At 55.7% G+C, this 57,671-nt stretch carries 51 protein-coding genes, 1 tRNA gene and 1 pseudogene (2 of these 53 running past the window's edge); 25 read left to right on the top strand and 28 right to left on the bottom strand.

Translation table 11 applies throughout. The annotated features are described in order from the left end of the window. Positions 1 to 614: the start of an excinuclease ABC subunit UvrB gene (uvrB, locus tag D0C27_RS10155; RefSeq protein ID WP_115635133.1), read on the bottom strand. It extends 1,408 nt beyond the left edge of the window; 614 of the gene's 2,022 nt are visible here — the first part of the coding sequence; the start codon lies at positions 612 to 614; its stop codon lies off the left edge, out of view. An 84-nt stretch (positions 615 to 698) separates the two neighbouring features. On the opposite strand from uvrB, the gene D0C27_RS10150 reads away from it, so the two are divergent. The 3 genes from D0C27_RS10150 (at position 699) to lexA (ending at position 3,298) form a co-directional block, all read left to right on the top strand. Next, complete coding sequence (locus tag D0C27_RS10150) at positions 699 to 1,901, top strand: amino acid aminotransferase (RefSeq protein WP_009459106.1); 1,203 nt, start codon at positions 699 to 701, stop codon at positions 1,899 to 1,901. Positions 1,902 to 1,972: 71 nt separating this feature from the next. Then, on the top strand, positions 1,973 to 2,533 hold the full coding sequence (locus tag D0C27_RS10145; RefSeq protein ID WP_115635131.1) for a GNAT family N-acetyltransferase: 561 nt from the start codon (positions 1,973 to 1,975) through the stop codon (positions 2,531 to 2,533). Positions 2,534 to 2,638: 105 nt separating this feature from the next. Further along, on the top strand, positions 2,639 to 3,298 hold the full coding sequence (gene lexA / locus D0C27_RS10140; RefSeq protein WP_009459104.1) for a transcriptional repressor LexA: 660 nt from the start codon (positions 2,639 to 2,641) through the stop codon (positions 3,296 to 3,298). 313 nt (positions 3,299 to 3,611) lie between these two features. Here lexA and lon read toward each other — a convergent pair whose 3' ends face one another. The 4 genes from lon to tig all read right to left on the bottom strand — a co-directional run bounded on the left by lon (position 3,612) and on the right by tig (position 9,716). Beyond that, complete coding sequence (gene lon / locus D0C27_RS10135) at positions 3,612 to 6,077, bottom strand: endopeptidase La (RefSeq protein ID WP_009459101.1); 2,466 nt, start codon at positions 6,075 to 6,077, stop codon at positions 3,612 to 3,614. 273 nt (positions 6,078 to 6,350) lie between these two features. Then, a complete protein-coding gene (gene clpX, locus D0C27_RS10130; RefSeq protein WP_009459099.1) occupies positions 6,351 to 7,652 on the bottom strand; it encodes an ATP-dependent Clp protease ATP-binding subunit ClpX in 1,302 nt (433 codons plus the stop codon). Between the two features lie 100 nt (positions 7,653 to 7,752). Further along, the gene (gene clpP, locus D0C27_RS10125) at positions 7,753 to 8,406 is read right to left on the bottom strand and encodes an ATP-dependent Clp endopeptidase proteolytic subunit ClpP (RefSeq protein WP_021446711.1); all 654 of its coding nucleotides are present in this window, start codon (positions 8,404 to 8,406) and stop codon (positions 7,753 to 7,755) included. Then, positions 8,406 to 9,716 carry a trigger factor gene (gene tig, locus D0C27_RS10120; RefSeq protein WP_009459092.1) on the bottom strand — a complete coding sequence of 437 codons (1,311 nt, stop codon included), beginning with the start codon at positions 9,714 to 9,716 and terminating at the stop codon, positions 8,406 to 8,408. Before tig ends, clpP begins: the two co-directional genes overlap by 1 nt. Positions 9,717 to 9,889: 173 nt before the next feature. On the opposite strand from tig, the gene D0C27_RS10115 reads away from it, so the two are divergent. Together D0C27_RS10115 and D0C27_RS10110 are read left to right on the top strand one after the other, a co-directional pair. After that, positions 9,890 to 11,101, top strand: coding sequence for a CaiB/BaiF CoA transferase family protein (locus D0C27_RS10115; RefSeq protein WP_137430904.1), 1,212 nt, complete (start codon positions 9,890 to 9,892; stop codon positions 11,099 to 11,101). Between the two features lie 123 nt (positions 11,102 to 11,224). Further along, a tRNA-Leu gene (locus tag D0C27_RS10110) sits at positions 11,225 to 11,309 on the top strand. A gap of 527 nt (positions 11,310 to 11,836) precedes the next feature. Here the strand turns inward: D0C27_RS10110 and D0C27_RS19625 are convergent. Both D0C27_RS19625 and D0C27_RS10105 read right to left on the bottom strand, forming a co-directional pair. Continuing rightward, positions 11,837 to 11,965, bottom strand: coding sequence for a hypothetical protein (locus D0C27_RS19625; protein ID WP_268380419.1), 129 nt, complete (start codon positions 11,963 to 11,965; stop codon positions 11,837 to 11,839). 808 nt (positions 11,966 to 12,773) lie between these two features. Continuing rightward, a complete protein-coding gene (locus tag D0C27_RS10105) occupies positions 12,774 to 14,126 on the bottom strand; it encodes an MFS transporter (protein ID WP_137430903.1) in 1,353 nt (450 codons plus the stop codon). Positions 14,127 to 14,320: 194 nt separating this feature from the next. Between D0C27_RS10105 and soxR the strand changes: the two genes are divergently transcribed. Then, complete coding sequence (gene soxR, locus D0C27_RS10100) at positions 14,321 to 14,809, top strand: redox-sensitive transcriptional activator SoxR (protein WP_083053739.1); 489 nt, start codon at positions 14,321 to 14,323, stop codon at positions 14,807 to 14,809. A gap of 157 nt (positions 14,810 to 14,966) precedes the next feature. Here soxR and D0C27_RS10095 read toward each other — a convergent pair whose 3' ends face one another. From D0C27_RS10095 to D0C27_RS10085, 3 genes are all read right to left on the bottom strand, one after another. Then, positions 14,967 to 15,503 (bottom strand): AmiS/UreI family transporter, encoded by a 537-nt coding sequence (locus D0C27_RS10095; protein WP_026482851.1) that lies wholly within the window; start codon positions 15,501 to 15,503, stop codon positions 14,967 to 14,969. A gap of 379 nt (positions 15,504 to 15,882) precedes the next feature. Continuing rightward, positions 15,883 to 16,791 carry an arsenic resistance protein gene (locus tag D0C27_RS10090; protein WP_373568174.1) on the bottom strand — a complete coding sequence of 303 codons (909 nt, stop codon included), beginning with the start codon at positions 16,789 to 16,791 and terminating at the stop codon, positions 15,883 to 15,885. A 104-nt stretch (positions 16,792 to 16,895) separates the two neighbouring features. Further along, the gene (locus D0C27_RS10085) at positions 16,896 to 17,138 is read right to left on the bottom strand and encodes a hypothetical protein (protein ID WP_009455761.1); all 243 of its coding nucleotides are present in this window, start codon (positions 17,136 to 17,138) and stop codon (positions 16,896 to 16,898) included. Positions 17,139 to 17,269: 131 nt separating this feature from the next. Between D0C27_RS10085 and D0C27_RS10080 the strand changes: the two genes are divergently transcribed. Then, complete coding sequence (locus D0C27_RS10080) at positions 17,270 to 17,695, top strand: hypothetical protein (RefSeq protein ID WP_026482853.1); 426 nt, start codon at positions 17,270 to 17,272, stop codon at positions 17,693 to 17,695. A 34-nt stretch (positions 17,696 to 17,729) separates the two neighbouring features. Here D0C27_RS10080 and D0C27_RS10075 read toward each other — a convergent pair whose 3' ends face one another. Together D0C27_RS10075 and D0C27_RS10070 are read right to left on the bottom strand one after the other, a co-directional pair. Continuing rightward, entirely contained in the window at positions 17,730 to 18,653 is a 924-nt protein-coding gene (locus D0C27_RS10075) for a DNA/RNA non-specific endonuclease (protein WP_081055387.1), read from the bottom strand. Between the two features lie 186 nt (positions 18,654 to 18,839). Continuing rightward, positions 18,840 to 19,238 (bottom strand): DUF1090 domain-containing protein, encoded by a 399-nt coding sequence (locus tag D0C27_RS10070; protein ID WP_137430901.1) that lies wholly within the window; start codon positions 19,236 to 19,238, stop codon positions 18,840 to 18,842. Between the two features lie 257 nt (positions 19,239 to 19,495). Between D0C27_RS10070 and D0C27_RS10065 the strand changes: the two genes are divergently transcribed. Next, positions 19,496 to 19,927, top strand: a complete 432-nt coding sequence (locus D0C27_RS10065) for a DUF202 domain-containing protein (RefSeq protein WP_137430900.1) — start codon at positions 19,496 to 19,498, stop codon at positions 19,925 to 19,927. Positions 19,928 to 20,023: 96 nt separating this feature from the next. Here D0C27_RS10065 and D0C27_RS19620 read toward each other — a convergent pair whose 3' ends face one another. The 3 genes and pseudogenes from D0C27_RS19620 to D0C27_RS10055 form a co-directional block, all read right to left on the bottom strand. Continuing rightward, the gene (locus D0C27_RS19620; protein WP_338001556.1) at positions 20,024 to 20,866 is read right to left on the bottom strand and encodes an SLC13 family permease; all 843 of its coding nucleotides are present in this window, start codon (positions 20,864 to 20,866) and stop codon (positions 20,024 to 20,026) included. A 90-nt stretch (positions 20,867 to 20,956) separates the two neighbouring features. Further along, a pseudogene (locus tag D0C27_RS19615) lies at positions 20,957 to 21,811 on the bottom strand (SLC13 family permease); the annotation flags it as partial. A 154-nt stretch (positions 21,812 to 21,965) separates the two neighbouring features. Next, positions 21,966 to 22,772: a sulfite exporter TauE/SafE family protein gene (locus D0C27_RS10055; RefSeq protein ID WP_009455740.1), complete on the bottom strand. Its 807-nt coding sequence runs from the start codon at positions 22,770 to 22,772 to the stop codon at positions 21,966 to 21,968. A gap of 106 nt (positions 22,773 to 22,878) precedes the next feature. Here D0C27_RS10055 and D0C27_RS10050 point away from each other — a divergent pair, with 106 nt between their 5' ends. Next, positions 22,879 to 23,646 carry an AraC family transcriptional regulator gene (locus D0C27_RS10050; protein WP_035268139.1) on the top strand — a complete coding sequence of 256 codons (768 nt, stop codon included), beginning with the start codon at positions 22,879 to 22,881 and terminating at the stop codon, positions 23,644 to 23,646. Positions 23,647 to 23,766: 120 nt separating this feature from the next. Here the strand turns inward: D0C27_RS10050 and D0C27_RS10045 are convergent, their stop codons facing one another. Further along, the gene (locus D0C27_RS10045) at positions 23,767 to 24,672 is read right to left on the bottom strand and encodes a hypothetical protein (RefSeq protein WP_137430899.1); all 906 of its coding nucleotides are present in this window, start codon (positions 24,670 to 24,672) and stop codon (positions 23,767 to 23,769) included. Between the two features lie 871 nt (positions 24,673 to 25,543). Between D0C27_RS10045 and dapD the strand changes: the two genes are divergently transcribed. Genes dapD through D0C27_RS10025 form a run of 4 tightly spaced genes read left to right on the top strand, consistent with a single transcriptional unit; the run spans position 25,544 to position 30,340 of the window. Then, the gene (gene dapD, locus D0C27_RS10040) at positions 25,544 to 26,362 is read left to right on the top strand and encodes a 2,3,4,5-tetrahydropyridine-2,6-dicarboxylate N-succinyltransferase (RefSeq protein ID WP_026482863.1); all 819 of its coding nucleotides are present in this window, start codon (positions 25,544 to 25,546) and stop codon (positions 26,360 to 26,362) included. A gap of 2 nt (positions 26,363 to 26,364) precedes the next feature. Next, positions 26,365 to 27,501, top strand: a complete 1,137-nt coding sequence (gene dapE / locus D0C27_RS10035) for a succinyl-diaminopimelate desuccinylase (protein WP_088452600.1) — start codon at positions 26,365 to 26,367, stop codon at positions 27,499 to 27,501. Beyond that, a complete protein-coding gene (gene prmB / locus D0C27_RS10030; protein ID WP_060185985.1) occupies positions 27,495 to 28,418 on the top strand; it encodes a 50S ribosomal protein L3 N(5)-glutamine methyltransferase in 924 nt (307 codons plus the stop codon). The genes dapE and prmB overlap by 7 nt, the downstream gene beginning before the upstream one ends. Continuing rightward, positions 28,415 to 30,340, top strand: coding sequence for an ABC-F family ATP-binding cassette domain-containing protein (locus tag D0C27_RS10025; RefSeq protein ID WP_137430898.1), 1,926 nt, complete (start codon positions 28,415 to 28,417; stop codon positions 30,338 to 30,340). Before prmB ends, D0C27_RS10025 begins: the two co-directional genes overlap by 4 nt. Before the next feature lie 327 nt (positions 30,341 to 30,667). On the opposite strand, the gene D0C27_RS10020 is transcribed toward D0C27_RS10025, so the two are convergent. Then, complete coding sequence (locus D0C27_RS10020) at positions 30,668 to 31,309, bottom strand: TetR/AcrR family transcriptional regulator (protein ID WP_137430897.1); 642 nt, start codon at positions 31,307 to 31,309, stop codon at positions 30,668 to 30,670. Between the two features lie 85 nt (positions 31,310 to 31,394). On the opposite strand from D0C27_RS10020, the gene D0C27_RS10015 reads away from it, so the two are divergent. Continuing rightward, complete coding sequence (locus D0C27_RS10015) at positions 31,395 to 32,609, top strand: arabinose transporter (protein WP_137430896.1); 1,215 nt, start codon at positions 31,395 to 31,397, stop codon at positions 32,607 to 32,609. A gap of 116 nt (positions 32,610 to 32,725) precedes the next feature. Here D0C27_RS10015 and D0C27_RS10010 read toward each other — a convergent pair whose 3' ends face one another. From D0C27_RS10010 to D0C27_RS10000, 3 genes are read right to left on the bottom strand one after another with little or no spacing between them, the layout of a single operon-like run. Continuing rightward, positions 32,726 to 33,109 (bottom strand): DUF4148 domain-containing protein, encoded by a 384-nt coding sequence (locus D0C27_RS10010; RefSeq protein ID WP_083053748.1) that lies wholly within the window; start codon positions 33,107 to 33,109, stop codon positions 32,726 to 32,728. 42 nt (positions 33,110 to 33,151) lie between these two features. Continuing rightward, positions 33,152 to 34,678 carry an MFS transporter gene (locus D0C27_RS10005; protein WP_137430895.1) on the bottom strand — a complete coding sequence of 509 codons (1,527 nt, stop codon included), beginning with the start codon at positions 34,676 to 34,678 and terminating at the stop codon, positions 33,152 to 33,154. Positions 34,679 to 34,680: 2 nt separating this feature from the next. Beyond that, complete coding sequence (locus D0C27_RS10000; RefSeq protein ID WP_115635123.1) at positions 34,681 to 35,823, bottom strand: HlyD family secretion protein; 1,143 nt, start codon at positions 35,821 to 35,823, stop codon at positions 34,681 to 34,683. 98 nt (positions 35,824 to 35,921) lie between these two features. On the opposite strand from D0C27_RS10000, the gene D0C27_RS09995 reads away from it, so the two are divergent. The 3 genes from D0C27_RS09995 to D0C27_RS09985 all read left to right on the top strand — a co-directional run bounded on the left by D0C27_RS09995 (position 35,922) and on the right by D0C27_RS09985 (position 38,995). Then, complete coding sequence (locus tag D0C27_RS09995) at positions 35,922 to 36,569, top strand: TetR/AcrR family transcriptional regulator C-terminal domain-containing protein (protein WP_088452590.1); 648 nt, start codon at positions 35,922 to 35,924, stop codon at positions 36,567 to 36,569. A 23-nt stretch (positions 36,570 to 36,592) separates the two neighbouring features. Continuing rightward, the gene (locus tag D0C27_RS09990) at positions 36,593 to 36,994 is read left to right on the top strand and encodes a hypothetical protein (RefSeq protein WP_137430894.1); all 402 of its coding nucleotides are present in this window, start codon (positions 36,593 to 36,595) and stop codon (positions 36,992 to 36,994) included. Positions 36,995 to 37,093: 99 nt separating this feature from the next. Beyond that, entirely contained in the window at positions 37,094 to 38,995 is a 1,902-nt protein-coding gene (locus D0C27_RS09985) for an alkaline phosphatase D family protein (RefSeq protein WP_205717072.1), read from the top strand. A 23-nt stretch (positions 38,996 to 39,018) separates the two neighbouring features. On the opposite strand, the gene D0C27_RS09980 is transcribed toward D0C27_RS09985, so the two are convergent. The 6 genes from D0C27_RS09980 to purN all read right to left on the bottom strand — a co-directional run bounded on the left by D0C27_RS09980 (position 39,019) and on the right by purN (position 46,707). After that, the gene (locus D0C27_RS09980; RefSeq protein WP_052159170.1) at positions 39,019 to 39,327 is read right to left on the bottom strand and encodes a c-type cytochrome; all 309 of its coding nucleotides are present in this window, start codon (positions 39,325 to 39,327) and stop codon (positions 39,019 to 39,021) included. 53 nt (positions 39,328 to 39,380) lie between these two features. Beyond that, entirely contained in the window at positions 39,381 to 40,601 is a 1,221-nt protein-coding gene (locus tag D0C27_RS09975) for a sulfite oxidase (RefSeq protein ID WP_170978564.1), read from the bottom strand. A 391-nt stretch (positions 40,602 to 40,992) separates the two neighbouring features. Beyond that, positions 40,993 to 43,287 carry a UvrD-helicase domain-containing protein gene (locus D0C27_RS09970; RefSeq protein ID WP_060185991.1) on the bottom strand — a complete coding sequence of 765 codons (2,295 nt, stop codon included), beginning with the start codon at positions 43,285 to 43,287 and terminating at the stop codon, positions 40,993 to 40,995. Next, a complete protein-coding gene (locus D0C27_RS09965; protein ID WP_026482877.1) occupies positions 43,284 to 44,510 on the bottom strand; it encodes a DesA family fatty acid desaturase in 1,227 nt (408 codons plus the stop codon). Before D0C27_RS09965 ends, D0C27_RS09970 begins: the two co-directional genes overlap by 4 nt. Before the next feature lie 101 nt (positions 44,511 to 44,611). Beyond that, positions 44,612 to 45,877 (bottom strand): RsmB/NOP family class I SAM-dependent RNA methyltransferase, encoded by a 1,266-nt coding sequence (locus tag D0C27_RS09960; RefSeq protein WP_045931823.1) that lies wholly within the window; start codon positions 45,875 to 45,877, stop codon positions 44,612 to 44,614. Between the two features lie 173 nt (positions 45,878 to 46,050). After that, positions 46,051 to 46,707, bottom strand: a complete 657-nt coding sequence (gene purN, locus D0C27_RS09955) for a phosphoribosylglycinamide formyltransferase (protein ID WP_026482878.1) — start codon at positions 46,705 to 46,707, stop codon at positions 46,051 to 46,053. A 49-nt stretch (positions 46,708 to 46,756) separates the two neighbouring features. Between purN and D0C27_RS09950 the strand changes: the two genes are divergently transcribed. The 6 genes from D0C27_RS09950 (at position 46,757) to rlmF (ending at position 53,950) form a co-directional block, all read left to right on the top strand. After that, on the top strand, positions 46,757 to 47,722 hold the full coding sequence (locus tag D0C27_RS09950; protein ID WP_137430892.1) for a bifunctional riboflavin kinase/FAD synthetase: 966 nt from the start codon (positions 46,757 to 46,759) through the stop codon (positions 47,720 to 47,722). Beyond that, positions 47,712 to 50,552 (top strand): isoleucine--tRNA ligase, encoded by a 2,841-nt coding sequence (gene ileS, locus D0C27_RS09945; protein WP_137430891.1) that lies wholly within the window; start codon positions 47,712 to 47,714, stop codon positions 50,550 to 50,552. Before D0C27_RS09950 ends, ileS begins: the two co-directional genes overlap by 11 nt. Continuing rightward, on the top strand, positions 50,545 to 51,078 hold the full coding sequence (lspA, locus tag D0C27_RS09940) for a signal peptidase II (RefSeq protein ID WP_035268158.1): 534 nt from the start codon (positions 50,545 to 50,547) through the stop codon (positions 51,076 to 51,078). Before ileS ends, lspA begins: the two co-directional genes overlap by 8 nt. A gap of 20 nt (positions 51,079 to 51,098) precedes the next feature. Next, positions 51,099 to 52,283, top strand: coding sequence for a bifunctional phosphopantothenoylcysteine decarboxylase/phosphopantothenate--cysteine ligase CoaBC (coaBC, locus tag D0C27_RS09935; protein ID WP_060185993.1), 1,185 nt, complete (start codon positions 51,099 to 51,101; stop codon positions 52,281 to 52,283). Between the two features lie 73 nt (positions 52,284 to 52,356). Further along, positions 52,357 to 52,818 carry a dUTP diphosphatase gene (gene dut, locus D0C27_RS09930; RefSeq protein WP_042487854.1) on the top strand — a complete coding sequence of 154 codons (462 nt, stop codon included), beginning with the start codon at positions 52,357 to 52,359 and terminating at the stop codon, positions 52,816 to 52,818. Positions 52,819 to 52,954: 136 nt separating this feature from the next. Next, positions 52,955 to 53,950, top strand: a complete 996-nt coding sequence (gene rlmF, locus D0C27_RS09925) for a 23S rRNA (adenine(1618)-N(6))-methyltransferase RlmF (protein ID WP_137430890.1) — start codon at positions 52,955 to 52,957, stop codon at positions 53,948 to 53,950. Positions 53,951 to 54,068: 118 nt separating this feature from the next. Here rlmF and D0C27_RS09920 read toward each other — a convergent pair whose 3' ends face one another. Together D0C27_RS09920 and D0C27_RS09915 are read right to left on the bottom strand one after the other, a co-directional pair. Beyond that, entirely contained in the window at positions 54,069 to 54,713 is a 645-nt protein-coding gene (locus D0C27_RS09920; RefSeq protein WP_137430889.1) for a DJ-1/PfpI family protein, read from the bottom strand. A 32-nt stretch (positions 54,714 to 54,745) separates the two neighbouring features. Next, the gene (locus D0C27_RS09915; protein ID WP_137430888.1) at positions 54,746 to 55,489 is read right to left on the bottom strand and encodes an SDR family oxidoreductase; all 744 of its coding nucleotides are present in this window, start codon (positions 55,487 to 55,489) and stop codon (positions 54,746 to 54,748) included. 502 nt (positions 55,490 to 55,991) lie between these two features. On the opposite strand from D0C27_RS09915, the gene D0C27_RS09910 reads away from it, so the two are divergent. After that, complete coding sequence (locus tag D0C27_RS09910; protein ID WP_137430887.1) at positions 55,992 to 57,242, top strand: DUF4297 family anti-phage-associated protein; 1,251 nt, start codon at positions 55,992 to 55,994, stop codon at positions 57,240 to 57,242. A gap of 9 nt (positions 57,243 to 57,251) precedes the next feature. Further along, positions 57,252 to 57,671, top strand: partial view of an ATP-binding protein gene (locus tag D0C27_RS09905; protein WP_137430886.1) — the 5' end (the start) only. Its footprint extends 1,320 nt past the window's final position; 420 of the gene's 1,740 nt are visible here — the first part of the coding sequence; it begins with the start codon at positions 57,252 to 57,254; the stop codon falls past the right edge of the window.

The following is a 57,671-nucleotide window of genomic DNA, read 5'->3' as shown; positions in this document are numbered from 1 at the left end:
GCACGAAATATCCCACGCTGAAAATCCAGATCGTTGCGCTCGTACTGCATGGCGACCAGACGCGCCAGCAGCTCCTGCCGGGCAATACGGTCGCCCTTGCGCAACGTCAGCACCATCGCATGGTAGTCGCCGGGATTACCGATACCGTAAATGCAGGACACAGTGCCCACAATAATGGTGTCCGGCCGCTCCAGCAGGCTTTTGGTGGCCGACAAACGCATCTGCTCGATGTGTTCATTGATGGACGAGTCCTTTTCAATAAACAGATCGCGCGATGGCACATAGGCCTCGGGCTGGTAGTAATCGTAGTAAGACACGAAGTACTCCACGGCGTTGCGTGGAAAGAACTCGCGCATCTCGGCGTACAACTGCGCCGCCAGGGTTTTATTGGGCGCCAGAACAATGGCCGGACGCCCGGTGCGAGCAATAATGTTCGCCATCGTATAGGTCTTGCCCGAGCCCGTTACCCCCAAAAGGGTCTGGTACATCAAGCCATCATCAATCCCCTCAACCAACTGCTCAATCGCCGCAGGCTGGTCGCCAGCAGGCAAATAAGGTTGGAAAAGTTTGAAGGAACTCCCCGGAAATTCTTGAAAGGCAGGCTCAAATTTCATGCTAGACACACTTTAGGGTAAGCCCGTATTATCACATTAATGCTTTGTTTTTCTACCTTTCTGCACTAACGCCCCCATATCATCATGACATCGCTCTTCGAAACCGTCGAACTGGCTCCACGCGACCCTATTTTGGGTTTGAACGAACAATACAATGCCGACGAACGCAGCGGCAAAGTTAATCTGGGGGTCGGTGTTTACTACGACGATCAAGGGCGTATCCCGATTTTGCAGGCTGTTCAAAAGGCTGAGGAAGCCATGATGAGCAAAGCCGCCGCGCGCAGCTACCTGCCTATTGAAGGGATCAATACCTACAATCTGGGTGCTCAAACCCTGTTGCTGGGTGCCGACTCCCCCATCATTGCCGAAGGCCGCGCCTTGACCGTGCAATCCCTGGGCGGTACCGGTGCGCTGAAAATCGGTGCTGACTTCCTGCAGCAACTGCTGCCCCAGTCCGAGGTTTACATCAGCGATCCAAGCTGGGAAAACCACCGCGCCCTGTTCGAGCGCGCCGGCTTCAAGGTCAACACCTACGCTTACTACGATGCCGCTACGCATGGCCTGAACTTTGACGGCATGATCGCCTCGCTGCGCGCCATGCCGGCCCAGTCCATCGTGGTCCTGCACGCTTGCTGCCACAACCCGACCGGCGTGGACCCCAGCATGGAACAATGGGCCCAGATCGCCGAGCTGATCAAAGAACGTCAACTGGTTCCTTTCCTGGACATCGCTTACCAAGGCTTTGGCGCCGGTCTGGAAGAAGACGCCAGCGTAGTGCGTCTGTTTGCCAAGCTAGGCCTGTCCATGTTCATCAGCTCCTCGTTCTCCAAGTCCTTCTCGCTGTACGGCGAGCGCGTTGGCGCCCTGACCCTGGTTACTTCCAGCAAGGACGAAACTTCCCGCGTACTGAGCCAGGTCAAGCGTGTGATTCGCACCAACTACTCCAACCCACCCACACACGGTGGCAAGGTTGTGGCCACGGTACTGAACTCGCCTGAACTGTTCCAGACCTGGGCGACTGAACTGGCCGGCATGCGTGATCGCATCCGCGAAATGCGCGCCCAACTGGTTGCCAAGCTGAAAGAGCACGGCGCTACCCAAAACTTTGACTTCGTGCTGCAACAGCGCGGCATGTTCTCCTACTCCGGCCTGACTGCCGAGCAAGTCGAACGCCTGCGCCAGGAACACGGCATTTACGCTGTCAGCAGCGGCCGTATTTGCGTTGCTGCATTGAACAGCCAGAATATTGACGTCGTGGCCAAGGCCATCGCTCAAGTCCTGAAGTAAGCTGTCCCTCAGTACAGCCCCAACGCCCTTCTTCGGAAGGGCGTTGTCGTTCCAGCCCTTGGAGCACTACCATGACAGACACGATTTCCCTGAACACCGAACGCCTACTCCTGCGCCCCTGGAAAGCTTCCGACCTGGAGCCCTTTTTCCGCTTGAACAGTGATCCTCATGCGCTGCGTTTTTATCCGGCCACTCTGGACCGTGAGCAAAGCGATGCCATCGCCCACCGCAGCCAAAGCCTGATTGACCAGCATGGCTGGGGCCCCTGGGCAGTCGAGCTGAAAGAAAACGGGGCCTTCATTGGCATGGTGGGCTTGAACCGCCCGACCGCCGATCTGTACTTTCAGCCTTGCGTGGAAGTTCTTTGGCGTTTGCTGCCTGAGTACTGGGGCAAGGGCTATGCCACCGAAGCGGCACGAGCCTGCATGGACTTTGGTTTTGACAAACTGGGCCTGGATCAAATTGTGGCGTACACCGCTCAATTGAACTTGCCTTCGCAGACCGTCATGCAACGCCTGGGCATGACAGAGCAAGCTGGTACCTTTGATCACCCCGGTGTAGCGGCGGGCCACAAACTCGTCCCCCATGTGCTGTACACCCTGGACCGCAAGGATTGGCCCCAGTCTGCCTGAGCAGCCCGAAGGGTCAAAAATTAAGCCTTTAGGGCCCTCACCGCTTGCAAAAACGCCAACTGTAACGCACAATCTTTACTGTATATATATTCAGCAGACAATACTATGACCGCCAAGCTCACTGCACGCCAACAACAAGTGCTGGACATCATTCGTTCTGAAATCGAACGGACGGGTTTCCCTCCCACTCGAGCAGAGATTGCTCAGGTGCTGGGTTTCAAATCCGCCAATGCGGCCGAAGATCATTTGAAAGCTCTGGCCCGCAAAGGCGCTATCGAGCTGACTGCCGGTGCCTCGCGCGGCATACGCCTGCTCGGTACGGATACCCGCGAAAGTGCTGCTCCCAGCAGCAACGCATTGGCCAATCTGGCTGACGCCCTCTTGCTGCCCATTATTGGTCGCGTGGCTGCCGGTAGCCCTATTTTGGCCACCGAGCATATCGAGCGCGAGATTGGCGTCGCCCCTACCCTATTCACCCAAACGCCTGATTACCTGCTGCGCGTACGCGGCTTGAGCATGAAAGACGCGGGCATTTTTGACGGCGACCTGCTGGCCGTCAAGAAAGCCAGTGAAGCGCGTAATGGGCAGATTGTGGTGGTACGTATTGGCGACGATGTCACCGTCAAGCGCCTGTCGCGCTCCAGCAATCAAGTGGTCCTCCTGCCCGAGAACCCGGACTTTGAACCCATCATCATCACCGACCCGGACTCCCTGTCTTTGGAAGGCATTGCTGTGGGTCTGATTCGTACCAGCCCGCTGCATTAAGCTTCCTCTCTCTTGGTCACCAGAGCTGTTTTACAGGCTTGGTGCTCCTGACAAGAGAAAAACCCCATGTACCAAACGGTATATGGGGTTTTTTATTGGTCGAAGTGCATGCCGATATACAGGTTTGAGCAGCCGTAAACCCCTCGCGCAAGCTAGCGACTTTCAACTCCCTCAATATCGTTGCCCAAAAATCTGGCTCCCACTGCTATCAATATGACTAACCTCGAAGCCACGATCAGCCTGACCAAAATGTAAACAGGCTACCTTGAACCCAAGGTAGCCTGTTTCACTGCTTGCTTACTACTGCTGATGCTTAGTGCTTGAAGGACTCGGAACCCGCCCCAGCAGCACGCGTGGCTGCCAAGGCCTCAGCGGCCAGGCGAGCTACTTCTTCGTCGCTCAGGGGCGTTACAGCGTCTTGCAGGGCCACTTCCAGTACACGATCAATCCAACGCACCGGGATGATCTCCAGCGTGTTTTTCACGTTATCTGGAATATCGGCCAGGTCCTTGATGTTTTCTTCCGGGATCATCACGGTTTTGATGCCGCCGCGTTGCGCTGCCAACAGCTTCTCTTTCAAGCCGCCGATAGGCAGAACTTCGCCGCGCAAGGTGATTTCACCCGTCATGGCCACATCAGCACGAACCGGAATACCCGTCAGGCTGGACACGATAGCGGTCGTAATGGCGATACCGGCCGATGGACCATCCTTGGGCGTAGCGCCTTCAGGAAAGTGCACGTGCAGGTCACGCTTTTCAAACACGCTATTGGCAATGCCCCATTTCTGAGCACGCGAACGCACAACCGTACGAGCCGCTTCGACCGATTCTTTCATCACATCGCCAATCGAGCCGGTGCGCAGCACATTGCCTTTACCGGGCATATCCGCGACTTCGATGGTCAGCAATTCACCGCCCACCTCGGTCCAGGCCAGACCCGTCACCAGGCCAACCTTGTTCTCTTTTTCGGCCAGGCCGAAGGAGAAACGACGTACGCCCAGGTAATCGTTCAGATTCGCCGCATTCACGACCAAGGTTTCCTGGGTCAGTGTCTTGTTGCGAGCCGCACGCGTACCGGCTTGTGGATTGGCCACCAGCAGCTTGCGAACGACCTTACGGCAGATCTTGCTGATTTCACGTTCCAGGGAGCGCACACCCGCTTCACGGGTGTAGTAACGCACGATGTCGCGCACGGCATCTTCGGTCACTTCCAGCTCGCCATCGCGCACGCCGTTGTTCTTCATCAGCTTGGGCAAGAGGTAATCGAAAGCAATACGCACCTTCTCATCTTCGGTGTAACCAGACAGACGAATCACTTCCATACGGTCCAGCAGGGCCGGTGGAATGTTCAAGGTGTTGCTGGTTGCCACGAACATCACGTCGGACAAGTCATAGTCCACTTCCAGGTAATGATCCTGGAAGGTGTGGTTTTGTTCAGGGTCCAGAACTTCCAGCAGTGCCGAGGATGGGTCGCCACGGAAATCCGCGCCCATCTTGTCGATCTCGTCCAGCAGGAACAGCGGGTTACGTACACCCACCTTGCTCATGTTCTGAACCACCTTGCCCGGCATGGAGCCGATGTAGGTACGACGGTGACCACGAATCTCGGCCTCGTCACGCACCCCACCCAAAGCCATACGAATGAACTTGCGGTTCGTTGCCTTGGCAATGGACTGTCCCAGCGAGGTCTTACCCACGCCTGGAGGGCCAACCAAACACAGGATTGGAGCCTTCAGTTTGTCGACACGTTGCTGAACAGCCAGGTACTCGACAATACGTTCCTTGACCTTTTCCAGACCAAAGTGGTCCGCATCCAACACTTCCTCGGCATTGCTCAAGGAGTTGTTGATACGGCTCTTTTTGCGCCAAGGCAGGCCAACCAGCGTTTCAATGTAGTTACGCACCACGGTTGCTTCGGCTGACATCGGCGACATCAGCTTAAGCTTCTTCATTTCCGATTCGGCTTTCTTGAGCGCTTCCTTGCTCAATTGAGCCTGCTCGATGCGTTTTTCCAGCTCTTCAACATCAGCGCCGTCTTCGCCTTCGCCCAGCTCTTTCTGAATCGCCTTGACCTGCTCGTTCAGATAGTAGTCGCGCTGGCTCTTTTCCATCTGCTTTTTCACACGGCCGCGAATGCGCTTCTCGACCTGCAAGATGTCAATTTCGCCTTCCAGTTGCGACAGCAGGCTTTCCAGACGCTCCAAAGCCTTGGGCGTTTCCAGCATGCCCTGCTTTTGTTCCAGCTTCAAAGGCAAATGAGCGGCGATGGTATCGGCCAGACGGCCAGCATCGTCAATCCCGGTCAGGGAAGTCAGAATTTCCTGAGGGATTTTTTTATTCAGTTTGACGTACTGCTCGAACTGACCCAGCACCGCACGACGCAGGGCTTCGGTTTCAGCAGCATCACCGGAGTCGCCGGGCACTTCGACCACCGAGGCCATGAAGTGGGTTTCGGCATCCTGTACCTGGGTGATTCGAGCGCGCTGCAAGCCTTCCACCAGCACTTTTACCGTGCCGTCGGGCAGCTTGAGCATTTGCAAAATACTGGCCGCACACGCAATTTCGTAGAGATCCTCGGGAGCGGGATCGTCCTTGCCTGCGGACTTTTGCGCCACCAACATAATGTTGTTGCCGGACTCCATTGCCAGCTCAAGGGCTTTGATCGAGCGAGGCCGGCCAACAAAAAGCGGAATCACCATGTGAGGGAACACCACTACATCGCGCAAGGGAAGCAGCGGCAGCTCAATAGGTTCCGTAGAAAGAATCTGGCTCGCAGACATAGTCATTTCCTATAAATGTCCTTAGACGCAAAAGGGAAGCCTGGGCTTCCCTTTCACGGTTTAACCTGTTGTAGCTCAGATTGTGGCGAATTTTGATATTTCAAGTAGGCCGAACGAACATTAGAACAGAACTTTACAGAGTAAAAGAGAGACAAGCCCTTATGCCTGGTGGTCTTCATAGGTCCACTCCTTTCTCTTTACCTTCGCCTGTCGCCCTGTCCCGCCTGCGCCTGTCCGACCAAAGCCAGACAGTGCACAAACGAGGAGATATCTCTAAGCTACTGCGTTTTTCAAGGGCGACTCAGTGTCACTGGCTTCACTATCGGACAAAGGACGACCCAAAATCAATTCGGGTTTACTCTTTCCGACAATGGCGTCCTCGGTCAGCACCACTTTGCTGACGTCTTTACGCGAAGGCAGTTCGTACATGGTGTCCAGCAGCGCTTGCTCGACAATACTGCGCAGGCCGCGAGCGCCGGTACGACGCTTGATGGCACGCTGGGCCACCGCACGCAGGGCTTCGGGCTGAACTTCAAGCTCTACGCCTTCCATGCTCAGCAGCTTCTGGAACTGCTTGACCAAGGCATTGCGCGGCTCGGTCAAAATGCGGATCAGTGCGTCTTCGTGCAGCTCTTCCAGAGTGGCGACCACAGGCAAACGCCCCACCAGCTCGGGAATCAGACCAAACTTGATCAGATCCTCGGGCTCGGCCTCAGAGAATAGCTCGCCTACGCCTCGTTCGGACTTGGCTTTCACGGAAGCAGAAAAACCGATACCGGATTTTTCTGTACGGTCGCGAATCACCTTTTCAAGGCCATCAAAAGCACCGCCTACGATGAACAGAATGCTGGTGGTATCCACCTGCACAAAGTCCTGGTTCGGGTGCTTGCGACCACCTTGCGGAGGAACCGAAGCGACTGTACCTTCGATCAGCTTGAGCAGCGCCTGTTGCACGCCCTCGCCCGACACGTCGCGGGTGATCGAAGGGTTATCCGACTTGCGGGAAATTTTATCGATTTCATCGATGTAGATAATGGCGCGCTGCGCTTTTTCCACATCGTAATCGCAGTTTTGCAGCAGTTTTTGAACGATGTTCTCGACGTCCTCACCCACGTAACCGGCTTCGGTCAGTGTGGTGGCGTCTGCCATCACAAAAGGCACATCCAGCATGCGGGCCAGTGTTTGAGCCAGCAGCGTTTTGCCCGAACCCGTAGGCCCGATCAGCAAAATATTACTTTTGGACAGTTCCACATCGTCACGGCCTGCCTTGCCGCTACGAATTCGCTTGTAGTGGTTGTACACCGCTACCGCCAAGGTGCGCTTGGGCATTTCCTGGCCAATGACATACCCATCCAGAAACTCTTTGATTTCCTGGGGGGTGGGCAATTCTTTACGTTCACCATCAGGAGTGGCGCCCGCAGCTTCGTCACGAATGATATCGGTACACAGATCAATACATTCGTCGCAGATGAACACGGACGAAGGTCCAGCGATCAGTTTCTTGACCTCATGCTGGCTTTTATTGCAAAACGAGCAATGCAGAACTTTCTCGTCGGCCGATTTCTTTTCGGACATAAATTTAAATTTCACTTCAGGATGGTAAAAGGACGGGAACAAGTCCCGCCCCCGAACAGCCATAGTACTGCGTCAGATCGATCCCTGTAGGGACAGATGATTACTCGTCACGAGTGTTCATCACCTTGTCGATCAGGCCATAGGCCACAGCGTCTTCAGCTGCCATGAAGTTGTCACGCTCGGTATCCAGCTCGATACGCTCGACAGGCTGGCCGCAGTTTTCGGCCAGGATCTTGTTCAAGCGTTCACGCAGGCTCAGGATTTCCTTGGCCTGAATCTGGATATCGGAAGCCTGGCCTCGCGCACCGCCCGAAGGCTGATGGATCATGATGCGCGAGTTAGGCAAGGCAAGACGCTTGCCCTTGACGCCCGAAGACAGCAAGAAAGCGCCCATGCTGGCAGCCATGCCGGTACACAATGTCGAGACTTCCGGCTTGACGAACTGCATCGTGTCGTAGATGGCCAGGCCTGCATAGACCGAACCACCGGGCGAGTTGATGTAGAGCGAAATATCCTTTTCAGGATTTTCCGACTCCAGAAACAGCAGCTGGGCCACAATCAGGTTGGCCGAGTTGTCATGAACCGGGCCCACCAGAAAGATGATGCGCTCGCGCAGCAGGCGGGAGTAGATGTCGTAAGACCGCTCACCACGACCGGACTGCTCGATCACGATAGGCACGTAGCCCAAACCCGTAGGGGCAACGGATTGCCCCCCATGCATTGAGGCGTAGAAGTCGACAAAGGTTGACGACATTAGTTGGTTCCCATGATTTGGTCGAACGCCACCTCCTCGTCGGACACCTTGGCCTGGGACAGTACGTGCTCGACGACGTTATCTTCGAGTACCACTGCCTCAATCTCGGCGCGACGCTGGCGATCGGACAAGTAGTAGGCCACCACTTGGGCGGGCTGTTCGTAGTTCTGGGCAAATTCTTCGATGCGGGCACGAACCTGTTCGGGCTTGGCTTGCAGTTCAGCAGCCTTGACCAGTTCGGAGACCAGCAGACCCAGACGCACGCGGCGAGTGGATTCTTCCTTGAAGGCCTCGGCAGGGATAGGCATCTTGTCTGCGTCAGGCACGCCGCGCTCTTTCAGTTCGGCGCGAGCCGAAGCGATGCGACCTTCCACGTCGTTGTCCACCAGAGCGTTAGGCACGTCAAATTCGCTGGCAGACAGCAAGGCGTCCATCACAGCGGATTTGTTACGGGCGTGCACACGAGCCTTGATTTCGCGTTCGATGTTGGCACGAATGTCGGCCAGCAAAGCGTCCACATCACCTTCAGCCTGACCCAGGGACTTGGCAAACTCAGCATCCAGCTCGGGCAGAACAGGCTGGGCCACGTCTGTCACGGTGATCTTGAATTCGGCAGTTTTGCCAGCCACTTCCTTGCCGGTGTAGTCGGCAGGGAATTCCAGAGGGAAGGTTTTGGTTTCGCCTGCTTTCATGCCGGCAACGGCAGTCTCGAACTCGGGCAGCATGCGGCCACGACCTTGCAGGTACTGGAAACCTTCAGCGCTACCGCCTTCAAAGGCGACGCCGTCAATGGTGCCCACAAAGTCCAGAGTGATGCGGTCATCTTCCTGAGCTTGGCGATCAGCGCTGGATTCGTAGTTGGCGCGTTGCTTGCGCAGCACGTCTACGGTGCGCTGGATGTCTTCGTCGGTCACAGGCGTGTTGGCACGCTTGATTTCCAGTTTGGACAGATCAGGCAGAGCCACTTCTGGGTAAACTTCGAAAGTTGCGGTAAAGGCCATGGTGCCTTCAGCAGGCTCGCCTTCTTTGGCTTCCAGATTAGGAGTGCCGGCTACGCGCAATTTGGAGTCCTGGATCACTTTGTCCAGGGCTTTGCCGATTTCTTCGTTGATGGCGTCGTAACGGATACCAGGGCCGTGGCTGCGCTCGACAACGGACAAAGGCGCTTTACCGGGACGGAAGCCCTGTACCTTGGCCGTACGAGCCACACGCTTGAGCTGGGCCTGGACTTGTTTTTCTACGTCGGCCACCGAAACGACCACATCGACTCGGCGCTCCAAGCCGGACAGAATTTCAACCTCGGGCTGCATTGAAGACCTATATTAAATTGAGTAATTGATAAGAGTAATCCGGCATTTTACCGGAAACTGGCACGGTAAATCCAAACAAACGTATTTTGAATCATAATTTCCTGTCAAGACAATACAGCCGTGCCGGACTATGATCCCTTACTTTACCTTCCCTACGCAAGACTGATATGCACATGAACTCCCCTTTAGGCGGCATCCGGGTCCTGGAACTGGGCCAATTGATCGCCGGCCCCTTTGCCGCCAAGATCCTGGGCGAATTTGGCGCGGACGTCATCAAGATCGAATCCCCCAAAGGCGGTGACCCCTTGCGTAAATGGCGTTTGCTGCATGACGGTAACTCGGTCTGGTGGGAGGTGCAATCCCGTAACAAGAAGTCTCTGGCCCTGGACCTGCGACAGGCGGAGTGTCAGGACGTGGTGCGCACACTGGTAAAAGAATGTGACATTCTGATCGAGAACTTCCGCCCCGGCGCCCTGGAAGAATGGGGGCTAGGCTGGGAAGACCTGAAAGCCATCAACCCCGGTCTGATCATGTTGCGTGTATCGGGCTACGGCCAGACCGGCCCTTACAAGGACAAGCCCGGTTTCGGCGTGATTGGCGAGGCCATGGGCGGCTTGCGCCACCTTAGCGGTGAGGCCGGACGGCCACCGGTACGGGTTGGCGTGTCCATTGGAGACTCTCTGGCAGCCTTGCATGGTGTCATCGGCATCATGATGGCCCTGCGCCAGCGTGAACAGAACAAGGGCGAAGGTCAATATATTGACGTGGCCCTGTATGAATCCGTGTTCAACATGATGGAAAGCCTGCTGCCCGAATACTCCGCCTTCGGCGCCATTCGGGAGCCTGCCGGCAGCAGCCTGCCCGGCATTACGCCCAGCAATGCCTACGTCTGCAAGGATGGCAAGTACGCCTTGATCGCCGGCAATGGCGACAGCATTTTCAAGCGCTTGATGAACGCCATTGGGCGCGCTGATATGGCTGACAATCCCGACTACGCGCACAATGATGGTCGCGCCCGAAATGCAGGCGTGATCGATGCCGCCATTGGCCACTGGGCCAGCGCTCTGGAACTGAACAAGGTACTGGAAATTCTGGACCAGGCTGGCGTTCCCGCAGGGCGGGTTTATGACATTGCCGATATCGCAGCAGATCCCCACTATCAGGCCCGTGACATGCTGCTGGACAGCAGTCTGCCAGACGGCACACCGCTTAAAGTACCCGGCATCGTTCCCAAGCTGAGCCACACCCCTGGCGCCATCTACCGCCCTGCTCCGCACCTGGGCCAGGACACCCAGGAAATCCTGGATAATCTGGGGATCAGCGCCGAACAACAAGCCGACTGGCAAGCACGCGGCCTGATCGCCAAGAACCCAAAACGCAAGTAAAACAAAGCAGTACAAAAGAACCTGGGGGCCAGTACAAGATGGCCCCTAATCTATTTGTTTTTCATACGGAGCAAGCACTTGCCGAGGATGAAAATCCAAGCTAGAATCTACTTCTTTCGTGCTGCGAACGTGGCGGAATTGGTAGACGCACCAGATTTAGGTTCTGGCGCCGAGAGGTGTGAGAGTTCGAGTCTCTCCGTTCGCACCAGAGCATGAAAACCGTTGATTCAGAAAAATCAATTTTAAGCAAAATCAACGGCTTAACTTTCATACCCTAACAGCTTTTAATAGCCTGTTTTCAAGTATTCAACATCGTAGGCCCCATAAAGGCCCCACGAATTCCTCAAAAAAACAAAAATAGCCACATCGCCTAGGTATTGAGTCCAGTTCAATGCTGTGAGCGATGCACATGACTGCGAGTGCGTCTATTGATTTGGTTCCCTTGTAATTGTTTGGCCGCTAATAATTGCCACTCAATCAACTCGCTGCACGTCTTGTATTGTTGCGTACGAAAGCTAGCCCATTCTCACAATCATTAGTTAAAGCTTGTCCGCGCTAATAAAGTTATTTTCAGGTAACAGCCCACCAAAGCTGCGCTATATAGATCTGATAAATCCAACGGTATTTACTGAAATCGACCTCGAGACTGCTGAGAAAAAGCACGTGCCGGGGGGGCAGAATCGCAAGACCCCCGCTGGGCACTGTGCTTTTCTCCTGAACACCTCTACTTAAACATCAGTTGTAGCGATCGTGCTTTCCAGGAAAGTCACTGGGCCAGCGCATGGGTTGCGGCTCGGGCTTGGGAGCCGGATCAGGACTTGGGCTGGGAGCCGGATTTGGGCTTGGCTTTGGATTGCGATTCATCCCCATCTTTCCTTTACAAAAAATCAATAATGACAATCATTCGCAAGTAATTATATTACCTAGTCACATTTGACAATAAATAACATTTATTCCTGTTTTTTACTCGATAACTACATTTTTCATTCATAAAGAGGTCATAAATTTGCCTGAAAGACCAATAAACCGAAGAATATTTGTTACCTTATACTACATTGATGAGCTGAAAGGGAGTATGGACATTGTTCTATAGACGTAGGTCAAAGCCGGTTTGAAACCAGCCCAAGAGGAAGGGATTTTGTCGTCAGGGAGTCTCAGGGGAGGACTTCAACACGGCCAGCCAGACAAGACAAAAACCATGCCCTGCATAAAGAGAAAGTCGGCACAGAGATGGCTGGGCCACAACAAACAGCTTAGTGAAGCAGCAAGAGCAACGGGCACGTCACCTGATATTCCTACTATCAAGCCCGAAAGATTCCCCCACCCCCTCATTTCCGAGCCCCACAAAAGAAAGCCTTGAAGCGCAGACACAAAAAAGCCGCCCTTGAAGGCGGCTTCCCGATTAAATCCGGAGCTTATTCCTGCCGATCGTGTTTACCCGGAAAATCGCTAGGCCAGCGCATGGGCTTAGGCTGCGGATCGGGTTTGGATACCTGATTAGTAAAGGGGGCACTATTCACAAGGCAACCTCCTTCATGAAAATTAAAAATATAGAACCAGGCTTCAATTGCACTAAATCTTTTATCAATAAGAGCTAATTAATGGACGCTCTAGTATTAACCCTAGCAGAATGCTGAACAAATTAGCTGGCTCATAATTAATCAGACAGCATTCACGCCCGACAGTTCCTTGCCACTCCTATCCCTAACAGCGGTGCCACAGCAAAAACTCCAAATAAATAATAAGCCGCTTGACGCGTTCCCTCCACGCCACCGGGATCAATAAGTCCACCCGCATTGGCAATCATTCCAGCCAAGGCTGCTCCGCTTGCCGTTGCAAAGAGCTGAATGGTTGTAATCGATGCCCCCGCCAGTTCCTGCTCTTGGGCTGGCACTGCCTTGAAAACCCGCACCAGCAAATGGGGCCAAGCTACCCCTACTCCCACGCCTATCAAGGCCAGAGCCAGACAAATCGGTGCCAGAGCCAGGACGGAACCCGTACTGGTATCTGGCAGTAAAACAACAAGCCCCACCATACCCAGCAGTCCCAGGATAGGCCCAGCCATGATCGCCCGCGTAATGGCTTTTCCCCCCAGGCCCGAGCTGATAATTGCCCCTACCGTCCAGCCCGCCCCCATCAGCGCCGTCAGGTACCCCGCTACTAACGGGGACTGTTGATGCAAGACTTGCAGAAAAAGCGGTGCAAAAACTTCACCACTGGTCACCGTCAGCACTAACAAGGACATCAAGGCATAGAGTTTGGCAATAGCAGATCTGAACTGAAACGCCCCCGATGGCAGCAACTTGGTAGACGAACGTTTTTCCACTACCAGCAAAGCGACGGCCAACCCCCCCGCCAAGCCCAGGCCAAGCGCATTTTGCAGTACATCTGCCGAGGTACTACCGGCAGAGATCGCCAACACCGCCAGCGTCAACAACAGCAGTTGAATCACAGGAATAGCCACCTTGCTCACCGCCGCGGCATGTTGCTCGCGTTTGGGGAGGACTACTAATGCCAAAGCGGCAAAAAGTACGGCAATCAAGGCGACCGATCCAAAAGCCGCACGCCACATTCCCCACTGCGCAAACACGCCACCGACTGCCGGCCCGGCCAACGTTGCCACGCCCCACATCGCTGATACCAACGCCATGGCTCGAGGCCACAAGGGCTCTGCAAAAACCAGACGAATCATGGCGTACGCCAGAGCAAAGAGAAAACCACCGCCAATCCCCTGGACGAAGCGCCCGAACAGCAAAAGGGACATATTCGGCGCCAGCGCGCAAACAAGCGCCCCCACCGCAAAGATCAAGGCTGCGACGGCATAGCTGCCTTTAGGGCCCGTCAAGGCCAGCAACTTGGGTGACAGAGCCGAACCCAGAATAGACGCCACGACAAACAGGGTCGTATTCCAGGCATATAAATCCAGCCCACCAATATCCCGCACAACCGTGGGCAAAATGGTGGTCACAATGTAGACATTGACGGCATGCAATACCACTCCACCGGCCAGGACGAGGGCACGCATAGCATTGGCCCCCGACAACAAAGCACCCCACCCGGTCGGTACCCCTTGCCCGCTACTCGCGCAAGCTTGCTGATTCTTCATAAGATCTCGACTCATTCTTTTAAAAGTAGCCCTGCCGCTTGAAAAGCTTGCATAGGCAAGAGTGGTCTTTTATAAAACCTCATGTATAGATGAGGTCAAGAGATCCAAACACCATGAGAATCGATACCAGCATCCCTCTGTCCGTGGGTGAAGTCGCCCGCCGCAGCGGGGTCACCATTGCAACCGTGCATCACTATGAAACCAAAGGTCTCATTCATGGCTGGCGTAGCGATGGTAACCAGCGCCGCTATCACCGGGATGTTCTACGGAAAATTGCGGTCATCAAAATTGCGCAGCGCGCCGGCATTCCGCTGGCCACCATCAAAACAGCCTTGGATGAATTACCTACTGGCCGGCCACTGAACGCAAAGGACTGGGCGACCTTGTCCACGAGCTGGCGGGATATGTTGAATGAGCGGATTCTCAGCCTGACACAGCTACGCGATGAGCTGGATGGCTGTATAGGCTGTGGGTGTTTGTCCATGACGGACTGCCCACTTAGAAACCCGGGGGATCAGTTATCCCTGTCAGGCGCGGGTGCTGTGCTGCTTGATGCCGGACGACACAATCAGAAGCGGAAGAAAAGAGCGGGGCAAATCTGATCGCTGTGTGTGAAATCCAGGCTGAACACGCAGCGCATCAGGGTTGGAAATCAGCGAAAACCGACTCTTACTTCACTATGCCAGAAGGCATCAGGCAGCAAAAAGGCCCAGTTTTCACACCAGGCCTTTTTTACTTTCCAAGAAACGCCCTGCTCTCTTAGATCACTCCCCAGAAATACAGCAGCGCGGGGAGCAAGGCTGTCAGCACCCCTTGCACGGCAGACACCAGCCCAGTCAGGCGGGCAATGGGTTTATTCAGCACCAGCAGCAAGAAGAACATGAACCAAAGCACTGCCCAGGACAACCAGCTCAGGACTTGCCAGTAGTCAAAAATCCGCTCGGCTACGCTCAAATTTGTAAGGGCGGCGGGAACAGCGATGCAGGCGACCACCAGGGAATACCAGCCCAAGGCACGCCCATCACTTCCTGTAAACGCGTTCACCCCTACCCAAAAATAGGTCAAGGCAAACAGGCCCAGATAAATGGCCGACAAGGGAGAGTACACGGTGCTATTGGCGGGGTTCAAGATATGGGACATGCAGATGAATCCCAGTACGGCCGTGAACAAGTTGACGATAGCAGCATCTTTGGCATCCACCAGCCTGCCAGCATGATGGCCTTCAGAGTAAAAGAGACGAACACCATTAACGAACAGGCACAGGCCTGCAAACGCCAGAAAAGCGGCAACTAGCATTTTGAAGATATCCTAAGTAATAGAAGGCGGACACAGAACATGCCCGCAACATGATGTTGCACTCAAGGCTGAGGCGGAGCAGATCATAGAGCTTGGCTACACAATTGCCATGTGATTTTTTTTATAAGCTCTATAAGAAAAAACCGCGCAATTTTGCGGCGGTTTTCCAGTGAAAATTCTGGCTGAAAAATGAGCGGTTTGCACAGGCATTAGCAGGCTAACGCCCCCTTCTCCATTTTGAAAGCAAACTCAGCCCAGGGACAAACAAAATCCCTTTTAATCAATGAGTTAAAACCTGATCGGAGCCTGGGCAAGGCCGCTACAAATGAGGTCTGGCAACTGACCAAACCATAAACAGCGTGCCTGCTCAAGAACCCGCTCAAGCCTGTTCGTTTTGGCCCCAGCGAGCCAGCACACGCACATAGACCAACTGTGCCAGCAGTTCCACCAGAGTCTGCGTCAAAATGATGGCTGGCAACAACGGCAAAGCCCCCGGAATCGCCAAAGCCAGAGGCAGCACCACCAAAGAATTGCGAGTTGCACTGCTGAAAGCCACCGCACGTCGCAACGGGACGGCCAGCCGCGCTTGCCGTGACAGCGCCCAGCCGATGACAGGAGCCAGAATGGCAAACAGCGCATACACCGGCAACACTCGCCACAAGACATCCAGTGCAGGCTCCAGTTGTCGCAGAACAGCCGCCACGACGATGAACAAGACCAAAGCAGTGGCTGGAACGGGGGCCAAGCCCAAACCCGTTTTTATCTGCGTCCAACTACGGCTTTTACCTGCAAGATACTGGGTGGCCCCCGCCAGCAACAGCGGAATCAGAATCAGGTAAAAGAAAGCATTCAGAAACGGCCCGGCTTTGATGTACAAACCGAACTGTTCCCCCAAGGCCAATTTCAAAAACAAGGGCAGGAGCAGCATTTGCACAAGCAGCAGTACCGGCGTAGCGGCTAGAAGTGCGCGGGCGTCGGCACGACCTAATTGAGCAAAGGTCACGACGTAATCAATGCAAGGAGCCAGCAAGACCAACAGCACGCCCAGGCGCAACATGGTGTGGTCTGGCAGCAAGGGCACCAGCGCAAAGACCAATAGAGGTATCAGGAGAAAATTGGCCAGAAGCAAAACGGCCAGAAAGCGCAGCTGGGTCAGCGCTTTGCCTAACTGGGCAATAGGCACCTGCACAAAGGTGACATACAACATGAAAGCCAGCGCTGGATTGATCCAGTCGACCAGACTAGCTGGCATCACCCAGACACTGGCCATCCAGGCGGCCAGCAACATCGCCACACAATAAATAGCGGTTTGCCGGCGCTCTAACACATCACGAATCACGGCCAGTACCTCGTTTGGCAGAACAACTCCGGCACTGCCGTGAGAACTCCCTTTTACAGACCGCTACGGCGCAAACGTGCGGCGGACTGACGGTTCAAATCTCGAGCCTCACGCTCGGCATACTCGCTTTCTCCGGCTTCGTAACGGCCCTCGTGCATGCAGGACTCACGGTCCCAGGTGCATTCATTAAAGAGTTTTGACACGGGGCCACCACCGGGCTTCGCGGAGGAACAAGCTGCCATCAAAGCGGCCAGACCGAGCACCGCGCAACTTTGAATCAGACGTCGAACCATCATTGTGTTTTCCCTACAAAAAATCTTTATTGCAATTACCGCGAATCGAAATCAGAACCGATCGCGGACAATAGGAACACTGTACCCTGAGCCTCCAAAGCCCGTCGATTCCCTTTCCTGATAATTTGCAATTTATGACTCACGAACAATTTTTGCTATTGGCCCAAATCTTGAATCTGACGCCCAATCCCGAACTGGAGCAGGAAGTCCGACATCCGGGCGCGCAAATCAGCACACAAGCACAACAGATCCTGACTCTACATCTCCAGCTGAAGGAAGCCTATGTCATTCACAGGCCCACTGCATTCCGAGTTGTAGTCAGCCATGACGATCTGGACCGTTTCCCAGGCGCCCTGGATTTGAAGCAAGGTATGCATGTACAGCTGGTTTCTTACACCAGCGAGCGCTACATCAGTGTTCGTATCACCCAACTGCCAGCCACCCCCAAGGCGTATTTCAGGGGCGTCGTCAGCGAGCAGAACATCAGTTACCACGTTTTCGAGGTAGGGGACAGCGTGTATTTTTCTGAAGATCAAGTCCACGCCATACTCAATAAATAAAACGGGCTAGTGCCCACACGCCAAGGTGCCTGCTTCAACCCGATCTTTTCAGACTGGTGTCAGGCAGCAAGTGCAAGCCTGTCCGTCTTACAAACTCCTCGTAGCTGATGGGTGGTCCAACACGAGTGGAAGCCTGGTTAGCCTGCCAATGTACCCAGGATCGCCCTGTTGTTGCGTCATACACCAGCTTGAACAAATGACTGGGAACGGCAACCTGGCTGGAACCTATCGTCGCGGCATTGCGCTCGTACACAGGTCCGGTGAACACATACACATTGCCTGCGGCACGCGCCACATATTTACGGGTATCGGCTTCGATCTTGTTCCAGGGGCCGGCGTTGTGGACCTGATTTTGCGGCACCATATTGGCCAGAGAAAAGCTCTGCGCCATGCTCTGCTCCGACGCCATATCCCCTGCCGGAGCCATATGCCCGCGCGAAAAGCCCGAGCCTCGATAGTCATTCAGCTCGGCTCGCTCTGCCTGCGGCAAACGGCCTTCAGCATAAAAACGATCCGTGCGCTTCAAGCCTTTGGCGGACTGAATCTGCTGACGGTTCAGACGCTGGACGACAAACACCGGCGTCTTGGTTTGGCCGCTATGCAAAATCGCAAAAGAGCTGAAGCACAACTCTCTTTGCGTGTAAGCCATGGGCACGACAGGTCGCGAGCCGGGAAAGAACTGGGGGCAATGTGCAAAAGAGGTTTGAACATACCCCTCGACCGAGGCCGGAACAGGCACACTATCCTGCTGCGTCGCACCTGGCCAACCCAAGGACACCAGAAACGGTTCAAGACTTTGCCAGTTCAGCCCTTGGGGATGAAGCCAGGCCGTTGCAATCCCGAAACTGGTCAGGGCCGCGGCAAGGACGGACTTCAGAAATCGGGACGGGTTTGCCTGCCCTGTCTTTTTTCTACTACTGGTTTTTTTAACGCTACGACCTGTACTTTTTCTGCTCATACCACTCTTGTTTTATGCTTGGTCGGCTTACATCATTGCGCCGACTGCACCTGTGATTATAAGCAGTCCTTTCAGATTCAAAAGAACGTGCCCCCAGTGGGAGCACGTATTTATTTCTGACTCCGGCTTTTTTAACGCGATCAATCGCCAGAACAGGAAAAGACTCAGGACTTGCGGTGACGCTTTTTACTGAGCACCCAGAGCCTGCAATTCTTTCAATTCATCTTGCAGTTGTTCCAATTTGGCACGATCACGTTCCAGTTTTTTCTCCAGCTTTTCCACCTTGTCTTGTCGCCCTTCAGCCCGTTTCTCGGCGATTTCATCCAGGCGTTCCTGGATGTCCTCTTCCTGCTCGCGGATATCTTCCTGTACATCACGCAGCAAATCCGCGTCCCGGCAATGCATCTGCACATTGGTCAAGGCGCGCTCCAGGCCACGCTCTCGATGAACATTGCCATGCTGGCGAGCATAGTTGATCTGGTTCTGAATTTCGGCCGCCCGATACTGGCAAGCCGGGTTATCAGCCCAGGCGGGCAAGGCCATCACACTTAATACAGCACTCAAGCACCGTACGGAACGTTTCATCCTTGTTACTCCTGCAGTGTTCATCCAGATAGCCATCATACAATCCAGACTCCAATTTACCTCAGGTGGACGATTGGAATAGACTTCGTCAATTTGTCACGAAAACGTGATTAAATTCGAAAATTCTTCTGTTTATGTCATATTCAAGTAACAAAATTGTCGCAAATTGTGCCGAGAAATTTACACAACTTGTCTTTAAGCATAAAACAGTTCAGTTACACTCGAAATCCTCATAAAGCAAACTTTTACTTTTAATCGTGTTCAACATCACCACCAGGAAACTGATTTTTTTCCTGTGCGCTGCTTTGATTGTGTTGTGGCTCTTTCCCTTTGCGCACGTCAACGAAAGTTTGCTCAACTCCTCCCAGGCGTATTCAGCCTGGCATACCAGTGTGCTCAACTCCTTGATGCCCTTGTCCATTCTGGCCGTTGCCAGTCTGATCTGGGCAGAACGGGCGGTGTCCGCTTGTCTGGCCATGGCCGTCAACACCGTCTTGTTTGTACTGGCTATCAAGAATATCTGCGATACCGCGGACCGCTTCTCGCGGGTCTGCGGTATTGATATTTCTGTTTCCTATGGAGCCATGTTGTACGGACTGGGCATGGCCACCCTGTGGGTGCTGCTGCTGAGCTATCGCTGGAAAGATCCCAAGGAACAATCCGGCCCCTCGGGTGATGCAAGCCTGTAATCAGGTTCCTCTCGTCCCTGCATCATCCGGATGGTCTGCGGGGCCGGTGAGGCCATGACCAGGGCTTCTTTTATTCTTGCCGTATAAGTAGCGGGTTCAAGCCGGATTGAAGGGCCAGAAAACGGGGATCAACAACACGCCCAACACCCAGAAAATCAGATTCAAGGGCAAACCCACTTTCAGGAAATCCACAAAACGATAGCCGCCTGCGCCATAAACCATGGTGTTGGTCTGATAACCCACAGGCGTGGCAAAACTGGTGGAAGCCGCGAAGGTAACGGCAATCAGGAATGGAGTGGGATCGACGCCCATCATTTTCGCCGTGGACATTCCTATCGGTGTCAGCAAGACAGCAGCAGCGGCATTGCTCATGAACTCCGTCAGCATCAGGGCCATCAGGTAGACCACGGCCAACACGGTCAAAGGTCCAAAGGACTTCACCAGACCAACGGTATTTTCGACCAGGAACTGGGCCGCGCCAGTCTCGCTCATGGCCATACCCAAAGGCAGCAAGCCCGCCATCAAGATGATGATGCGCCAGTCTATGGCGTCGTACACATCATCTGCTTTCAGACAACCGGCCAGTGTCATGGCCACGGCACCGAACAAGGAGGTGATGCTGATAGGCACCCAGCCCAAGGCAGGCAACAAAATCACCAGGGCCATGGTGACCAGTGCAAACGGCGCACGCCAACCCATTTCCTTTTCGGCCTCGCGCTCGGACAGCACGATGATATTGCTGTCAGCCCGCAAATCGGCCGCCTCTGCGGCCGGAGTCAACATCAACAAGATATCGCCCACCTGCAAACGCACAGCACGCAATTGCTCACGCAAGACCTGACCACGGCGATGAATGCCCAGCACGGTGGCGTTCTTGTGCCAGCCTGCTCCCAAACTGCCCAAAGTACGACCACTGATACGCGAACGCGGCGCAATCATGACCTCGGTCAAGACCTGATCAACCTGCTCGAAAGACTGTTGTTCCAGCTTGAACTGGGGGTCTACCTCCAGACCCGCTTCTTTGCGCAGCTCGTCCAGCTTGGTCCAGTCTCCGCGCGCCAACAGCACATCGTCCTGCTCGATCTTCTGCTCTCGCGGGCCCCACACTTTGGTATCGCCGCGCAACAGCTCCAACACAAACACCCCGTATTGCTCGCCCAGCTTGGCATCGCCCACCGATTGGCCAATCAGGGAAGAATCGGGCATCACCCGCAGCTCGGTAATGTATTTTCCCAGCTCATATTGCTCGACCAACTCGCCGCCACGGGCATCGGGCAGTAACCAGCGCCCTATCGTCAGCAAATAAAGACACCCCACAGCCATACAGATCACCCCCAAGGCGGTGAACTCGAACATGGTGAAACCGGGATGGCCCAGATCGCGGGCAATGGCATTGACCAGCAGGTTGGTAGAGGTCCCGACCAAGGTACAGACCCCGGCCATTTGCGAGACATAGGACAAGGGGATAAGCGCTTTGGAGGCCGACATGCCTATCCGTGCGCAGGCGGCCATGACGATGGGAATGAATACCGCTACCACCGCCGTGTTGTTCACGAAAGGAGCAATCACCGCCAGAACCAGAAACAACAGCAGCAGAAACTGCACAGGGGAGCGTGCCTTGCTCAGCAAATCCCCAATCCCGGACAGCGCCCCGCTATTTTGCAGCCCGGCAGCCAGCACAAACATGGCCGCGACGGTAACCGTGGCCGGATTGCTGAAACCACCCACGGCCTGCTCGGGAGTCACCAAACCCAGAACCGCCAAGGTGCTGAGCACCAGCAAGGCGATAGCATCTATTCGGAGTTTTTCTGTAGCAAACAAGACAATCGCGATTAAAGCCAGACCCAAGACCACTGCAATCTCTGTTGTCATGTTGCCCCACTCCTGTTTGTGCTGTGCTGCTCAGTATAGGGAAAAATGCAGCACACCAAGCACTGCATGTCGCCGCACTCAACAAAAAAACACAAGTTTTCAAAACAGGAAAAGTGAAGCCTTCAAGCTTGGAGAGATCGGTGGCGCAAGGCCACCCCTGCAACGCTTAAACCAGCAGCATCACCAAAAACACCAGCCCCAACAAGGCGATATAGGCTTTGGCATGAATGCTGTCCGGGATCTTGCCGATCCAGCGCGAGGTGAAGCGAATCCCCAGCCAGGAGCCAATCACCAGCACCAGGCATGCGCGCAAGTCGATATAACCTGCATGCCAGGCCCCCAAGGAATCGGCATTCCAGGCCAGCATGGCGTAGGTCAGGCTCCCCACCACCGCCATCGGCAAGGACAAGGGGTTGGCTGCGGCCGTGGCAGCGGTCATGCTGGCACCGCGTCGACGCATCAGGGGGACGGTGATCACGCTACCACCGACACCCAAAAAGGCGGCAATCGCACCAATAATCACCCCGGCCCCAGCGCTACTGGCCTTGCTTAAAGGGCGCATGGTATTGCTGGACTCTTGGGTGAAGCCGGAACGAAACAGGCTATCCAGAATCGTCAGGCCCAGATACACCACAAAAACCCAACGTACCCAGGACCCGCTCAAGGCCATGGCTGCTGCCGCACCGGGAATCGCCCCCAAGGCGATGAACAGGAGCAAAGGACGCACTTGCCCCCAAGGCACAGTGCCCGCCTTGTGGTGGCGCCAGGTAGACAGGCCAGCACCAAAAATCATGACGCAGGTGGAAGTGGCCACCGCAATATGCATGGCCGCCTGCCCCATCTGACTGTCCACGCCATACATGCCAATCAGCACCGAATACAGCACGGGAACCACCACAAAACCGCCACCGAAGCCAAACAGCACGGTGGTCACGCCAGCCAGCAAACCAAAAAACAGCAATAGAAAATACATAGCCGCCCATCAACACAGATGACAAAACCCAAGAATAGGTCGCCCTGCTTTGGCTGGCATGCTAAAACCGGTCAACAATACTTTCGTTTCGGCCAGAGGCTTGCTTATGCACAATGTACGACTGGATAGCGTAGATGCCACCCCTCGCCCCTTGCTGGCGATTGGCACGGACTACGCGCCGGGCACGCTGCTGGACTTTCATGTGCACCGACGGGCGCAAATGCTCTATGCCATGACCGGGCTGATGGAAGTCGAAACCGACGATGGCGCCTGGGTAATTCCACCTTATAGCGGCGTGTGGATTCCAGCTGGCAAACGCCATCGCGTTCGCATGCAAAGCGCCAGCACCCGAAGCTTATATATAGAGCCGGAAGCAGCACCTCGCAGCAGCACACACTGCGAAGTGCTGGTCATTACGCCCTTGCTGCATCACTTGTTGCTGGCCTCCCTGGCCTTGCCCGCTCTGTACGAGGAAGATGGCCGCGACGGCGCCTTGGCTCAACTGCTTCTGCATGAAGTCGGTTTGGCGCAAACCATGCCGCTCTTTGCCCCCATCCCTCAAGACCCATCCCTGGCCCAGCTCTGCAAAGACTTTTTAAGTCAGCCCAATATTCAAAGCACGCCAGAACAGTGGGCCGGGCAAATCAATAAAAGCCTGCGCAGTTTTACGCGCCTGTTCCGGCAACAAACCGGCATGAGTTTTAGTGAATGGCGTCAACAAGCCTGTCTGCTGGCGGCTCTGGCCAAGCTGTCGGCCGGCCAATCCGTCACACAGATTGCACTGGATCTGGGTTACGACAGCTCCAGTGCCTTTTCCACCATGTTTCGTCGCCGCTTGGGGCAAGCACCCAGCAACTTTATTCGTGTTCCTTGAAGGAACTGACCAGACAGCAACTTGATGGAAGCAGAAACAAAAAGGCCCCCGGAGCTCTGACATCCGGGGGCCTGCACTGCCCGCCTCAACTTATAAGCGGCCTGGCATCATGACTGGGGCTTAACGCGTGATACGCGCCCGTCCACCAATCGTTGCAGCCAGACTGGCCACGAAGGCACCTACCAGCAAGGACGCAAATGCCCACAGCGCGAAAGCAGCGGCTGCCTTGCGAGCGGTGTCAGCCGCTTCACGAGCTTGCTGCTCCAGCTTGTCGGCTGTTTCCTTGGCTTGCTTTTGCACGGAGTCCAGGCGCTCCTTGGCTTGCTCGGGCGTCAAGCCGGTACGGTTGGCCACCAAACGCAGCAAGTAATCCTGATCCTGCTGGGACACCTCCCCTTCTTTGAGGCTGCGAGCCAGAATCCGGCTGACCTCACGTTCCGGGTTGCCAGTCTGAGCAGGCGCATTGGCAGGATCTGCCGGACGCAACAAGGTGTCGGTGAAATAGCCCAAGCCGGGGCCTTGCGCCTGATCCTTGCCTGCCTGGCCTACGATGGCCGATGCCGCTCCCACTCCAGCCCCGGCCAGATTCGCCCCTGCCTGAGCCGTACCCGAGACCAGCGAGGCGACACCCGAGCCCAGCAAGAAGACGCTGACAACCGCACTCACGGCCCAGACCAGAAAACCATGCGCCGTATCGCGGAAATGAACTTCGTCACCGTGAACACCTGTCCAATTGGTACGCAGACGTCCAGTGACATAGCCCGCAATACCGTAGGCAATGATCTGCGTGACAAAAAGCCAGATAATCGTCCCGATAGCCATCGTGGTGCCTGAGGCCCCGTCATTACTCCACGGGGAAATCGCCATGAAACCCAGGCCGGTCCCACCTACCAGCAAGGTCACCGTCAGGGCAGCGGCAATAACCGCGCCCCCGATGACAGCGCCCCAAGACACAGCGGAGTGCGAAGACTCCGCCACGGCTTGCGTCCCCAAACCTGCATCCGAACCAAATTGCGTTGTAGCCATGATGATTCCTTATTTCAGACTGTGATCGCACGCACCTTAGTGCCAAAACAGAGCCAGCAAAATGATGATAGGGATAGGAACACCCAGAAGCCATAAAAGGATCGATCGCATAAGCCCTCCGTTTGAATGAAAAACAAGAACTGAATGCAGCAAAAAAACACTTCACGATCATTCTAGGCAGATAAAAAATCGATAAATTTTATAAAATGTAAAAAGAGAAACCGAATCAAAGCGCATGGCTGCAGGCCACCTCATTCTCAACATGGATAGACTCATGACCCTGGACGAAAAAGGGTTAAACCCTTGTTACATAAGCCCTACAGAGACAAGCGAGAAAGAAGCAGGCTATACGATCAGGCAGCACACACCCGCAAACCAGGCCTCGCCCAAGAATTTCACACAAAGCTTGTATGGCAATACATGCTTATTTTTTATTATCTTGAAATACTTGATTACGTAGCTGATTGAATTGAGCAGCAGCAATAATAAATAAACAAAATAGCTGGGATAAGAAAAACAAGGGTAAGTAGAAAAATAATTATCGAACCACAAGAAAAAAGAAAAAAAAACTTCAGAAATAAAGTAAACAAAAAAAATCCAATACAGATATTGCAGACCTCCGCATTCACATCTGCACATGAAGTTCACTTGGCCAACACACCACCTTCCTGGCCTTGCTGACAGACTGCATCCCACACGCATCTGTCCTCAAAAGCGACAAAGAAAGCCACAAAACCGTGCATGGAAGGGGCAGACTCGGTTATCCTGTTGCCTCCATTCAAGCTCGGCCGCTGCGGTGGTAAACCGCGCATCATGCGCCTTCTGTATCCTGATACTGCCAAAGACGGCCTGCATTCACAGAGCCTAGCCTATGAGCGACCTCCAAAGTCTGATCGAATCGGCGTGGGAACAGCGAGCTTCCCTCTCCCCCCAAGAACACAGCATTGAACTGCGCACGGCCATCCATACCGTGATCGAAAAGCTGGATTACGGTTCCCTGCGTGTGGCGGAAAAAATCGACGGACAGTGGCAGGTCAACGACTGGGTCAAGAAAGCGATTCTTCTGTCCTTCAGGATCAACGAAAACCGCGTCATGGCCAGCGAGCCCGCTCCCTTCTATGACAAGGTGCCTCTGAAATTCGAGCAGCACGACCAGGCTGCGTTTGCCCAGGCAGGCTTTCGCGCCGTTCCCGGTGCTGTGGTACGCCAAGGCGCCTATGTAGCACCCGATGTCGTGCTGATGCCCTCGTTTGTGAACATCGGCGCTTATGTCGGTGAAGGCACCATGGTAGATACCTGGGCCACCGTTGGTTCCTGCGCCCAGATCGGCAAGCATGTTCACCTGTCGGGTGGCGTCGGTATTGGCGGGGTATTGGAGCCTCTGCAGGCCAACCCCACTATCATTGAGGACAACTGTTTCATCGGTGCCCGTTCCGAAGTGGTGGAAGGGGTCATCGTAGAAGAGAACTCGGTGCTGGCCATGGGCGTCTTCCTGTCGCAAAGCACCAAAATTTACGAGCGCGAAACAGGCAAGATTTACCAGGGCCGTGTCCCTGCCGGTTCGGTAGTGGTCCCTGGTTCCCTGCCTTCGGCCGATGGGCTCTACAGCCTGGCCTGCGCCATCATCGTCAAGCGTGTGGATGCCCGTACCCGCGCCAAGACCAGTATTAATGATTTACTTCGCGCCTGAACATGAGCACTGACAATTCTGTACTAGACACCCTCAAAGCCCTGATTGCCCGCCCCTCGGTCACCCCTGAGGACGCCCACTGCCAGCAATGGCTGGGCGCAAGGCTGGAGCAAGCGGGCTTTAGCCTGGAACATCTGCCCAGCGGCCCGGTGTCCAATCTGTGGGCCCGCCGTGGCACCCAGGCGCCCTTGTTTGTTTTTGCCGGTCACACAGACGTGGTTCCTACCGGGCCGGAAGCGGCCTGGGACTCGCCCCCGTTTGAACCCACCGTGCGCGACGGTCAGCTGTATGGCCGTGGTGCGGCGGATATGAAAGCCTCGATTGCGGCCTTCATCCACGCAGTTGAGGAATTTACCCAGGCCCATCCTGAACACAAAGGCTCGATTGCCCTGCTGCTGACGTCGGATGAAGAAGGCCCCGCAACCGACGGCACCGTGCATGTGTGCCGTGTCCTGAAAGAGCGTGGCGAACAACTGGACTACTGCATCGTGGGCGAACCTACCTGCTCGCGCCAATTAGGTGACACCATTAAAAATGGCCGTCGTGGCTCCCTGTCCGGCCACTTGATCGTAAAGGGTCGCCAAGGCCATGTGGCGTACCCGCAATTGGCCGTCAACCCGCTGCATGTATTCGCCCCTGCGCTGCACGAACTGACAGACCGCATGTGGGACGCCGGCAATATCGATTTCCCGCCCACCAGCTTTCAGATTTCCAATATTCATGCCGGCACCGGCGCGGGTAATGTGATCCCCGGTCAGCTGGATGTGCATTTCAACTTCCGCTTCTCCACCGAGCAGACACCTGCCGGTCTGCAAGCCGAAGTGGAGTCCATCCTGCGCCGTCATCGTGTGGACTTCCAACTGGAATGGACACTGGGTGGCGAACCCTTCCTGACTGAGGCCGGACCGCTAAGCCAGGCTCTTGCCAAGGCCATTGAAACCGAAACCGGCGTGGAAACCGATCTGTCCACGACAGGCGGCACCTCGGATGGCCGCTTTATCGCTAAAATCTGCCCTCAAGTGGTCGAATTTGGCCCGCTCAACGCCAGCATCCATCAAATCAATGAACACGTTGCTGTGGCTGATCTTGAGCCTCTTAAAAACATTTATCGCCGTACATTGGAATCCCTGCTTTGTTAAGCCCTTGCATCGATCATTCCTCCCTGCTGGAAGCCCAGCAGGAACTGCGCACCGTGCGCGACTTGTTGCGCTGGTCTGTCAGCCAGTTCAACCGCTGTCAGCTGGCCTTTGGCCACGGCAGTGACAATGCCTGGGACGAGGCCGCCTATCTGCTGCTGCACACCCTGCATTTGCCCCTGGACACGCTGGATCCGTATCTGGATGCCACCGTGCTGGAGTCCGAGCGCGCTGCCTATCTGGCCCTGGTCGCACGACGCTGCAACGAGCGCGTGCCCGCCGCTTACCTGACTGGCGAAGCCTGGCTGCAAGGCCATCGCTTCCGCGTCACCGCCGACACCATCGTGCCGCGCTCTCCCATTGCTGAATTGCTGGCAGAGCAGTTGCAACCCTGGATTGCGGACCCCGATGCCATCTACAACGCCCTGGATTTGTGCACTGGCTCGGGCTGTCTGGCTATTTTGACGGCACTGGCCTTCCCGCAAGCCCAGGTCGATGCCGTGGATCTGTCCGACGCCGCGCTGGAAGTGGCCCAGTCAAACATCGATGCCTTCGAGCTGAACGATCGCATGAGCTTGTACAAGAGCGATCTGCTGGATCAATTGCCGCCAACCGCTTACGACCTGATCATTTGCAACCCACCGTATGTGAATGAGCAGTCCATGCAAAACCTGCCCAAGGAATACCAGCACGAGCCACAACTGGCCCTGGCTGGCGGCGACGATGGTATGGATCTGGTGCGTCGCATTCTGGAAGCGGCCCCCAACTTCCTGGCACCCGAAGGTGTGCTGGTATTGGAAATCGGCAATGAGTACGACAATTTCATCGCCGCTTTCCCGGAGCTGGAGCCGATCTGGCTGAGCACGGAAACCGCTGAAGACCAGATTCTCTTGTTAAGCCGGGAGCAACTGGCTCTGTGATACGCGCAACTGGAATTACGCTGCGTCGCGGCGTCAAAGTCCTGCTGGACAATACTGATTTCATCGTCAACCCGGGCGAGCGCCTGGGCATTGTGGGCAAGAACGGTGCGGGTAAATCCTCGCTGTTTGCCTTGCTGCAAGGCGAGCTGGATCTGGACGGGGGTGACCTGAGCATCCCCGAAGTCTGGGAAGTGGCCAGTGTGCGCCAAACCATTCCAGACCGTGACCGCCCTGCCCGCGAATTTGTTATCGATGGCGACGAGCGCTTGCGTGCCTTGCAGGAAAAACGTGCTAATACGCCCGACAGCGATGGCCAAGCCATTGCCGAACTGGAAAACGCCCTGATCGAAGCCGATGCCTGGTCCGCCCCCTCGCGTGCCGAGCAACTGCTGGCCGGTCTGGGTTTCCGCCCCGATCAGTGGATGCTGCCCGTGCGCGAGTTCTCCGGTGGCTGGCAAATGCGCCTGTCCCTGGCCCGCGCCCTGATGGCACCTTCTGACCTGCTCTTGCTGGACGAACCCACCAACCACCTGGACTTGGACGCCATGCTCTGGCTGGAACGCTGGTTGGGCTCCTACCCCGGCACGGTCCTGCTGATTTCGCACGACACCGAGTTTCTGGATGCCGTGGCCCGTTCGATTCTGCACGTGGATCAAGGCAAGCTGGTTCGCTACAAAGGCGGCTACAACGACTTTCTGGTGCAACGTGCCGAGCGCGTTCAACAAAGCCAGATCGCCTACGAGCGTCAAACCCGTGAAGCCGCGCGCCTGCAAAGCTTTATTGATCGCTTCAAGGCCCAGGCCACCAAAGCCAAGCAGGCACAAAGCCGCGTCAAGGCGTTGGCCCGCATGCAGACCGTGACGCTCTTGCGCGACGACTCAAGCGTTTCCATTCGCCTGCCCTCGCCCGAATACACACCCGATCCCTTGCTGACATTGGATCAAGCCGATCTGGGTTACCCCGGTCAGGACAAGGCGATTTTGAGCCAGGTCCGTCTGATGGTACGCGGCGGTGCCCGTGTGGGTATTTTGGGGATGAACGGTGCGGGTAAATCCACACTGGTCAAAACCCTGGCCGGCAAGCTGGAACCTATCAAAGGCGAACGCCTGGAATCCAAAGGTCTGGTAATCGGCTACTTTGCCCAGCACCAGCTGGACTCTATTGACCCGGACTCCACTCCCCTGCAACATCTGGCGCGCCTGGCTCCGGATGTCCGCGAGCAGGAACTGCGTAATTACCTGGGCTCCTTCGGTTTCAGCGGTGATATGGTCACCAGCCTGACTGCCCCCTTCTCCGGTGGCGAAAAGGCACGTCTGGCCCTGTCCCTGATTGTTTGGCAAAAGCCCAACCTGCTCCTGCTGGACGAGCCAACCAACCACTTGGACGTGGATACCCGTGAGGCCCTGGCGACAGCCTTGGCTGATTACGGTGGCAGCGTGCTGCTGGTATCGCACGATCGCCATTTGTTGCGTTCTACCGTTGATTCTTTCTGGATTGTGGCCGATGGACAGGTTCAGGAGTTTGACGGCGACCTGGAAGACTACCGCGACTGGCTACTGGCCCGCAGCGCGCAATCGCGCTCGGAAGCTCGCCAGGAAGCGCGTGCGGATACAGGTGCTGAAGGCACAGACCGCAAGACCCAACGCCGTCAGGAAGCCGAACTGCGTCAACGGCAAGCCCAACAACGCAAGCCATTGGAAAGCCGCTTGAAGAAAGTGGAGTCAGCCATGGAGAAAGCTCAGCTGCGTTTGCAGGAACTGGATACCTTGATGCAGGACCCCGACTTTTACTCCGACAGCTACAAGGACCAACGCCCCGCCTTGATGACCGAACATGGTGAACTCACCAAGACGCATCAAACGCTGGAAGAAGAGTGGTTGGAAATTCAGGAAGCAATGGAAGAAATCGGGCGACAGGTCTAGGCCTATCGACTCCGTTCTGCTCGTAAACTCCTGAAAAAGAAGGCGCCATATCCACAAGGATTGGCGCCTTTTTGACGGAAGCTCTTGATGGTCTGTAAAACACACATTGGGACCATGCGAGACTGCAGGCACCTGATTGCTGGCACCTGGGGATCTGAGGCAGGACCCCGAGCACCGGGGATATACACTCGTAAAGCTGACTATGCTCCCCCTATCCTTCGTTTTGCTGCAGTACATCGTCCACTGCATGCCTTAGCGAAGGTGATTCCGGCCAGCAAACAACAAACTCATATGAGCCAAAACTCACTCGAGAACCGGCTCGACAACTCAGCTCCCTTCACCCCCATTCCCACAGCCCGCACAGCCCAAATATCCACACAGCAAGTCCACAATGGCCTCTTCCACCTGCTCCGGTGGATACGGCACACCGGGCGGAATGATCGCACCATGAATCAGGGACTCCAGACTTTGCATTACTACCCAGGTGGCTAAATCCAGATCCTGCGGGGCAACCTCGCTACGGTGCTCTTCCAGCAGTTGACGAATGCGGTCACGAATACTTTGATCAGCCTGGCTCTCGCTGGCTGGCGCATCAAAGAAAGGAAAATCCTTTTCCAGTACCCGATGCAATTCCGGGTCCACCCGATGCGCGGCCAACCAGGCTTTGACCAGATCACTCAAACGCCCCCGCAACCCCAGGGACTGCGTATCGGCCAGACTGCTTTCCATAGCCTGGTTCATTTGCAAAGCATGGCGTTCATGCAAGGCGGCAATCAGTGAGTCCTTATTCGGGAAGTACTGATACACCGAGCCCACGCTGACTCCAGCTACCTCCGCGACCACATTGGTATTGGTACCGGCATAGCCACGCTCAGACAAAACGCGAGCCGTTGCCTCCAAAATCGCCTCCACCAAAGCCCGGGAACGGCTTTGACGCGGGATACGACGGGCTTGAGGGAGCGTTTGCATAAGGACTCCGAATGCGAGTTTTCGATGTGAGCAATTATTCATATTATCTCAAATATCGAGCAATTACTCATGTTTGGAGTGTTTCATGTCTGTACCCAATTCGGCGCAAGCCACCTCGAAGGCGCAGTCGCCACCTGCCGCCCATGTTTTTCTAACGCTACTCCCTATCACGCTGGCCGTGTTCGTCAGCTTTCTAAGTATCGGGCTGCCCCTGCCCGTACTGCCCTTGCATGTACACAATGTGCTGGCGATGAGTACGCTGGTCGTGGGCCTTGTTATCGGTGTTCAATTCGCAGCCGCTTTGCTCTCCCGTGCCTGGGCCGGGAATCTGGCTGATACACAAGGCTCCAAGCACGCCGTCATGCTGGGTTTGATGGTGATGTGCTTGTCCGGCCTGGCCTATCTGGCTTCGTTGAGCTTTGTCAGCACACCAACCCTATCGGTCTGGGTGCTGGTGATTGGCCGTATCTTGCTGGGTTGCGGTGAAAGCCTGATTGTGACGGGTGCCTTGAGCTGGGGCATCGGCCTGGTTGGCCCGCAAAATGCAGGCAAAATCATGGCCTGGGTGGGTGTGGCCATGTACGGCGCCTACGCCGTCGGCGCCCCTCTGGGTGTTGTGGTGAACCAGGATTACGGTTTTAACGGTATCGCCGTCGCCGTCACGCTGTTGCCTTTGATTTCCCTGGTGATGCTGCTTAAGACCCGCGCCACCGCCCCCACTGCGCTGCGTCGTACCCCTTTCTACCAAGTCCTGGGATTGGTCTGGGGCGCCGGTGTGGGCTTGCTGCTGTGCAGTGTCGGTTTTGGCAGTCTGACTGCCTTTATTGCCCTGCTCTTTGCTGATCGCAACTGGGGCAATGCTTCGCTGGCATTCACAGCCTTTGGGCTTGCCTTCATTGCCGCACGCATGTTCTTTGGTCATCTGCCTGACAAGCTGGGCGGGGCACGCGTCGCTTTGCTGTGCGTGCTGGTGGAAGCAGTGGGTCTCTTGCTGATCTGGGGTGCCCACAGCCCTGCGATTGCGTACCTGGGTGCAGCCTTGACCGGATGGGGCTATTCCCTGGCCTTTCCTGGTTTTGGTGTCGAGGCCGTACGCCGCGCACCACCCGAAAGCCGAGGTGTCGCCATGGGCGCCTATGTCGCCTTTCTGGACATTTCTTTGGGCATCACCGGCCCTGCCCTGGGCGCAGTCGCAGGAACCTGGGGGCTGGAAGCGATTTATCTGTTCAGTGCAGTGGTCGTTAGCTTGTCTGTACTGGTGGCGCTGCGTTTGATGCGTCATCCTATAGCCCAGGTTTGAAACCCGTTCCCGCAAAAGCAATTTCATAAAAGCAAAAGGGACTGAGCTTGCCGTTAGGCAGTCTCAGTCCCTTTTTAAACCTTAAACAAAATACCGCAAAGGCAGCTCAAGACAGCCTATGGGGCTACATACAAAAGGCGGCCCTGTTTTCTGGCTTGTTCCAGCTCCTGCACAACCTGCTGACGCGTCTTATGAACACTGCCCGCAGGCAGGACTGGATATTCATCGTCTGCAAAATCCAGCAAACCGGCTTGTTGGGCCTCTTGCAACTCCTGAACCACCTGAGCGCGCGTTTTAGCCGGGCCTTGTGGAACTTTGGGGTAACCATGCGCAGCGACACTGATCAATCCCTGTTCCCGAGCTTGCTCCAGTTCCTGCACAACCTGGGCGCGACTTTTGCTGTAGCTCTGGCCCTGCACCTGTGCAGTTCCGTCAGCCGCCCAAACAGAGTTTGAAGCGATCAAAACCGTGCAAGCCACTGTCCATAAACCTAATTTCATAATGAATCTCCTTGATTAAAAAAACCGCCTCTCCGCCAGGACCTAAACAGGTCGAGCAAAGGGAGGCGCAATGGGATTGGGGGGTGAAGAACGCAGCAGCACGGCCAGACACAAGGCCAGCAAGCTGCACCAAAACACCAGGTTGTAGGCGCTGATCTGTGCAGCGACCTGCGATTCACGAGCCAGAACGCGAGCCAAGGCGGCCACGCCGTCCGAAGCCCTCTCCATAACCAGAGGGTCACCCTCTACAAGATGGCTACTCAGACTGCTGCGGCTGATATCGCCTGCCATGCGCAGCCAGGTAGACACCAGCGTGGCGGCGGCAACAGGCGTAAAGACACGAGCAATGGGGACATACACACCCAAAGCCACTCCATGTTGAGGATTCAGATTGGTCACAAAAGCAGCGATCAACCCGATCAACATGGTGCTCTCGCCCACAGACTGCAAAATCAGGATCGAAACAAACTGCTCCACACGCCAGTCATGGCTAATATGAGTCCCCAGCCAGGCGGTGAAGGCGATGATGCTTAAACCGAGAATCATCATCAGGCGTGGCTCAAGACGTCGGGCCAGATAGATCGCCAGCGGAGTCGAGGCCAGGTAAGCCCCAAACGCAATCCAGGTGGCAGCACCCGCTTGCAGGGGCTTCAAGTCCCCCATCTGGGTCAGAAAGCTGGGGATCAGCAAAGACGTCGGTGTCATCAGCACGCCGAACAGGCAGGCAATAATCAGGCACACACGGATATTTCGATTGCTCAAAGCCATCAGGCTGGCAAAGGAGTTCTGCCTGCGCATGCCACGTCCTATGGCGGCCACCACAAGCACCACGCCACCGAGCAGAGCAGAAACAACCAGACCGGAATCAGTCCAGCCCAGCCGTTCCGCGGACTCTATCCCGACAAAGGCCAGCACCAAACCCGTACAAAACAAGGCCATCCCGCCCCAATCGGCGTTTTGCAATTGGTCGCGATCTATAGGCGTCAACGGCATGGCTTTCCAGGCCAGAAACGCAATCACTGGCCCCACAAAAGCAGTGGGCCAATACACCCAATGCCAACTGAACTCCTCCAGTAAAAAACCGGACGTGCCATAGCCCGCATCCATGCCGGTTGAAACACGCAAGCTGTACGCTGCCATGACAGCCAGCCAAAGCCGAGGGTGCACACTGCGCAAAGCCAGGGACATCGTCAGTGGCAGGTAAATCCCCAGACAAAGTCCGGCCAGTCCGTGCAGGCTCAACAAGACGGGGTAATGATGGGCAAAGAAAGGGATCAAAAAGGCGGCCAAGCCCAACAGCAGGCTGGGCACCAGCAGTACCCGGGTCGGCCCGATTACGGTTGCCAGCCACGGCGCAATCGGCATGGAGATCAACTGCGCCGCATTCAAGGCCGTTCCCAACCAGGCCGCCTCCAGCACATCCAAGCCAAACTGGCCGCGCAAGTCCGGCAAGGCAGCGGAAAACAGACGCCCTTGCACGGTAGTCAAGACCGCGCCCAGGAAGATCGCCATCACGGTCAGGATGGGGCGAGCGGTTTGCGTATTAGCCATCAGCCTGGAGAACGGCATAGTCAGCCCTCCTGAGCCCGAACGACGGCCAGTTGACGAGTCTGTTTCAAACCCGGCATGTCATAAGCCGCAACGTGGGAACCCGCCGTGTCGATTCCGGCCTGTGCCGACATACCGGGGCGCAGACGCTCCAACTGTGCCTGGCCCGGCTCCAACTCAATACGCACCGGTATGCGCTGCACCACTTTGGTGAAATTCCCGGAGGCGTTATCGGCAGGCAATAAGGAAGACTCGGCCCCGCTCATAGGTGCAATCTCTACTACGCGCCCCCGCCAACTGCCACCGGGCAAGCCATCCACGGTCAACTCCACCGGCTGCCCAGGCTGCACATGCGCAAGCTGCGTTTCCTTGTAGTTTGCAATGACGTAGGCCTGCTCCAGGGGGACGATGGAAACAATCTGCGTGCCCTGGTTCAACAAGCTGCCTACTTGCACATGACGCTTGTTCAAAACCCCGTCAAAAGGGGCCACAATCCGCGTATAGCCCAAATTGCGACGAGCAGACTCCAAGGCAGCTTCAGCCGATTTCAAATCCGCGGTACGAATCGCACGCTGCCCCTGCAGAACCTTCAGGGAGTTTTTCGCCAGCTCCACTTGCGCGGTAGCGGCCTCCCCTTGGCTGATTGCCTCATCCAGATCGGCCTGGGCGTTTTCATAGCCTTGCCGTGACAAGGCACCTTCCTTGACCAGCCTTGCCTGACGCGAAGGATTATTACGATATTGCCGCACGCGCACCTGCACGGAGCGCAGCTTGGCTTGCGCCTCTTTAATACGCGCCTGTTGCTGTGCAATTTCACCGTCCAGATTGTCCAGATGGGCCTGCGCCTTGGACTGTTCCGCCCGCGCTGCCGCCACGGCCAGCTCGTAATCGGCCGGATCAATCTGCGCAATCAGATCCCCCGCCTTGACCTGCTCATAATCCCCCAAGGGCAAGGCTTTCACGTAGCCCGAAACCTTGGCACTGAGCACCGCAAAGTCGGATTTCACGTAAGCATTCTGAGTGCTCTGTATACGGCGGCTACTGGTCCACTCGTTCCACTGCGTGGTCGCCAGAATCAGCAGCCCAATCATGGCCAGGCAGCCCAGCCAAGGAGCCAGCCGCAGGCCCAGCGCTTTGCGTTCCGTTGAAGTTGTTGAGGTGCTCATAACCGTATCCCTGCTCAATCAAAAATCACAACCTAACACCGTTAGTCTATGAGCGAATGATACACTAACAGCGTTAGGTTGCAAATATCGGAGAGAACATGGCAACAAAAGCGCCCCGTATTCAACGTGAACACATCATCCAGACAGCGCTGGACTTGCTGGACCAGGAAGGGCTGGAAGGCCTGACTTTGCGCAAACTGGCTCAGGCCCTGAATATCCAGGCCCCCTCGCTGTATTGGCATTTCAATGCCAAGCAAACCTTGATTGATGGCATGGCTGACGCGTTGGTAGAAAACGTGGCGCGACACAGCCCAAGCAACCAAGCCTGGGATGAACAAGTTCGGCATCTGGGTCTGGAGTTCCGGCAGGCCCTGTTGCAAAGACGAGACGGCGCTCGAGTCTTTGCGGGTACCTATGTAGTCACCGACAATGTGCTGCGCACCAGCGAAGCCTTTTTGTCCGCTTTCATGCAGGCAGGCGCAGACAGCCAATTTGCTGCCGAGGCCAGCTTTAGCCTGATTTACTACATTCTGGGTTTTGTCATGGAAGAACAGGCTCTGGGGCCTGGCAGCACATTGGACCTGTCTTTACGCAAACAGGCTTTTTTAGAATTGGCTCAAGAAAAGTACCCCAGCAACTGGCAGGCACGTGAGGCGATTTTTTCCGATGACTTTACGGGCCGTTTTATCACTGGCCTGAACCTGTTGATTGATGGTACAAAGCAGCGCATTCAAAACAAATCATAAACAGACACTCTCAGGACCCGCACATGCACGTTGCTACACAGGAATTCCCCCGTATCTGGATCTCGAACAGCGCCCCATCCAATTGGAAAGCGGAACTGGAAGCCTTGCTGGAGCAAGGACAACGCTTTGTCTTGCTGACCCGCGAGCTGCCTGGTGCAGAGGAAGGCACGGACAAGGAGGAGTTCTCGCAATGGATCAAGGCCAACCGCAGCCGTCTGAGCGTGTCCTGTGCCGCCAGCCTGGTAGTTGTCAGCAATGCCTTGATGGCCTTTTCCTTGAATGCCTTTGTCGCCCCTTTGAGCGAAAAATTCGGCTTTCCAGTCCGCGTAGTGCATGAGGACGATCTGGACGCGCAAGTTACCGCTTTTCTGACTGCCAGCCCGGAAGTGGCAGACAGCCAAGCAGTACGAGTTGCAACTTTATAGGCCCTACACTGTCCATTATCTTTTCTGATTTTGGCTGTCACCCGTTTGAGTCTCTTCCCACTTCCGTCCACACTGCCGCCTGTACTGGCAGGCCCTATTTTGCGTCGCCTCGATCCCCAGCGCCTGGTGCTATGGCTGGTTGGCAGTTCGGCCTTGACCCTGGACCTGGTCCTGCAAGCAGAGGGTGCCGCTCCCCAGCGTATTTCGCTCAGTAGCGAGCACTGTCGCATCGTACAGTTGGGCAAGCAGGCCTTTATCCACTTTCTGGATGTACCGCTAACTACAGCCCTACCCCAAGACACGCTTGTTCACTACGATTTGCTCGCCTCCATAGACGGTGGACCGGAGCAAGGGATTGCTGATTGGGCTCCCCATCTGCTGCACCAGGGTCAAACCCGGCCCAGCTTTGTGCTGGCCAGCCGCGCTGACAATCTGATGTTTGGTTCCTGCCGCAAGCCTCATCACGCCGCACGCGATGGTTTGGCTCAGGCAGACACAGTCCTGAGCGAGCACATTACCCAGGCCCATGCCCGGCCTGCCTTGCTGATGCTGTCCGGAGATCAGGTTTACGCCGACGATGTGGCCGGTCCCATGCTGGCGGCCATTCATGCCTTGATTGAGCGGCTAGGCTTGTATGGGGAATATCTGGAAGGCGCCGTCGTCTCGGATAGCGAATCGCTTTACCGGCACCCCGCCAGCTACTACCGACGTGCGGATTTGCTGCCTGCCTTCAAATCCAACGAGGATCTGCGCGAGCGCTTTTTTGGTGGTGTGGAAAAACCGATTTTCACCACTGCCAACGCACACAATCACTTGGTCACGCTGGCCGAAGTCATGGCCATGTATTTGCTGGTTTGGTCCCCCATCCCATGGCAAATCATTCCAGAGCCTGAGCCTCCCCAATTGGAGCCCAAGCATCAGCAACGCTGGCAACGCGAGGCACTGGCGTTGGAAGGTTTCCGTCAGGACCTGCCCCAAGCAGCACGCCTTCTGGCCCACGTGCAAACCTTGATGATTTTTGACGACCACGACATCACCGATGACTGGAATCTGTCTGCGAAATGGGAAAGCGTCGCCTATGGCCATCCCTTTTCACGGCAGATCGTAGGCAATGCCCTGATCGCCTATATGTTGTGTCAGGGTTGGGGCAACCGGCCCGAGGTGTTTGAGTCGGTGCTGAATACGGTGACCGCCTGGACCAGCCAGCCGGATGAACATCAGCGTCTTGAACATGAAGCTCAAGATGCGCTGATCAAGGAACTGCTGGAGTTTCGCCAATGGGACTATGTGCTGCGCACCCAGCCTACCCTGATCGTGCTGGATACACGCACGCGCCGCTGGCATAAACGCCGTTTGCCCAGTCGCCCGTCCGGACTGATGGATTGGGAATCCTTGACCGAGCTTCAGCACGAATTGCTGGATGAGCGCGCCGCCATCATTGTGTCGCCCACGCCCATGTTTGGCGTCAAGCTGATCGAAGTCATACAAAGTATCTGCACGTACGCGGGTTTTGCCCTGACGGTGGACGCCGAGAACTGGATGGCCCACAGAGGGGCTGCCAACACCATGCTGAACATCTTCAGGCATTCACGCACGCCCGGAAACTACGTGATTCTGTCCGGCGATGTGCACTATTCCTTTGTCTACGATGTACAGGTACGCCATAGCGGGCACATTCCACATATCTGGCAAGTCACCAGCAGCGGCATCAAGAACGAATTTCCGGAAGCTTTATTGAACTGGCTGGATCGGCTGAACCGCTGGCTCTACTCGCCGCGATCCCCTCTGAACTGGTTTACGCAACGCCGTGACCTGAGCATCAGCCCGCGTCTGCCGGATCAGCGCAAACAGGGGGAACGGGTATGGAATGGTTCCGGAATCGGCCAGATCTGGCTGGATGAGGAAGGTCGCCCCGCCCGCATCCTGCATCACAATGCCAACAAAAAGCCGCCTACCGAATTTCTGCCTCCGGATCAGGAGAAGAAAGGGGAAGGCGGCTAGCGTCTGACTACAGCAGGTGGAACTTACTGACCCGCTACAGAGCTGACATAGGTGGCGACAGCATCGCGCTCTTCGTCACTCATGGTTTGTGCAAAAGAAGGCATGGCGCCCATGCCTTCTTTCATGACCTTCAGGATCTGCTCCTTGCCTGGCTTGAGTTCATCCAGATCCGGACCAATGGCCCCGGCTGAACCAGCATCAGCCAAGGTATGACAGACCGCACAGGCAATGGGTTTGGCACCTGTCAGAAACAGTTCCTTGCCTTGCTCCTGAGCGTAGGCTTGAGTACTAAAAACAAATACAGATACTGCAGCAACTAGATATTTCTTCATGATTCCCTTCCATAGCCGCCCCGAGCTGACGGGGCGGGTACAACATTCAAGACTTAAACGACCGTGACAGCCAGCATGTGGTCGCGCCAGCTGTTGTTCAGATAGCCACGGTTATTAGGTACGCGCTCTTCAGGCTGTACCGTGCCTGCTTCGCTGGTCGCGCGACTGGCAATCTCATACTTGCCTGGTTTCAAATCCACGCCTGCAACGAACTGACGCCACGCATACTTGCCCAGATCAGGGCCTACAAACGTCGCTTTCACCCAGTTCTTGCCACCATCCACGGACACTTCCACTTCTTTGGCTGCCGACATGCCTCCAAAAGCCAAGCCCTGGATCTGTACCTTGCCGGCCTTGAGTTCTTCGCCAGGCTCACCACTAGGGCTGGTCACCCAGGACTTGACAGGCATTTCCCAAACCGACTCCTGATTGGGGTTGGACTTCTCACCCACAGGCGCCAAACGGTAGCTGTTTTGCTGAATGTTGGCAGCAGACTGCTCTTTGGTAAACGCCAGTTGCTTGATGTACTTGACGTTATTGACCCCGGTGTAACCCGGCACGATCAAGCGCAAGGGGCCGCCGTGAGCCAAGGGGATGGGCTGACCATTGATCTCCCAGGCCAGGATAGCGTCATCAATGGCTTCCAGGGGAATCGAACGCTCTACCATAATGGTGTTCGGGTCCAGCCCTTGAGGAATTTCCTCGCCGCCCTGACCGGTCATGTACTTGGCGCCCTCCTCCATGCCGCCCACAGCCTCCAGCACGGCCTTGATCGGCACGCCGGTAAAGACCACACAGCCAGCGGCACCTACCGTCCACTGAGTACCACTGGGTTTTTCAGGGAAAAAAGCACGACCATTACCCGAACACTGCAGCACCATGGGCACAGCCACCAGACCCAGGCGTTTCAGCTCGGCGACGCTCATGTCTTTCGGGTTCTTCACGCCCTTGATCGACAGCACCCAGGCGTCCGGATCAGCCACGATCTGCTCGGATGGGGGGGCCACGTTATTACGCACGAACAAGCGATCCAGCGGCGTGATCAAACCCGAGCCAAAAGCGCTGCGTTTGGTTTCAATAGTGTTGGCACTGTGCACGATCAAGCTGTCGGCATGTTTCCAGGATGCATAGGCTGGCAAGGCTTTGGCCTGCGTTTTTGCCTTTTCCTGAGCCAGTGCCGCTGACAAGGGTGTCAGGCTTGCTGTACCGGCCAGGGCCATCACCCCGCCCGTCGACAAAAGCATACGCCGGCGTGAGAGATTGCTAGGTTCCATGATCGCCTCCATGTGTGTTTGTTATCTGTAATTAATTTAGGCTTCGATTTTATGGGGGCACCAGCTTTATAACTAGAATCTATAACCCTTATATATAACGATCATATAGAGCTTTAAAGAAGGAAGACAAAAACGGGAAAGTCGCTTGAAACAAGGGTTTCCCTGCAATCTCTGTGTTTATCCAAAACGTGAAATAAGGTGAGAAATTTTTCCTGGGAGGCATCCGCGTCGAGCACGATGAAGAGTAAAAATGAAGGGCTTGAAATAAAACGGCTGTAAAAACTGCGGCTGTTTGAAAATTTCCATGACATAGGGCAGGCCATAAAAAAGCCCCCGGAGTTTCCGGGGGCCTTCAAACTACGATTGACTGATTCAGTCGTTGCTTCGCTTTTTAGCTAACAGGATCCAGTTTGGCAATGGCCAGGGCCAGAGTCTTGCTGCCGACTTCACGAAACTGAATCAAGGCCTGGGCATCGTCACCCTGACCCGTCAGATTAATAATGGTGCCTTCACCAAAGCGGTTGTGATGCACCCCCTGCCCCACCCGGAAAGTCTGGCCATTCACTTCCAGCACGCTGGTGTGACTGCGACCGCCGTAAGGCTGGGCTGAATAGCTCTTGTCCTTGGACTCCCAGCTTTGACCACGACGGAAGGCCCCCGAACTGGCCTCTGACTGCACGGGTGTACTGGTATAGCGGGCCGACAACCATTTGATGTGTTGCTCCGGCAGCTCTTCCAGAAAGCGCGAACGCATGGCGTAACGCGTCTGGCCATGCAACATGCGGCTTTGCGCCAGAGTGATGTACAAACGCTGACGCGCCCGCGTAATCGCCACGTACATCAAACGACGCTCTTCCTCGATCCCACCGGGGTCGAACAAGCTGTTCTCATGCGGGAACAAGCCCTCTTCCAAACCAGTAATGAAGACGGCATCGAACTCCAGACCTTTGGCTGCGTGGATCGTCATCAACTGAATGGCGTCCTGGCCAGCCTGGGCCTGATTGTCCCCTGCTTCCAGAGAAGCATGAGTCAAGAAAGAGCCTAAAGGCGACATGGGAGCCAGCACAGAGGCAGCCGGTTGATCCGGGTTCTGCATGGCCTGCTCGGACTCGCCCGCTACCGCTTCAGGGACTCGACCTGCGGGTAGCTCGGCAAAACCTTCTTCACCCACAAAAACCGTGGCCGCGTTGACCAACTCCTGCAAGTTCTCCAGCCGTTCGGCACCTTCGCGGTCGGCCTGGTAATGGGCCAGCAAGGTACTGTCGTGGACAACGTGCTCAATCAGCTCGGGTAAGGACAGGATCTGCGCCTGGCTGGCCATATCCTGAATCAGGTTCGAGAAACGCATCAGGCTGGCAGCCGCACGTCCTTGCAGGTAAGGAATGGCACGCAGCAAGCTGGTACCGCGCTCACGCGCCAGATCAGCCAGTTGCTCCACAGAGCGAGCACCAATCCCACGAGTCGGGAAGTTCACGACGCGCAAGAAAGCGGTGTCATCATCCGCGTTGTCCATCAGACGCAAGTAAGCCAGTACGTGCTTGATTTCCTGACGCTCGAAAAAGCGGTGGCCGCCATACACTTTGTAGGGCAAGCCTTGGGAAAACAGTCTGTGCTCAATCACTCGGGACTGGGCGTTGCTGCGATACAGGATGGCAATTTCACGGCGTGGCTTGCCTTCGGCGATCAGGGCGCGGACTTCGTCCACAATCCACTGAGCCTCCAGGGCATCCGAGGCCAGTTCGCTGATGCGTACCAGCTCGCCTTCGCCACTATCGGTCCATAAATTCTTGCCCAGACGGCCGCTATTGTTCTCGATCAGCGCGTTGGCCGAATCCAGAATATGGCCGCAGGAACGGTAGTTCTGCTCCAGGCGTATCACATTGCCACGGGCATAGTCGCGCTCGAAGTCGGCCATATTGCCCACGTTCGCGCCACGGAATGCGTAGATGGACTGGTCATCGTCGCCCACGGCAAACATGCAGGCCTGATCACCGGCCAAAAGACGCAACCAGCGATACTGCAGCACGTTGGTGTCCTGGAACTCGTCGACCAGAATGTGTTTGAAACGGCGCTGATAATGCTCGCGAATCGGGGCATTGCGGGACAACAGCTCGTAGGCACGCAGCAGCAGCTCGCCAAAGTCCACTACTCCTTCACGTTCGCACTGCTCTTGATAAAGCTGATAAAGCTCGATCAGGCGGCGGCGGTGAGGGTCGTGCGCTTCCAGGTCGCCAGGACGTTGGCCATCTTCTTTACAGGCGTTGATGAACTTCTGAATTTCCTTGGGCGGAAATTTCTCGTCATCCACATTATTGGCCTTGACCATACGCTTGATGGACGCCAACTGATCTGCCGTATCCAGAATCTGGAACGTCTGCACCAGACCGGCATCACGGTAATGCATGCGCAGCAGGCGATTGCACAGGCCGTGAAAGGTCCCGACCCACATTCCGCGGGTATCGATAGGCAATAAAGAAGTAAGCCGCGTCAGCATTTCGCGCGCGGCTTTATTGGTGAAGGTAACAGCAGCAAGGCCATGTGGGCTGACCTGCCCGGTCTGGATTAACCAGGCCATTCGGGAGGTCAGTACACTGGTTTTTCCGCTACCCGCTCCGGCCAGCACCAGGGCATGGCCAGAGGGTAAAGTAACGGCGGCTCGCTGTTCCGGGTTTAAGCGATCCATCATGCCGCGTAGCGGCGCAGACGCAAGGCGAACTGCTCAAGACTTTCAATACCACTTTGCTGAGCGCGCTGGCACCAGGTGCGCAGGTCGGACAGCAACTGCTCGCTGGAGGCACTGGAGCTTTCCCAGATACCGGCCAGTTCACGCTGCATGCGAACCAGGATGGACAGGCGGGAATCGCCAGCCGCTACGGTTTCCAGTTCAGCGCGCTGCTCGGGAGCCAGAACATCGTCGCCGCGACCGATCCAGTCGTTGCAGCTTTCCAGCAGGGACCAGGAGCAATTCGGGTTGTCTTTGTTCACTTGTGGCTTCAGACGAGCGATTTCTTCCGAGGCCGTGGTTTTGATGATGTCCGCATAGCGGGCCAGAATTTCATAGCGGTGAGTAATCACGCCCTGCAAGGTGGCCAGGCTGATGCCTTCCAGCGGAGCATTCGAAGGCACGCTAGGCTCCAGACGCAGCTTGGGAGCGACCTTCTTGACCTTGGCCAGACCCAGTGCCTTGAACACCGAGATGTAGCACCAGCCCAAGTCAAATTCGTACCATTTGCTGGAGAACTTGGCGGACGTACCGTAAGCGTGGTGATTGTTGTGCAGCTCTTCACCACCAATGATGATGCCCCAAGGGAACACATTGGTGCTGGTATCAGGGCTGGCAAAGTTGCGGTAACCGATAGCGTGACCCAGACCGTTCACCACACCAGCTGCCCAGAAAGGAATCCAGGCCATCTGGATAGCCCAGACAGTCAGACCCAGCAGACCGAACAGGAACAGATCAATACCCAGCATGATGGTAATACCCAACATGCTGTATTTGCTGTACAGGTTGCGCTCGAGCCAGTCATCGGGCGTGCCGTGACCGAAACGCTTCAAGGTTTCAGGGTTGGTGGCTTCCTGACGGTACAGTTCTGCACCACGGAAGAACACCTGGCCCAGACCAAAGACCACAGGGGAATGGGGATCGCCTTCACGTTCGCATTTGGCGTGGTGCTTGCGGTGAATCGCAACCCATTCTTTTGTGACCATACCGGTGGTCATCCAGAGCCAGAAACGGAAGAAATGCATCAGCGCAGGGTGCAGGTCCAGCCCGCGGTGCGCCTGACTGCGGTGGAGAAATACGGTAACTGACACAATAGTGACATGCGTCACCGCCAGAATGACAAGAGTGAGCTGCCACCAAGACAGTTGCAGCCATCCGTCAGCAAGAAAAGAAAGAAACGATTGCATAGACCCTTTTAGACCTGATCTTTGTGTTAAGGGAAACCGGAAAAGTGTAGCCCACCTAACCAGTTAACAATAACACTATTTAAGGACGAACTTGCTTTAAATCAAGCACTTTCCGTGATTCGTTCAAGTGCCGCACCAAAGAAACAGTCGGTTTGGTGACGGTCCGTGCGCAGATTCAAATAAGGCCCCTCTAGCGCGAGGGCCGGACATTTGTCCTTCAAGATTTCCCGGGCATCCAGCAGCTTGAACTCGGGATGCTTGTCCAAGAACGCCTGCACTTGCTGCTCGTTTTCTTCAGGCAAGAAACTACATGTTGCATAAACCAAACGACCTCCTGGTGCGACACAAGCCGCGGCTTGCTCCAGAATGTCGGCCTGCATCTGAGTGTACTGCTCCAGAGCTTGGGGGTGTTGACGCCACTTAAGATCAGGATTTCGACGCAAAGTTCCCAATCCACTGCAAGGAGCGTCTACCAACACACGCTGTGCCTTGCCATGCAGGCGGCGAACACGCTGGTCGCCCGCTTCCTGAATCACGACAGGCACCACATTGGACAGACCAGCACGGGCAAAGCGCGGTTTGGCCTTGTTCAAGCGGGTGGCCGACACGTCAAAGGCGTACAAACGGCCTGTAGAGCGCATCAAGGCACCCAGCAGCAGGGACTTGCCACCAGCACCGGCGCAATAGTCAATAACCATCTCGCCACGGCGAGGCTCCAGCAAGGCGGTCAGCAACTGGCTGCCCTCTTCCTGAATTTCCAGCTCGCCCTTCTCATACTGTGGCCATACTGCGACAGATGGGCGGCCTTCAATACGGATACCCCAAGGCGAAAAAGGCATGGCAACCGGTTTGAAACGAGCCATAGGGCCGTTTTGCAGCTGACGCAACACAGTATCGCGCTCGGCTTTCATGGGGTTGACGCGCAGATCCAGCAAGGCCTGCTCGTTCATGGCGGCCATCAACTTGTAGGAATCGGGAATCTCTTTCAGACGCTCTTCCAGCCACTCGGGCAGGCTCAGACGCACGCCAACCGGCAGACCGTCCACATTCAGGGCGCGGATATGGCCCAGCCACTGGCGCTCTTCTTCCGTCAGCCCCAAAGACAGGGATTCCTGACCGATAGCCGTAGACAGGCCCAGAATGGCCAGACGACGGGTAGATGGGCCTACGCCGCTTTCCGCCCAGTTACGGTACTGACGCAGGTGGCGCAGCACATCAAACACGGCCTCACGGATCTCGGCACGGTCACGCGAGCCCATTTTGGGGCGTGTACGCGCCCAGCGTGTCAAGGCCAGGTCGGCGGGGTGCTTCCACTGCAAAACTTCACCCAGGGCGCTGGAGACCTGCTCCAGACGGCGCTGTGCCATCGCGCCCGGCTCGGGTGGACCCGAGGGTTTGTCGCGGCGTGCTGCATAAGGGCGACCACGCGCTCCGGACTCGTTACGTTGGGCAGACGAGGACGGGCGCTTGCGGTCCGAGCGGCCGCGGGATTGTTGGTGATCAGACATGAATATTCAAAAATTCCAAATAGCCCGCTCAATCAGGCGGGGAAATAAAAGCCGCGATGCGCAAGTCCGGCAACCTCGACACGGCCATCAGCCTGCAAACGCACCCGTCCCTCGATCAGCCAGCGTACGGCCTCGGTATAGACGTGGTGTTCGGTTGCCAAAACGCGCTCTGCCAGAGTCTGTGCATCATCGTCGTGCAGGACGGGCACGATACTTTGAGCAATGATGGGACCATCATCGAGCACAGGGGTCACAAAGTGCACCGAGCAGCCGTGAAACTGCACGCCCGCGTCAAGTGCCTGTTGATGGGTATTCAAACCGGGAAAGCTAGGAAGCAAGGATGGGTGTATATTGATGAGCTTGCCTGCATAGTGCTGAACAAAATCGGTGCTCAGGATGCGCATGAATCCCGCAAGTAGAACATAATCTGGCTGGTAGCGGTCGATCACGCGTGCCAAAGCCTGGTCAAAGGCTTCACGTGTTGCAAATTCGCGATGCGAAACCGTCTCGGTAGGCAGCCCTTGACGCTGCGCCCATTCCAGTCCGGGCGCATCGCCCTTGTTAGAGATGACCGCCTCGATACGGCCATTTAAGCCCGCTGTCTTGATCAGTTCGCCTATGGCCTGCAAGTTGGAGCCCCGGCCTGAAATAAGCACAACAAGGCGACAAGGTAGGGTGGAATCGGTCAAAATCCTGTTTCCCGAGAAATAACGAATCCAAAATTGTAAACTCTCGCTTGTGAAATCTGATCTAAAACTCTATCGCTCTCTGCCGCGGCGCAACAGCACGGCCCGCAGCGCTGTCACCATTGGCAATTTTGACGGGGTCCATCTGGGCCATCAGGCCATCTTGCATCGCGTCAATGAAATGGCGCGCCAGCAAGACCTGAGCTCCTGTGTAATGACCTTTACGCCCCACCCACGCGCCTTTTTTGCGCAGCGCGGCCAACGGCCCGAACTGATCCCCACACAGATCAGCGGCCTGCGCGACAAGGTCGAAGCCCTGCATCAATGTGGCATTGAACAAATTTATCTGGCCCGCTTCAATCAGGCCATGGCCGATATGTCGGCAGCCACCTTTATTGACGAGATTCTGGTCCAGGGCCTGAATACGGGTTGGCTGCTGGTGGGCGAGGATTTCCGCTACGGCCACAAACGGGCCGGCGACATTGAAATGTTGCGCGAAGCGGGCAAGCGCCATGGCTTTAACGTCGAGACTCTGCACGATGTCGCCGATGCCGATGGCCGCCGCATCTCCAGCTCGGAAGTGCGCACCGCCCTGGCCGTGGGTCAACTGGACCGAGCCCGTGCCCTGCTGGGCAAACCCTTTCATATTAGTGGTCATGTCATTCATGGCCAGAAACTGGGCCGGGACATTGGCTACCCGACCCTGAATGTGCGTGTTCCTGAACACTGTGCCGCCCGCTCCGGCGTGTACGTGGTCCGGGTGCACGGACTGACCGGACAGGCTCTGCCCGGCATTGCCTCCTTGGGGGTACGCCCAACCGTCATAGACCAGGGACGGCTGCTGTTAGAGGTGCATTTACTGGACCAACGCCTGGATGCTTACGGTAAACTTGCCCGTATAGAATTTCTGGAATTTGTCAGGGACGAGGAAAAATTCCCGGACCTCATCACAATGATCGCCGCCATCGACAACGATGCACAACGCGCTCGCGACTACTTTGCTTCAAATGGACTATAAAAACTCTCTCAATTTGCCCGACACTCCCTTTCCCATGCGTGGTGACCTCGCCAAACGTGAGCCGGGCTGGATTAGCCAGTGGGAAGAAAACAAAGTCTATGCAGCAATTCGGCAAGCCAGTGCCGGTCGTCCCAAATTTATTTTGCACGACGGCCCTCCCTATGCGAACGGCGACATTCACATTGGCCACGCAGTCAACAAGGTTCTGAAAGACATCATCGTCAAAAGCCGCAATATGGCTGGCTTTGACGCGCAATACGTGCCCGGCTGGGACTGCCACGGCATGCCCATTGAAGTTCAGATCGAAAAGAAATACGGCAAGAACCTGCCTGTGGCTGAAGTTCAGGCCAAGGCGCGCGCCTACGCTCTGGAGCAGATCGACAGCCAGCGCAAGGACTTCAAGCGCCTGGGCGTGCTGGCCGACTGGGAGAACCCTTACCTGACCATGAATTTCAGTAACGAAGCCGACGAGCTGCGCGTGCTGTCCAAGATCATGCAAAAGGGTTTCGTGTTCCGTGGCCTGAAGCCCGTGAACTGGTGTTTTGACTGTGGTTCCGCCCTGGCAGAAGCCGAGGTTGAGTACGCCGATCGCACCGACCCGTCCGTGCACGTAGCCTTCCCCTTCGCGCAAAAGGACAAACTGGCCGCCGCCTTTGGCGTGGACAGCGTGGACGATGGCGCCATCGTTATCTGGACTACTACCCCCTGGACCATCCCTGCCAACCAGGCCTTGAACGTACACCCTGAAATCAGCTACGCCCTGGTCAAGCTGGACAGCCCACGCGCCACCGGCTCCATGCTGATCGTGGCCGAAGAGCTGGTGAAATCCTGCCTGGAACAATGGGGCCTGAGCGGCCAGGTCATGGCCACCGCTACCGGCAAAGCCCTGAACCTGATCGAATTCAACCACCCTCTGGCTCACGTGGATGCAGGCTACCAACGCCGCTCCCCCGTGTACCTGGGCGACTACGTCACCCTGGACAGCGGTACGGGCGTGGTGCACTCGGCCCCGGCCTACGGTATTGAAGACTTTATCTCCTGCAAAGCCCACGGCATGAAGGACGACGACATGCTCACGCCCGTGATGGGCAATGGGCATTACGCCGAAAATCTGCCTCTGTTTGGCGGCCAGATGATCTGGAAAGCCAACCCGCAAATCGTGGAAGCCTTGCAGAACGCCGGCACCTTGCTGAAAACCGAACAGCACCCGCACAGCTACATGCACTGCTGGCGTCACAAGACGCCCATCATCTACCGCGCCACCAGCCAATGGTTTGCCGGTATGGATAAGGAAAACAGCAGCGGCCGTACCCTGCGTGAAATGGCGCTGGAAGCCATTGATAACACCGAGTTCTACCCCTCCTGGGGTCGTGCCCGCCTGCACGCCATGATCGCCAACCGCCCCGACTGGACCTTGTCGCGTCAGCGCCAATGGGGTGTGCCCATGGCTTTCTTTGTGCACAAGGAAACGGGTGAACTGCACCCCCGCACGCCCGAGCTGATGGAGCAAGTAGCCGAGCGTATCGAAAAGAGCGGTATCGAAGCCTGGCAGAACCTGGACCCACGCGACCTGCTGGGTGACGAAGCCGATCTGTACGAGAAAAACCGCGACACGCTGGACGTGTGGTTTGACTCGGGCACCACACACGCTACCGTGCTGGGCGGCAAGGATCACACCACCCACGGCTCGCACGCTGACAAGCTGCAATGGCCTGCCGACCTGTACCTGGAAGGCTCGGACCAACACCGTGGCTGGTTCCACTCGTCCTTGCTGACGGGCTGCATGCTGTATGGCCGCGCGCCCTACAAAGCCCTGCTGACCCACGGCTTCGTGGTGGACGGCAATGGCCGCAAGATGAGTAAATCGCTGGGCAACATCATCAAGCCGCAAGAAATTGCCGACAAGATGGGTGCCGAGATCATGCGCCTGTGGGCCGCCTCTACCGATTACTCGGGCGAGCTGTCCATCTCCGACGAAATTCTGAAGCGTGTTGTGGAAGGCTACCGCCGTATCCGCAATACCTTGAAGTTCCTGCTGGGTAACCTGGCCGACTTCGATGTCACCCAACATGCTGTGCCTGTCGATCAACTGACCGAAATCGACCGCTACGCCCTGCAAATGACCGCCGACATGCAGGCCGAGTTGCTGGAGAACTACCAGCGCTACGAGTTCCACCCCATCGTGGCTCGCTTGCAGACCTTCTGCTCCGAAGACCTGGGCGCGTTCTACCTGGATATTCTGAAAGACCGTCTGTACACCACGGCTAAAGATGGTCAGCCACGTCGCTCGGCTCAAACGGCGCTGTACCACCTGACGCAAACCCTGCTCAAGCTGATGGCTCCTATCCTGTCTTTCACGGCAGAAGAAGCCTGGCGCGACATGCACGGCGGTTCGGTCCCTAGCGGCACCATCTTCACCGAGCTGTTCCATGCCCTGCCGGAGCAAGGCGAACAAGCTGCACTGAGCACCAAATGGCAGCGCCTGCGCGCCATCCGTGCCGACGTGATGCGCCGCATTGAAGACGTACGTAGCACCGGCGCCATCGGCTCCTCCCTGGCGGCCGAGATCGACATCTACGCCAACGGCCAGGATCTGGAGTTCCTGCAGTCTCTGGGCGAAGATCTGCGCTTCATGCTGATCGTCTCGCGTGCCGATGTGCACGCTGGCGAAGGCGATTTGCGCATCGACGTTACCCCTACCGAACAGGCCAAGTGCGAGCGTTGCTGGCACCACCGCCCTGACGTAGGCCAGAGCGCTGAGCACCCCACCCTGTGTGGTCGTTGCGAGGACAATCTGTTTGGCGAAGGCGAAGTACGTCACCATGCCTGATAAGGACATGGCCCCTTCTCCCGGCCAGGCCCGACTGCCCTCGCGGCAGTTCTGGGCCTGGATTGGTCTGGCCGCCTTTATTGTCGGCCTGGACCAATGGACCAAACAGTATTTCGACAGCAACCTGTTCTATCAGGAACGTTGGAATATCCTGCCCTTTTTTGATTTCACCCTGCTCTACAACCCCGGCGCGGCATTCAGCTTCCTGGCCGGTGGTCAGGGTTGGCAGCGCTGGTTCTTTGTCGGCATCGCAGCCGTTGCCACGGTATTTATCGTGACCATGCTGCGCCGTTCGGCCAAGCAACCCTTGTTTTGCCTGTCGCTTAGCCTGATTCTGGGCGGTGCCATCGGCAACGTGGTGGATCGCCTGATGCACGGGCACGTGGTAGATTTTCTGCTGTTCTACTGGAATCAATCCTACTTTCCGGCCTTCAATATTGCCGACGTCGCCATCAGCTGCGGCGCTGCCCTGTTGGTGCTGGACGAGTTCATGCGCATGCGCCGCAACAAACGACAGCGCTCCTGAGTCTGTAAGGATCATGTCCTATGCTTAGCAATAAAAAACTGGTGTTTGGCATCACCGGCGGCATCGCTGCTTATAAAACTGCCGAGCTCTTGCGTCGCAGCCAGGACCTGGGTGCCCGGATTGATGTGGTCATGACTGAATCGGCCACGCGCTTCATCAGCCCGGTGACCTTTCAGGCCTTGTCGGGCCGTACCGTCTATACCGACCTGTGGGATGCACGTGTTCCCAACAATATGGCCCACATCCAGCTTAGCCGGGATGCGGACGCCATCCTGATCGCCCCCGCCAGCACCAACTTCATGGCCAAGCTGGCCTACGGCCTGGCCGACGACTTGCTCAGCACCCTTTGTGTAGCGCGTGGGCACTGCCCCCTGCTGATCGCCCCAGCCATGAACCGAGAAATGTGGCTGCACCCGGCCACCCAGCGCAATGTCGAACAACTGCGCCGTGACGGTGTGCACATTCTTGGCCCTGGCAGTGGCGACCAAGCCTGTGGTGAAACCGGCGATGGCCGCATGCTGGAACCTGCCCAATTGCTGGCAGAGCTCACGTCCTTCTTTCAGCCCAAGCTGTTGGCGGGCAAACGCGTCCTGATCACCGCTGGCCCGACCAGCGAGCCGATTGACCCAGTGCGCGTCATCAGCAACCGTTCCTCCGGCAAGATGGGCTACGCCATTGCCCGTGCGGCTCAAGAAGCCGGTGCGCAAGTGACGCTGGTCTCCGGCCCCGTTGCACTGGAAACGCCCTACCAGGTACGTCGCATCAATGTAGAAACCGCCCGTCAGATGCACGCCACCGTCATGTCCCAAGTGGATGATGCCGATATCTTTATCAGCGTTGCAGCGGTCGCAGACTGGTACGTCAGCAATGCCAGCGACATCAAGATCAAGAAGACGTCCGAACAAGCCACACCAGACCTGCAATTCAGCCCAAATCCCGACATTCTGGCCGAGGTTGCCGCCCTGAAGAACGGTCCTTTCTGCGTCGGCTTTGCCGCCGAGACAGACAACTTGATCGAGCACGCCCAAGCCAAACGTCAACGCAAGAACGTACCCTTGCTTGTTGCCAACCTGGCCCAGCGCGCCATGAACGCCGATGACACCGAACTGGTGTTGTTTGACGAGCAAGGCCATATGCAATGGCCCGCCCAGGACAAACTGCTGGCCGCACGCCAGCTGGTGCAAAACATCGCCCAGCGGCTTTAATCCCTTTTCTCTTTTATGATGACGGGCAGCGCTAAAGCAGGTGCGCTGCCTCTTTTTTTTCAGGATACCGTCTATGCACCGCCGTATTGAAGCTCGCATCGTCAATGACTTGTTGGGCACGACCATCGAAGCCCCCAGCTACGCCACGGACGGCTCCGCCGCCATGGACCTGCGCGCTTGCCTGAGCGAAGCCGTTACCCTGCCTGCAGGCGGCCGTACGCTGGTTAAAACAGGCCTGGCCATCAATATGATGGACCCTGGCCTAGTCGCTATCGTCGCTTCACGTTCGGGCCTGTCCCTGAAGCATGGCGTGCGTGTAGCACAAGGCATTGGCGTCATTGATGCCGACTACCACGGCGAAATCGGCGTGATTCTGGCCAACGACAGCGATCAGGACTACGTGATCCAACCCGGCGAGCGTATCGCCCAGCTGATGTTCCAGCCTGTGGTGCAAGTGGCACTGCAGTTTGTGAACGAATTCTCTACCGAAACCGAGCGCGGTACGGGTGGCTTTGGCAGCACGGGCAAGAACTAAGCTTTAAAGCTGGAGAAGGACGCGATGCGAAATGCCTTGTCGCAGTCAGCATCGCTCCTTCTTTAGCCCTGATGCTTTGCTTTAAAAACGTAGCAGCGCCACGACTCAGACTTACCCCGGCCAATTTCGGATTCCAATGCCATCTCCAAAAAAAGGTAATTCCAACGCCGAATTACCCACTTCAAATAAAACGGCGGCTCAGCTCCACCCACGCAACCGCCATCAGGGGCGTTACGACTTTGATGCCCTCATCAAAGACACGCCCGAGCTGGCTGAATTCGTTTTTGTGAATCCCTACGGTGATCAAAGCATCAACTTCGCCGATCCGAATGCCGTCAAAACCCTGAATCGTGCTCTTCTGAAGAGTTTTTACGGCATAGCGCATTGGGATATTCCTGCCGATTACCTCTGCCCTCCTATACCGGGCCGGGCCGACTACGTGCACTACCTGGCCGATTTGCTGGCCAACAGCAATAAGGGGAGCATTCCCCGTGGTGAGGCAGTACACGTCCTTGATATTGGCGTAGGCGCAAATGCGATCTACCCATTGATCGGCCATACCGAATATGGCTGGCAGTTTCTAGGGTCCGACATAGACGCTGATGCGCTGACTTCTGCACGAAGCATTATTCACGCGAACCCGGGCTTATCGGCTGCAATCAAATTGCGCCAGCAAAAATCACCCAGACATATTTTCAAGGGCCTGCTAGGCGCGAATGATTACTTTGACCTGACGCTCTGCAACCCGCCCTTCCATTCATCGCAGGAAGAGGCAGTAAGCGGTAGTCAACGTAAATGGCGTGGTTTGGGTAAGGCCGCGCCCAAGCAGAATGCTCCCGTGCTGAACTTTGGTGGACAGAATACGGAACTCTGGTACGAAGGCGGCGAGGCGCTTTTCATCCGCCGCATGATAGAAGAAAGTGTGACCGTAGGCGGGCAAGTGCTTTGGTTCAGCACCTTGGTGTCCAAAGCATCGAACGTACCCGGAGTGTTGAATGCCTTGAAAAAGGCCAAAGCGGTTAAGGTCAAAACCGTAGAAATGACGCAGGGACAAAAACAAAGCCGCTTTGTCGCCTGGACTTTTCTGGACGCTGTGGCACAAGAAGCCTGGCGCAAGGAACGCTGGAAGTAGGCGCGTATCAAGTCGGGATGCTAGATAAGCTGATGGCATTAGCTGCAATCAGCTACCGACGCCAAGCCCCCGACTTCTAAACCCTTCACCAAACAACTATTCCCAGCGAGTACCGGCCCTAGCGCGCAAACGGATCAATCGTCGGATCACTGTTCCAGACGTACTCGGTCCAATGCGCAATGCTTTCAGCTTGCTCACGGTTGTAAAGCTTCTCGACCAGGGCCAAAGCCATATCCGTCCCCGCCGATACCCCCGAGGATGTGACGTACTTGCCATCAAACACCCATCGGGCCTGCTTTTGCCACAGCACATCCCCATCCTGAGCCACCGCAAAATCAAACGCCAGCTTGTTCGACGTAGCCCGGCGCTGCTTCAGAACACCCGCCTTGGCCAATAAAGCCGCCCCCGTACACACCGACACCGTCCACTGCGTTGCCTTGTCCTGCTTCTGAATGAAGGCCAACATGGCAGGGTTGTTGATTTCGCTACGCGTTCCCATACCGCCGGGAACCATCAGAATGTCGAACTGCGGAGCCGTCTCGAAACTATAGGAAGTCTGGGTTTCTATCCCTTGAGACGACCGAACCAGCCCACCCTGCTGAGACACCATGAGCATCTCGTAATCCGGCATCCCACCCCACATTTCCACCGGCCCGAATACATCGAGAGTTTCAAACTGATCAAACAGCACAATGCCGATTTGTTTTTTTGTCGTGTTCCCTGTTGTGCTGGTGGATGTAGCCGATGCTGCCTTACCGCTCATGGTGTGCCCCTTCATGGTTGAAACTCAATAACTCAGATCGTAGCTCGTACCAAACCGCCATCAATAGCCAAATTCTGACCTACGATAAAACCTGCGACCTCGCTGCACAAGAAGGCACATGCAGCACCAAATTCGCTCGGCGTTCCAGCTCGTCCTGCTGGTACAGACGCAATCATCTGCTCTGCCACAGACCCCAACTCTCGCAAGCGATCCGTCATGATGGTGCCGGGCAATAGGTTATTGATCGCCACGTTATGCTGGGCTACTTCGCGAGACACACTGGCGACGAAGCCAGTCAAGGCCATACGAGCGGCAGTGGACAACTCCAAGTTGGTCACAGGCGAACGGACAGAAACCGAAGTGATATTGACGATGCGGCCGAAGCGGCGGCTCACCATGCCTGGCAATACAGCCTGAATTAACTCCACCGCTGCCAGGAAGTTTTGCTCCAGAGCGGCTTGCCAATGAGTGGTCTCCAACTGAGCAAAAGGCATAGACGGAGGCCCGCCCGCGTTGGTCACCAGAATGTCGATGTCTGAGCACGCGGCAGCTACGGCTTGTCTGTCGGCTGCCTGAGAAAGATCAGCGGCAATCCATTTAGCTGCAATACCGGTAGAGGCTTCAATCTGTTTGGCAGCTTCTTGTAGCTTATGTTCACTACGGGATACTAGGATAACTTGCACGCCTTCAGCGGTTAGTGCTTGAGCACAGGCCAGTCCCAAACCACTCGACGCGCCACAGATCAAGGCACGTCGTCCAGTAATTCCTAAATCCATTTTTGTTCTCCTTAGCGGGTCTGTACAGCGGAGTCGGTCGCATAGGAATGCAGTCTGAACCCGCTGTCTTTTTGGATGGCGCAAGCTACCTTTATCTACATAGCGACCTGTCGGCTGCATCTTGTAGTTGTTATGGTAAAGGTTTGCAGCCTCCCAGAGCCCACTCAAAACCCCTAACTGCTATTGGCACCGCATATATCCACCAACTAGTAGCTATCTCTACAAAAAATAAAACATTATTTAATGCTATCAAAGCATTAAATTGCTCTCTTTAAAGGTTTTTAAAACTTCTCTGTAATTACTGACACTTTAAATAAAAAAACTAGCGAACGATCCAGTTTTCTATTCATTCGATATAGAGACACATTTCTTTTTTTTAGTTATTATTCTGTCTGCTTTCGACTAGGAGCGGAAGTTCAAAAATGCAATTGAGGGTCTGTTTTGCAGCGACTGCTGACGATCAGCTTTTATAATGCCAAAAGGGATTAATTTGGAGCCGAGGATGCTGGAGGTAGACAAGAAACGCGAAGCGACCGCTTCGATCAGAGGGTATTTTTACCAACTTGACGCTGCCTTGCTCGAAATCCTAAACGCGGACCTGAGCGATGAAGTCGTTATCGAGGGAATTGAAGATTTCGACCGCTACACCGATGAAGGCGTCATTTACGGACAGGTAAAATACTATGCAGCGCAGAACCTGACAAACTCGGTGTTGCGTGATCCCCTGCATAAGCTCTTTACCCATTTCATTGGGCTCGAAGAGGCGCAACGGGTAAGCCGAAAATACCGGCTGTACGGGCACTTTTCAGAAGTTAATATCGATATTAATGAGTTTTCTGTCGAGCGCTTTAAATTGGTGATGGAATATCGCAAAGAAGCGAAGGCTGCTGACGGTACGAAAACATACGAAACAAAATCTCTACTCGACGGAATGGCCGCGCCTGATGAGTTGATTGAGGCGTTTTGTAAAAACTTCAGCATACAAATTTCGGCAGAATTTTCTGAGCATCGCACCATCGTCATCGAGGCAATAAGAAATAGTCAACGCGTCTCAGAGTTTGAGGCTGAAGGTTTTTACTATCCAATAGCCCTTGATTACATTGCGAAATTAGCCACAAAAAAAGATCACAACGATCGCAAGACTACCCGTCGTGATTTGCAGGAAGTGCTCAAAGGCTCTCAGGCTGTCCATAATCGTTGGCTTCTCCGAGAGAAGGAAGCAACCGATTATGCAAAGCATATGAAACGCCTCTACTTCTCGCCCACGAACGGCGCAGGAATCGTCCGTGCTTTCATCATTGAATGCAGTGCGTCAACCGACGGTTCGGTTGTCTGCGACCAACTCAGAGCAATCGGCAACAACTGGAGCTCGGCAAAGAAGCGCCGCATCCAGAATTCCGAGCGCTACGCGCCATTCATCCTGTTACGAGGCGCGGATGAAAAACTCATAATGCAAGTGAAGAACATGCTTTTCAATACTGGAACAGTTTTCGTAGACGGTTTCCCATATCGCGGATCGCCATTCCGCATCGATCACGTTCACAGCCAGCAGACCCAAGAGCACCAGATCGAAATTCGTTTTGTTGACGACGTTGACCAGTTGCTGGAGGTCCTCGATAGGGTGGGGCGGAAGTTATGTCATATATACGACTTCTTCCTTGAACGCCCTGCAACCATGGCGCTGCCGGGTCCAAATAGTAGGATGTATTCGATCCCCATCAGTAGCATCTCCACAATCACGAAAATTATCTGAGAACGAACAATGACTGAAGAAATCGCCAATGCTGAGGTTGTCGCCGTTTACCCCAACAAAGTCCGAGTGGCCGTCGATGATCTTTTGAACTTCCAGGCGGCTGGAGAGTCTCTTCGTGTTGGGTCATTTCTCAAGGTATCGGACAATGACAACGTTTCTCTCATCTGCATCATCGAAAGCTTTTCAATCGAAATGAAAGAGGTGAAAGGTGACGGCAGCAGTGACTACAAGCGCGTCTATATGATTGATGCGTATCCTCTCGGGACACTTAAAGACGGGAAGTTCAATCGCGGCGGTGACGAACTCGCCATTCCGCCAAAGAAGGTCGTCCCGGCGACGAAAGCGGAAATCGCAGCCATCTATGCAGACTGCTATGCGGCTGAAGACCGCTTTTGCTTTTCTTCATTGACCAGGCAACGTGATATCGTT

It is taken from the genome of Alcaligenes faecalis (assembly GCF_005311025.1).
Lineage (GTDB): Bacteria > Pseudomonadota > Gammaproteobacteria > Burkholderiales > Burkholderiaceae_B > Alcaligenes > Alcaligenes phenolicus.
The sequence above is the reverse complement of the archived record's forward strand: the minus strand, read 5'-3'. Positions and strand labels throughout refer to the sequence as shown.

Coding starts and splice junctions, on each gene's coding strand:
- rlmF (WP_137430890.1), top strand. CDS start 52,955: ATGCCATCTCCAAAAAAAGGTAATTCCAACGCCGAATTACCCACTTCA.
- clpX (WP_009459099.1), bottom strand. CDS start 7,652: ATGTCCGAAAAGAAATCGGCCGACGAGAAAGTTCTGCATTGCTCGTTT.
- D0C27_RS10075 (WP_081055387.1), bottom strand. CDS start 18,653: ATGAGCAGAAAAAGTACAGGTCGTAGCGTTAAAAAAACCAGTAGTAGA.
- clpP (WP_021446711.1), bottom strand. CDS start 8,406: ATGTCGTCAACCTTTGTCGACTTCTACGCCTCAATGCATGGGGGGCAA.
- D0C27_RS10090 (WP_373568174.1), bottom strand. CDS start 16,791: ATGTTGCTGGCCGCCTGGATGGCCAGTGTCTGGGTGATGCCAGCTAGT.
- D0C27_RS09990 (WP_137430894.1), top strand. CDS start 36,593: ATGCACGTTGCTACACAGGAATTCCCCCGTATCTGGATCTCGAACAGC.
- lspA (WP_035268158.1), top strand. CDS start 50,545: ATGCCTGATAAGGACATGGCCCCTTCTCCCGGCCAGGCCCGACTGCCC.
- D0C27_RS10105 (WP_137430903.1), bottom strand. CDS start 14,126: ATGCGTGCCCTCGTCCTGGCCGGTGGAGTGGTATTGCATGCCGTCAAT.
- D0C27_RS10085 (WP_009455761.1), bottom strand. CDS start 17,138: ATGATGGTTCGACGTCTGATTCAAAGTTGCGCGGTGCTCGGTCTGGCC.
- D0C27_RS10095 (WP_026482851.1), bottom strand. CDS start 15,503: ATGCTAGTTGCCGCTTTTCTGGCGTTTGCAGGCCTGTGCCTGTTCGTT.
- D0C27_RS10000 (WP_115635123.1), bottom strand. CDS start 35,823: ATGAGCACCTCAACAACTTCAACGGAACGCAAAGCGCTGGGCCTGCGG.
- D0C27_RS10020 (WP_137430897.1), bottom strand. CDS start 31,309: ATGCAAACGCTCCCTCAAGCCCGTCGTATCCCGCGTCAAAGCCGTTCC.
- lon (WP_009459101.1), bottom strand. CDS start 6,077: ATGTCTGCGAGCCAGATTCTTTCTACGGAACCTATTGAGCTGCCGCTG.
- dapD (WP_026482863.1), top strand. CDS start 25,544: ATGAGCGACCTCCAAAGTCTGATCGAATCGGCGTGGGAACAGCGAGCT.
- D0C27_RS10150 (WP_009459106.1), top strand. CDS start 699: ATGACATCGCTCTTCGAAACCGTCGAACTGGCTCCACGCGACCCTATT.
- D0C27_RS10145 (WP_115635131.1), top strand. CDS start 1,973: ATGACAGACACGATTTCCCTGAACACCGAACGCCTACTCCTGCGCCCC.
- D0C27_RS10080 (WP_026482853.1), top strand. CDS start 17,270: ATGACTCACGAACAATTTTTGCTATTGGCCCAAATCTTGAATCTGACG.
- D0C27_RS10045 (WP_137430899.1), bottom strand. CDS start 24,672: ATGGCTACAACGCAATTTGGTTCGGATGCAGGTTTGGGGACGCAAGCC.
- D0C27_RS09920 (WP_137430889.1), bottom strand. CDS start 54,713: ATGAGCGGTAAGGCAGCATCGGCTACATCCACCAGCACAACAGGGAAC.
- D0C27_RS10055 (WP_009455740.1), bottom strand. CDS start 22,772: ATGTATTTTCTATTGCTGTTTTTTGGTTTGCTGGCTGGCGTGACCACC.
- D0C27_RS09975 (WP_170978564.1), bottom strand. CDS start 40,601: ATGGAACCTAGCAATCTCTCACGCCGGCGTATGCTTTTGTCGACGGGC.
- D0C27_RS10010 (WP_083053748.1), bottom strand. CDS start 33,109: ATGAAATTAGGTTTATGGACAGTGGCTTGCACGGTTTTGATCGCTTCA.
- coaBC (WP_060185993.1), top strand. CDS start 51,099: ATGCTTAGCAATAAAAAACTGGTGTTTGGCATCACCGGCGGCATCGCT.
- D0C27_RS10070 (WP_137430901.1), bottom strand. CDS start 19,238: ATGAAACGTTCCGTACGGTGCTTGAGTGCTGTATTAAGTGTGATGGCC.
- D0C27_RS09915 (WP_137430888.1), bottom strand. CDS start 55,489: ATGGATTTAGGAATTACTGGACGACGTGCCTTGATCTGTGGCGCGTCG.
- D0C27_RS09970 (WP_060185991.1), bottom strand. CDS start 43,287: ATGATGGATCGCTTAAACCCGGAACAGCGAGCCGCCGTTACTTTACCC.
- D0C27_RS10015 (WP_137430896.1), top strand. CDS start 31,395: ATGTCTGTACCCAATTCGGCGCAAGCCACCTCGAAGGCGCAGTCGCCA.
- tig (WP_009459092.1), bottom strand. CDS start 9,716: ATGCAGCCCGAGGTTGAAATTCTGTCCGGCTTGGAGCGCCGAGTCGAT.
- dut (WP_042487854.1), top strand. CDS start 52,357: ATGCACCGCCGTATTGAAGCTCGCATCGTCAATGACTTGTTGGGCACG.
- soxR (WP_083053739.1), top strand. CDS start 14,321: ATGAGAATCGATACCAGCATCCCTCTGTCCGTGGGTGAAGTCGCCCGC.
- D0C27_RS09995 (WP_088452590.1), top strand. CDS start 35,922: ATGGCAACAAAAGCGCCCCGTATTCAACGTGAACACATCATCCAGACA.
- D0C27_RS19620 (WP_338001556.1), bottom strand. CDS start 20,866: ATGATTGCGCCGCGTTCGCGTATCAGTGGTCGTACTTTGGGCAGTTTG.
- D0C27_RS10115 (WP_137430904.1), top strand. CDS start 9,890: ATGAACTCCCCTTTAGGCGGCATCCGGGTCCTGGAACTGGGCCAATTG.
- D0C27_RS09960 (WP_045931823.1), bottom strand. CDS start 45,877: ATGGCACAGCGCCGTCTGGAGCAGGTCTCCAGCGCCCTGGGTGAAGTT.
- D0C27_RS09980 (WP_052159170.1), bottom strand. CDS start 39,327: ATGAAGAAATATCTAGTTGCTGCAGTATCTGTATTTGTTTTTAGTACT.
- D0C27_RS10050 (WP_035268139.1), top strand. CDS start 22,879: ATGCACAATGTACGACTGGATAGCGTAGATGCCACCCCTCGCCCCTTG.
- dapE (WP_088452600.1), top strand. CDS start 26,365: ATGAGCACTGACAATTCTGTACTAGACACCCTCAAAGCCCTGATTGCC.
- lexA (WP_009459104.1), top strand. CDS start 2,639: ATGACCGCCAAGCTCACTGCACGCCAACAACAAGTGCTGGACATCATT.
- ileS (WP_137430891.1), top strand. CDS start 47,712: ATGGACTATAAAAACTCTCTCAATTTGCCCGACACTCCCTTTCCCATG.
- D0C27_RS09910 (WP_137430887.1), top strand. CDS start 55,992: ATGCTGGAGGTAGACAAGAAACGCGAAGCGACCGCTTCGATCAGAGGG.
- D0C27_RS09965 (WP_026482877.1), bottom strand. CDS start 44,510: ATGCAATCGTTTCTTTCTTTTCTTGCTGACGGATGGCTGCAACTGTCT.
- D0C27_RS19625 (WP_268380419.1), bottom strand. CDS start 11,965: ATGAATCGCAATCCAAAGCCAAGCCCAAATCCGGCTCCCAGCCCAAGT.
- D0C27_RS10005 (WP_137430895.1), bottom strand. CDS start 34,678: ATGCCGTTCTCCAGGCTGATGGCTAATACGCAAACCGCTCGCCCCATC.